The organism is Bacteroidales bacterium (assembly GCA_013141385.1).
Taxonomy (GTDB): Bacteria; Bacteroidota; Bacteroidia; order Bacteroidales; family Tenuifilaceae; genus UBA8529.
On sequence record JABFRB010000021.1, the window covers coordinates 1 to 57671 of the forward strand.

General features: G+C 35.9%; 41 protein-coding genes (1 of these 41 running past the window's edge). 24 read left to right on the forward strand and 17 right to left on the reverse strand.

Features of this window, described 5'->3' with window-relative positions; translation table 11 throughout:
• The first annotated feature begins 218 nt into the window (after positions 1-218).
• Positions 219-1310: an amidohydrolase family protein gene (locus HOO91_12975; protein NOU18462.1), complete on the forward strand. Its 1092-nt coding sequence runs from the start codon at positions 219-221 to the stop codon at positions 1308-1310.
• Between the two features lie 5 nt (positions 1311-1315).
• On the opposite strand, the gene HOO91_12980 is transcribed toward HOO91_12975, so the two are convergent.
• Positions 1316-1705, reverse strand: coding sequence for a hypothetical protein (locus HOO91_12980; protein NOU18463.1), 390 nt, complete (start codon positions 1703-1705; stop codon positions 1316-1318).
• A 240-nt stretch (positions 1706-1945) separates the two neighbouring features.
• Between HOO91_12980 and HOO91_12985 the strand changes: the two genes are divergently transcribed.
• From HOO91_12985 to HOO91_13020, 8 genes are all read left to right on the forward strand, one after another.
• Positions 1946-2719: a radical SAM protein gene (locus HOO91_12985; protein ID NOU18464.1), complete on the forward strand. Its 774-nt coding sequence runs from the start codon at positions 1946-1948 to the stop codon at positions 2717-2719.
• A gap of 15 nt (positions 2720-2734) precedes the next feature.
• Complete coding sequence (locus HOO91_12990; protein ID NOU18465.1) at positions 2735-3802, forward strand: hypothetical protein; 1068 nt, start codon at positions 2735-2737, stop codon at positions 3800-3802.
• Positions 3803-4032: 230 nt separating this feature from the next.
• Positions 4033-4827, forward strand: coding sequence for a serine acetyltransferase (locus tag HOO91_12995; protein ID NOU18466.1), 795 nt, complete (start codon positions 4033-4035; stop codon positions 4825-4827).
• Between the two features lie 16 nt (positions 4828-4843).
• Positions 4844-5755, forward strand: coding sequence for a cysteine synthase A (gene cysK, locus HOO91_13000; protein NOU18467.1), 912 nt, complete (start codon positions 4844-4846; stop codon positions 5753-5755).
• Positions 5756-5850: 95 nt separating this feature from the next.
• Positions 5851-7290: a sodium/proline symporter gene (locus HOO91_13005; GenBank protein NOU18468.1), complete on the forward strand. Its 1440-nt coding sequence runs from the start codon at positions 5851-5853 to the stop codon at positions 7288-7290.
• Positions 7291-7510: 220 nt separating this feature from the next.
• Positions 7511-8065 carry a hypothetical protein gene (locus HOO91_13010; GenBank protein NOU18469.1) on the forward strand — a complete coding sequence of 185 codons (555 nt, stop codon included), beginning with the start codon at positions 7511-7513 and terminating at the stop codon, positions 8063-8065.
• Between the two features lie 182 nt (positions 8066-8247).
• Complete coding sequence (locus tag HOO91_13015; protein ID NOU18470.1) at positions 8248-8985, forward strand: carboxypeptidase regulatory-like domain-containing protein; 738 nt, start codon at positions 8248-8250, stop codon at positions 8983-8985.
• Positions 8986-9459: 474 nt separating this feature from the next.
• Positions 9460-10317 carry a tetratricopeptide repeat protein gene (locus tag HOO91_13020; protein ID NOU18471.1) on the forward strand — a complete coding sequence of 286 codons (858 nt, stop codon included), beginning with the start codon at positions 9460-9462 and terminating at the stop codon, positions 10315-10317.
• Between the two features lie 106 nt (positions 10318-10423).
• On the opposite strand, the gene HOO91_13025 is transcribed toward HOO91_13020, so the two are convergent.
• The gene (locus tag HOO91_13025; protein NOU18472.1) at positions 10424-13087 is read right to left on the reverse strand and encodes a CHAT domain-containing protein; all 2664 of its coding nucleotides are present in this window, start codon (positions 13085-13087) and stop codon (positions 10424-10426) included.
• Positions 13088-13206: 119 nt separating this feature from the next.
• On the opposite strand from HOO91_13025, the gene HOO91_13030 reads away from it, so the two are divergent.
• Positions 13207-13335 carry a ComC/BlpC family leader-containing pheromone/bacteriocin gene (locus HOO91_13030; protein ID NOU18473.1) on the forward strand — a complete coding sequence of 43 codons (129 nt, stop codon included), beginning with the start codon at positions 13207-13209 and terminating at the stop codon, positions 13333-13335.
• Between the two features lie 554 nt (positions 13336-13889).
• On the opposite strand, the gene HOO91_13035 is transcribed toward HOO91_13030, so the two are convergent.
• Complete coding sequence (locus HOO91_13035) at positions 13890-14309, reverse strand: carboxypeptidase regulatory-like domain-containing protein (protein ID NOU18474.1); 420 nt, start codon at positions 14307-14309, stop codon at positions 13890-13892.
• Between the two features lie 409 nt (positions 14310-14718).
• Here HOO91_13035 and HOO91_13040 point away from each other — a divergent pair, with 409 nt between their 5' ends.
• Positions 14719-16752, forward strand: coding sequence for a GAF domain-containing protein (locus tag HOO91_13040; GenBank protein NOU18475.1), 2034 nt, complete (start codon positions 14719-14721; stop codon positions 16750-16752).
• Between the two features lie 4 nt (positions 16753-16756).
• Here the strand turns inward: HOO91_13040 and HOO91_13045 are convergent, their stop codons facing one another.
• Genes HOO91_13045 through rbfA form a run of 3 tightly spaced genes read right to left on the reverse strand, consistent with a single transcriptional unit; the run spans position 16757 to position 19139 of the window.
• Positions 16757-17992: an FtsX-like permease family protein gene (locus HOO91_13045; protein ID NOU18476.1), complete on the reverse strand. Its 1236-nt coding sequence runs from the start codon at positions 17990-17992 to the stop codon at positions 16757-16759.
• Positions 17993-18023: 31 nt separating this feature from the next.
• A complete protein-coding gene (locus HOO91_13050) occupies positions 18024-18794 on the reverse strand; it encodes a class I SAM-dependent methyltransferase (GenBank protein ID NOU18477.1) in 771 nt (256 codons plus the stop codon).
• Positions 18795-18800: 6 nt separating this feature from the next.
• Positions 18801-19139: a 30S ribosome-binding factor RbfA gene (gene rbfA / locus HOO91_13055; GenBank protein NOU18478.1), complete on the reverse strand. Its 339-nt coding sequence runs from the start codon at positions 19137-19139 to the stop codon at positions 18801-18803.
• A gap of 499 nt (positions 19140-19638) precedes the next feature.
• Here rbfA and trpS point away from each other — a divergent pair, with 499 nt between their 5' ends.
• Positions 19639-20628 (forward strand): tryptophan--tRNA ligase, encoded by a 990-nt coding sequence (gene trpS / locus HOO91_13060; protein NOU18479.1) that lies wholly within the window; start codon positions 19639-19641, stop codon positions 20626-20628.
• A gap of 32 nt (positions 20629-20660) precedes the next feature.
• On the opposite strand, the gene HOO91_13065 is transcribed toward trpS, so the two are convergent.
• From HOO91_13065 to HOO91_13085, 5 genes are all read right to left on the reverse strand, one after another.
• Positions 20661-21668, reverse strand: coding sequence for a hypothetical protein (locus tag HOO91_13065; protein ID NOU18480.1), 1008 nt, complete (start codon positions 21666-21668; stop codon positions 20661-20663).
• Between the two features lie 83 nt (positions 21669-21751).
• Positions 21752-22264, reverse strand: a complete 513-nt coding sequence (locus tag HOO91_13070; GenBank protein ID NOU18481.1) for a hypothetical protein — start codon at positions 22262-22264, stop codon at positions 21752-21754.
• Positions 22265-22292: 28 nt separating this feature from the next.
• Entirely contained in the window at positions 22293-23762 is a 1470-nt protein-coding gene (locus HOO91_13075) for a cysteine--tRNA ligase (protein NOU18482.1), read from the reverse strand.
• Positions 23763-23901: 139 nt separating this feature from the next.
• Complete coding sequence (locus tag HOO91_13080) at positions 23902-24831, reverse strand: NYN domain-containing protein (protein ID NOU18483.1); 930 nt, start codon at positions 24829-24831, stop codon at positions 23902-23904.
• A gap of 360 nt (positions 24832-25191) precedes the next feature.
• Positions 25192-26793: a DUF4139 domain-containing protein gene (locus HOO91_13085; protein ID NOU18484.1), complete on the reverse strand. Its 1602-nt coding sequence runs from the start codon at positions 26791-26793 to the stop codon at positions 25192-25194.
• Between the two features lie 535 nt (positions 26794-27328).
• Here HOO91_13085 and HOO91_13090 point away from each other — a divergent pair.
• Positions 27329-28483, forward strand: a complete 1155-nt coding sequence (locus tag HOO91_13090) for a DUF3103 family protein (protein NOU18485.1) — start codon at positions 27329-27331, stop codon at positions 28481-28483.
• Positions 28484-28826: 343 nt separating this feature from the next.
• Here the strand turns inward: HOO91_13090 and HOO91_13095 are convergent, their stop codons facing one another.
• Positions 28827-29726: a LysR family transcriptional regulator gene (locus HOO91_13095; GenBank protein ID NOU18486.1), complete on the reverse strand. Its 900-nt coding sequence runs from the start codon at positions 29724-29726 to the stop codon at positions 28827-28829.
• Between the two features lie 137 nt (positions 29727-29863).
• Between HOO91_13095 and HOO91_13100 the strand changes: the two genes are divergently transcribed.
• From HOO91_13100 to HOO91_13140, 9 genes are all read left to right on the forward strand, one after another.
• The gene (locus tag HOO91_13100; protein NOU18487.1) at positions 29864-30565 is read left to right on the forward strand and encodes an epoxyqueuosine reductase; all 702 of its coding nucleotides are present in this window, start codon (positions 29864-29866) and stop codon (positions 30563-30565) included.
• Positions 30566-31230: 665 nt separating this feature from the next.
• On the forward strand, positions 31231-32259 hold the full coding sequence (locus HOO91_13105; GenBank protein ID NOU18488.1) for a LacI family DNA-binding transcriptional regulator: 1029 nt from the start codon (positions 31231-31233) through the stop codon (positions 32257-32259).
• A gap of 21 nt (positions 32260-32280) precedes the next feature.
• Positions 32281-33441, forward strand: a complete 1161-nt coding sequence (locus HOO91_13110; protein NOU18489.1) for an MFS transporter — start codon at positions 32281-32283, stop codon at positions 33439-33441.
• 25 nt (positions 33442-33466) lie between these two features.
• Positions 33467-34558 carry an ROK family protein gene (locus tag HOO91_13115; protein ID NOU18490.1) on the forward strand — a complete coding sequence of 364 codons (1092 nt, stop codon included), beginning with the start codon at positions 33467-33469 and terminating at the stop codon, positions 34556-34558.
• A 207-nt stretch (positions 34559-34765) separates the two neighbouring features.
• On the forward strand, positions 34766-36796 hold the full coding sequence (locus tag HOO91_13120; protein NOU18491.1) for a family 20 glycosylhydrolase: 2031 nt from the start codon (positions 34766-34768) through the stop codon (positions 36794-36796).
• Positions 36777-39293, forward strand: a complete 2517-nt coding sequence (locus HOO91_13125) for a glycoside hydrolase family 2 protein (protein NOU18492.1) — start codon at positions 36777-36779, stop codon at positions 39291-39293. The genes HOO91_13120 and HOO91_13125 overlap by 20 nt, the downstream gene beginning before the upstream one ends.
• A gap of 207 nt (positions 39294-39500) precedes the next feature.
• On the forward strand, positions 39501-40466 hold the full coding sequence (locus HOO91_13130) for an NAD-dependent epimerase/dehydratase family protein (protein NOU18493.1): 966 nt from the start codon (positions 39501-39503) through the stop codon (positions 40464-40466).
• A 212-nt stretch (positions 40467-40678) separates the two neighbouring features.
• Positions 40679-41194, forward strand: coding sequence for a plasmid pRiA4b ORF-3 family protein (locus HOO91_13135; GenBank protein NOU18494.1), 516 nt, complete (start codon positions 40679-40681; stop codon positions 41192-41194).
• Positions 41195-41204: 10 nt separating this feature from the next.
• Positions 41205-41723: a prolyl-tRNA synthetase associated domain-containing protein gene (locus HOO91_13140; GenBank protein NOU18495.1), complete on the forward strand. Its 519-nt coding sequence runs from the start codon at positions 41205-41207 to the stop codon at positions 41721-41723.
• A 53-nt stretch (positions 41724-41776) separates the two neighbouring features.
• Here the strand turns inward: HOO91_13140 and HOO91_13145 are convergent, their stop codons facing one another.
• The 3 genes from HOO91_13145 to HOO91_13155 form a co-directional block, all read right to left on the reverse strand.
• Entirely contained in the window at positions 41777-44350 is a 2574-nt protein-coding gene (locus tag HOO91_13145; GenBank protein ID NOU18496.1) for an adenosylcobalamin-dependent ribonucleoside-diphosphate reductase, read from the reverse strand.
• Positions 44351-44868: 518 nt separating this feature from the next.
• On the reverse strand, positions 44869-46848 hold the full coding sequence (locus HOO91_13150; GenBank protein ID NOU18497.1) for a DUF5017 domain-containing protein: 1980 nt from the start codon (positions 46846-46848) through the stop codon (positions 44869-44871).
• Positions 46849-46862: 14 nt separating this feature from the next.
• Positions 46863-49547, reverse strand: a complete 2685-nt coding sequence (locus tag HOO91_13155; protein ID NOU18498.1) for a TonB-dependent receptor — start codon at positions 49545-49547, stop codon at positions 46863-46865.
• A 1100-nt stretch (positions 49548-50647) separates the two neighbouring features.
• Here HOO91_13155 and HOO91_13160 point away from each other — a divergent pair.
• Together HOO91_13160 and HOO91_13165 are read left to right on the forward strand one after the other, a co-directional pair.
• Entirely contained in the window at positions 50648-51316 is a 669-nt protein-coding gene (locus tag HOO91_13160) for a hypothetical protein (GenBank protein NOU18499.1), read from the forward strand.
• A 42-nt stretch (positions 51317-51358) separates the two neighbouring features.
• Positions 51359-53656: a T9SS type A sorting domain-containing protein gene (locus HOO91_13165; protein NOU18500.1), complete on the forward strand. Its 2298-nt coding sequence runs from the start codon at positions 51359-51361 to the stop codon at positions 53654-53656.
• Between the two features lie 222 nt (positions 53657-53878).
• On the opposite strand, the gene HOO91_13170 is transcribed toward HOO91_13165, so the two are convergent.
• Positions 53879-57118, reverse strand: coding sequence for a TonB-dependent receptor (locus HOO91_13170; GenBank protein NOU18501.1), 3240 nt, complete (start codon positions 57116-57118; stop codon positions 53879-53881).
• A 271-nt stretch (positions 57119-57389) separates the two neighbouring features.
• A protein-coding gene (locus tag HOO91_13175; protein NOU18502.1) for a 3-deoxy-D-manno-octulosonic acid transferase crosses the window boundary here: on the reverse strand, positions 57390-57671 show its 3' end. Its footprint extends 957 nt past the window's final position; only the last 282 of its 1239 coding nucleotides appear in the window; the start codon falls outside the window, past its right edge; its stop codon occupies positions 57390-57392.

Consider the following 57671-nt stretch of genomic DNA (forward strand, 5'->3'; position numbering starts at 1 on the left):
TAGGATCAACAGATCGATACATAAGCAAACCATTTTTCATAAACTTATTGTTCGAATGGTTGAAGGTGATCCCATTACATATCAGAATGTTAAAATTAGTGCTTAAATAAACACCTCAAAAAAATTATATGCATCGCTTTTCTTCAAATTATGTATTTCCTGTTTATAGCAAACCAATTAAAAATGGGGTTATTTGCTTGGACAACAATAATTCTATTATGGAAATTATTGATCCGGGTGAATGTGTTAAAGAATTAGCATCAATGGAGTTTCACAATGGGGTTATTGTGCCGGGGTTTATTAACACGCATTGCCATTTAGAATTATCTCACCTTAAAGGGAAACTTCAACAATCACATGGAATTGCTGAGTTTGTTACTCAAATTCGTAATAATCGAAAAGCAGATGAATTAGAGATAGCAGATGGTATTAAAAGTGCCCTTTCATCACTTAAATCACATGGAATAGTTGCTGTAGGGGACATCTGCAACACTTCCGATACAATACACCAAAAGCAGGAATCTGATATTCTATTTCATAGTTTCGTTGAACTATTTGGTTTAAATCCATCTGATTCTGAGGAAAGATTTAAATCATCGATGGAATTATTGAATAAATTTCAATTGAGCAATTGCGGTAAATCTTCATTAACCCCCCACTCTACATATTCTATTTCAATAGAACTTTGGGCGTTGATAAAAGATGAGTTAAATAAAAACCAACCAATTGTCAGCATTCATTATGGGGAAAGTTTACAGGAGTATGCGCTTTTAAAGAATCACTCAGGATTACTCGCAGACAATTTTAAGAAACTAGGAATCCCAATTAATCTTTCCGAATTTAATAGCCCACAGGAAGTTGTTAAACAATTTATTCCCGCAAACTCAAAAGTTCTTTTTGTACACAATACCTTTGCATCAAGTGCTGAGATTAAAGAACTAGCTTCGCATTACAAGGAATCGTTCTTTGTTCTTTGCCCCTCATCAAATCTGTTTATTGAGGGTATGTTGCCAGATGCACCTATGATTGCTCATGCAGGAGTTGATGTAACCCTAGGAACAGATAGCTATGCTAGCACCGATACTATTTCCATATTTGATCAGATGATGATTCTGCTTGATAGGTTTCCAACACTTTCCTTCAATGATGTTCTCAATTGGGCAACCTTAAGCGGAGCAAGGGCTCTAAACCTTGATTCTCAGGTTGGATCATTGGAAATTGGAAAGAAACCGGGATTGAATCTTATTACAAACTTTGATTTTTCTCTGATGAGACCTACCCCAAAAAGCAAAGTGAAACGCTTGGTTTAATTTGATTATTTCTTTTGGTTAAGATAATCCACCACATCCTTATTATAGTTTGACGAATGGTTCTGAAGCCATTCTCCTATGAAGATATCAAGCTCCCTAAGTGTATTATCAACATTACTTTCGTAGTTATCCATTAACCGTTCAATGCCTTTGATAAAGTCAAAATGGCTGGTTTTATGATTATCAAAATTGGGATAATTTTTACTCTTTAAATAAAGTTCTTCTTTGATTAAGTGGTTTTCAAAAAAATATGATAATGCAAAGAAAATATCTGCCAAATCATCCTTGCATGCACCTTTCTCTTTAAGATTATTGATGTGTTTTTGGATTTCGGTCAATTTATCATGACTTTCGTCAATTATAGATATACTGGTATGTCTGTAATTTTCAGGCATAGATTTATGGGTTTAATTCTCCTTAGAAATTCAGTTCGCAATTATCAAATAAATTTAATCCAAATAGAAATAAAAATCCATGACATATGTCATTTAACAACCTGATATTCAAACAGGAATATTGCTTCTTAAATTTTTCTACCTTTGCCAAAGTATTTTATACCATTCATTTATTATAACACCTTGAATCTTAAGGAATAGTGAAACGAATAACAAGCAACCTATAATCAACAACTTTTTATGCCAACATTCCTTTTCGATAGTTTTGTTTTTGGCCCTATTCGTAGCCGAAGGCTTGGAGTTTCTCTAGGAATTAATCTTCTACCTATAAATTCTAAAATTTGTTCTTTCGACTGTATCTACTGCGAATGTGGCTGGACAAATAAGAAAGAGAAAGGCAGAATGCCCTCAAGAGAGGAAGTAAAGAAATATCTTGATGAGAAATTACTAGAAATGCAAAAAAAAGGAGATGCTCTGGATGTTATAACCTTTGCGGGGAATGGAGAACCTACTCTTCATCCAGATTTTTCTGGAATTATTGATGATACTATCGAATTGAGGAATAGATACTTTCCCTACGCTCGAATTGCAGTACTCTCAAACTCTACAATGCTTACTAAAAATGAGGTTATAAATGCGCTTAAAAAGGTTGACCAGAATATACTAAAACTTGATTCTGTATTCGATTCAACTATAAAATTACTTAATCAACCTCAAGTAAAATTCTCTGCCGAGGAGTTAGTTAAAAATCTTAAATCTTTTGAAGGAAATCTTATTGTGCAAACTTTGTTCCTACGAGGTGTTTATGAAGGAAAAATCGTTGATAATACCACAAAGGAGGAAGTTGATGGTTGGGTTGAACAAATAAAGGCGGTAAAACCCAAAGAAGTAATGGTTTATACAATTGCGCGCGATACTCCTGCCACTGGCCTTGAAAAAATCTCACTAAAAGAATTGAAAGCTATTGCTGCAAAGATAGAGGCGTTGGGAATACCCGTTCAGGTATCTGCTTAAATGGATGATGTGAATATGAATAGGGTTCTGGTTTGCCCTCTTGGATGGGGTCTTGGGCATGCAAGTCGCTTGATTCCGATTATCGCCAGATTTCAACAATCCGGTTTTGAAGTAATTGCTGCTGGAGATGATTTGCAAATGCAATATATTGCCAACAAATTTCCAAATATCAAAATATTACACCTCCCCTCTTTTAAAGTAAAATTAGCAAAGGGTTCAAATCAACTGTTCCCAATACTAAGAATTGCATTAATCCTTCCATATCATATTATAAAAGAGCATTATGCAGTAAAAAAAATTGTCCGAGATTATCAAATTAGAATAATTATCTCCGATAACCGTTATGGGTTGTGGTGTAAAGGAATTAAATCGATACTTGTTTCCCATCAATTAAGAGTGCTATTTCCAAAGCCGTTTCGATTCTTAGAGCCAATTGGTGCTTGGTTCATTCGGTTAATCGCAAAGAAATTCACCTACTGTTGGATTCCTGATTATCCGGGTAAGAATAATCTAGCAGGAAATCTCACACATCCAATCAAACTTCCATCGAATGCAAGGTATATTGGGTTGATTTCTCGATTTCAGAGAGTCAGGGTTGATTTAGATTCTCCTAAATGGGATCTGGTTGGGATTGCCTCGGGGCCATCACCACAAAGAGAGATTTTCATTGAATTAATAGGCAAGTTATCAAAGCGACATAATCTTAAAACCATTGTCATTAAAGGAAATCCAAAGGAAGGCATCAATATCTTTAAAGATAAAGGTATTTATTATGCTGGTCATTTAAATGATGTTAATTTTGCTAATACTGTATTATCAACTAAATATTTGATAACCAGATCTGGGTATAGCACAATTATGGATTTAGTCGCTCTTGGTGTAAATGGATTAATTGTTCCTACACCGGGGCAAACCGAACAGGAATATCTTGCTGAATATCTATCACGTAAGAGATTATTCATATCCTGTAAGCAATGTGATATAGAAAAAGTTGATATTTCAATTGCGCAAATAATACATATACCCATCAATAATTCAAAAGAACTCTTCGAAAATGTTTTTTTCGAATTAATTGCTCAATAGAAATTTGTTTTTAAGAATTAATCCTATATTTGATAATCTAAAACGGTTCTAAATAGTGCAGCTAAATAGTTCGAATATTATCTCTTGTTGTTGTTGGATAATTCACCAACAGGAAGGGTTATATTCAGTTTTTGCATGATAATATTTATAAAATCACACAAACCCTTCCGAATCACGGAGGGGTTTTTTGTTTTGAGGCAAATTAAGTAAGTTCTAATAACAAAAAGGTTATGGTTGAAAAATTAATCAGAATGGCAAGTCCTGTAAATTCAAGTGAATTTCCAGTTAAAGCAGATGTGATCTCGTTTACCCAAAATTTAGCGATATCGCTTTTCCCAATTATAGAAGGATCAAGAACAACACCACCAAGCTATAGGAAACTAAAGAAGAAGTTTAAACGAATAGTAAAGCCAGTATGCAAAGAGCATCATTTAAAAAATGATGAGTTGGTAGATTCTTTTTTTGGCAAGCTGAAGGAGATAAAACAGCAACTTGATATTGATGCCAAGTTTTTAGCCGCCAACGATCCCGCTGCAAGCGGTGTTGATGAGGTAATAATGGCTTACCCTGGGTTTTATGCAATACTGGTATATAGAATTGCCCATTGCCTTGCAGAAATTGGAATTCCTATAATTCCACGAATCATGTCCGAGCATGCTCATTCACATACAGGAATTGATATTCACCCAAAGGCCAAAATAGAATCAGAGTTTTTTATCGATCACGGAACGGGTATAGTTATTGGGGAAACAACCGTAATAGGGAAAAGAGTGAAAATCTATCAAGGTGTAACCTTAGGAGCACTTAGCGTTAGCAAGGATAAAGCATCAACCAAGCGACATCCAACAATTGAGGATGATGTTATTATTTATGCAGGAAGTACAATACTTGGAGGCGAAACGGTTATTGGTCATGATAGCGTAATTGGAGGGAATGTTTGGCTCACCGAAAGTATTCCTGCATTTTCTATGGTATATCATGAGAGTAAAGTTGTTATCAAGGAAAGAAAAAATAATAATAAATAATTAAAATAAGATAGACATGAAAGCAAATTCAATTTTAGAATCCATTGGCAAAACACCGCATGTTCGGTTAGCCAAACTATTTCCAAACCATGAAGTTTGGGTAAAAGATGAGCGTCGAAATCCCGGGGGAAGCATAAAAGATCGAATTGCACTTGCAATGGTTGAAGATGCAGAAAAGGCAGGGTTATTAAAATCAGACGGCGTTATTGTTGAACCAACGTCTGGCAATACTGGGATAGGATTAGCAATAGTTGGTGCGGTAAAAGGTTATCGGGTGATTTTTACTATGCCAGAATCAATGTCGATAGAGCGACGAAAACTGCTTAAGGCTTATGGGGCAGAACTTGTTTTAACCCCAAGAGAAAAGGGAATGAAGGGAGCTGTGGAGCAAGCGAAGGAAATAGTTTCAAACACTCCTAACTCATGGATGCCAATGCAATTTGAAAATGCATCAAATCCCGCTATTCATTACAGAGCTACTGCAAAGGAGATATTTGAAGATTTCCCAAAGGGGTTTGATTATTTAGTTTGTGGTGTTGGAACTGGTGGGCATATAAGCGGGGTTGGGAAAGCACTAAAAGAACTATTCCCAAAAATCAAAATTATTGCCGTTGAACCTGCAGATTCACCCGTGTTAAGCGGAGGGCAGCCTGGTCCGCACCCAATTCAGGGAATTGGCGCAGGTTTTATCCCAAAAAATTATTCTGCTGAACTTGTAGATCAGATTGTGACAATTAGCAAACAAGAGGCTTTTGAGATGATAAACTTGTCGGCAAAAGTTGAGGGTATGCTCGCTGGTATATCAAGCAACGCAAATCTGGCTGCTTTAAAAAAGATATTAAATCAAATACCAAAAAACAGCAAAGTCTTAACCTTCGCTTACGATAGCGGTGAAAGGTATCTTAGCGTTGATGGGATTTGGGAATAGCAGGTTATTTCTATGATGTTATCTAACCTTTATCTTTAATTATTTTTTCCTAGAGTTTTATATCTTAGCAATATCAAACTCAAAATTTTTACGCTATGATAACAGTATTTGTCCTTTATCTTGTACTGGTTGTTGGTATTGCAATTTGGTCAGCACTTCGCGCTAAGACCCATGAAGATTATGTTATTGGTGGAAAAAAGATAGGTGGCGTTTCCTTAGCACTTTCTGAGCGTGCTACAGGAGAATCTGCATGGCTCATCCTTGGTTTAACTGGCTATGCATTTACCAATGGAATAAGCGCAATTTGGGTGGCATTGGGATGTGTAATTGGTATTCTATTTATCTGGCTGGTAATGGCAAATCCTCTCCGTTTAGCCACGGAAAAAACAGGAGCGATGACCATTCCAAGCTTACTTGCTCGTAGATTTCCTGGTACAGAGAAACCAATAGGTATACTATCATCATTAATTGTTGTGTTTTTTTTCCTTTTCTATATAGCGGCTCAGTTCAGCGGGGCTGGAAAGGTATTTCACGATACCTTTGGGTTAACTCCATTCTGGGGAATGGTTGTTGGGGCAGGGATTGTCACCCTCTATACAGTACTTGGCGGATTCATCACAGTTGTTGCAACGGATGTATTTCAGGCTGTTTTGATGATATTCACGCTTATTGTAATGCCAATTGTTTTACTATTAATTCTTGCATCTAACAATATTAGTTTGGCCTCAAAATTAACAGAGGCTGGTGCACAAATGACCTCCTTAACTGGCGGAGCAACAGGAACCGCTGCACTTCTATTGGTTCTTAATGGGCTTAGTTGGGCTTTGGGTTATACAGGGCAACCACAGCTACTTGCCCGAATGATGGCTCTTCGTAACGCAAAGGATAGCAATACAGCACAATGGGTTGCCACAATATGGACTATTGTTGCCTATGCTGGTGCTATTCTAATTGGTATTGCTGGTTATGCGCTGATTAAAGGCGGTGTAGCGGGTATTGATACCGCCAAAGTGGCTAATGATTCAGAGCAGATTATGCCAGCATTGGTTGTTGGCCTGATGCAACCCATTCTTGCAGGTGTTATGCTTTCAGGTGCAGTATCGGCTATGATGTCTACGGCTTCATCGGAGCTGATTGTTTGCTCCTCATCCATGAGCGAAGATCTTTACTCCAACATAGCTCAGAAACCCATGAAGGGTTCAAAAATGCTACTACTTAATAAATTGCTTACCCTTGGTGTTGGCTTGGTGGCAATAATTATGGTAATATTTATGAAGGATACCGTTTATAGCCTTGTATCCTATGCTTGGGCAGGAATTGGTTCATCATTTGGTCCAGCTTTACTACTTCTTCTTTTCTGGAAACGATTCTCGCGAGCAGGGCTTTACGCTTCTTTAATTTGTGGTACGGTGGGTGCTATTATCTGGAAAACATTACTGATGGAACCCACAGGAATCTCAGAAAGGTTGGGTAGTTTTGTTTTTGCTTTTGTAATGGCGGTGGGGGCTAGCTTGGTATGGCCTGAAAAAAAATAGTCAATACTTTAATAGAAACACCTGATTATAATATTATGGTCAGGTGTTACACCCTATCTACAGTTTATCTTTTCATCTCACCTCTTATCATGCCAAAATGAATGTTAAAGTATGGGGTTATCATTCATATAAGTGAGTTTGGCGTTATTTTGCAATAAATAACTTAATTTGCTTGAATTTTGAAACTGAATTAAGAATTAATAACCTAAAAAGTTAAATTATGAAAATTATTATCAAGACGTTATTGCTAGTATTTGCAACAAATGTAGCATTAGGACAAACGATTAGAATTAAGGAACCTGAATTTGCTAACAATGGAATATATGTCAATGATACAATTGGAGATGGAATTCCTCTAGAAAAACAGAAATATACAATATCTACAAAATCAAATGCGGCATTATATATTCCATTTGCAAACTTAGCCGCTGGAAAAACAAAAACGAAACTTGTATTTCAAGGAAAAGAATCTACTACTAAAATCTCAAGTAAGGAAAAGATTCATTTTATAATCAAAATGACAGATAACTCAAATGACCCAACATCTTTAATAGAGGTGTTTAAATTAACTCAAGAAAAAAATTTGAGAACTTCTATTATGGCTGAGGCGAAAGTAATTGGCGGTGCTGAAACGAAGAATTTAGAAACATTTACATATTCTGCTAAGAAATATGGACAAAGTTCCTATTTGATAGAACTGAATAATTTACCTGTAGGACAATATGGAATTCACATGAGTACGTCAGTTGAATATCTTTTATTTGAAATAAATTAAAAACTATGCACAACACTTAGTTTAGCCTACTGTGGATGATATTGCAGATGCAGAATTATTATTACCTTTAATTTAGTTTTTAACGGCTGATAACTTTACAGTAGTTAACTCCACAGCAGTCAAAATCACGGAATCTTTATGCAGCATAAAACGACGACAAAACAAACGATAATCTTAAAACCATGAAGAATTACTCTCTACTTCTTTTACTTGGATTCCTGATAATCCTAAACTCTTGCGACAAATCAATTAACGGAAAAGTAATTGATAACTTTAATCAACCCGTTGAAGGAGTTAAAATAAAAATAAAAAATAGTGCCTTTGAATCTGTTACAGATAAAAACGGAAATTTCAAAATTGATTTTACCGCAGGGAAGTTTGAAATTGAATTCCAGAAAGAAAATTATATTCTAATTTCGAAGGAACTTGAGATTGCTGAAAATAAGAGTTATCCACTAGGTCAGGTTGATATAATAAGAATACCTAACTCCAAAGGTTTGTTTTTTAAGGGCTCAAATGACTTTATTCAAGTCCCTAACATAACGCTTAATTCAGAAAGAGTAAAAAACCCTTCATTTGGTGAAATTTATACTTTACCATCTGATGATGTATTCACAATAGAAATAGATTCTAATAACACTGTTGGCTTTTTTGAAATTAATGATGTTTCTTCTTTTCTTGTTGAAGCGGAGGGTAGATCTGTTGTTAAAAATATAATTCCTCCTTCATCATTATCTTTTACAAAGTCAATTTATGGAAAACAAATTAAAGAGAAAATAAAGGAATTGAGTTTAGGTATTAATGTTAGAAGTTTTACACCTGAAATAGGAAAGACATATGTTTACATAGATTATAAAGGAGATTATTATTCAAAAGATATTACAAATAATGCATTTGTGTTTAGATTTATTAAGAAATAAAATTTATGCTGCATAATAGTCGCTAAAACCAAACTGGACTGATTTGAAGATACGAAACCATTCTATATTCCTGCTTGTCCTAGATTAGCAAAGCATACTACGTAATTAACCGAACGGAGTAAACTCATCGAACATAAACAGCGGTCACGACCGCACCAATTCAAAATAACAATAAACCCTACGAAAGCAGGGTTTATTCATTAAATCTGTTCATGCTTTGATATGTCACTTGCTACATTACTATTTTAATAATTCCTTGCATACTAAACTTTACTCCTAGATTTTACTTCCCGAACCTCTCAAAATATCTTTTTCCTACACATAAATAATATTTTAGCAAATTAATCTTCTGAAACATTAAATAGGTATTTAATGCTACTTATATTAACAATATAAATTAGTTTGCTTGTTGTTTTAATGTTTTTTATTAATATTGTAATCATTAATATACACCGTACATAAAATATACTATCTATGAATTTAGAGATTAACAGAGATACGATTAAAGCTTTTATACTAAACGAGCTTCCACAGGAAATAATGTCTTTGGTTTCGGATGCAATACTTGAAGATAAGCATATAGCAAAAATCTATGAGGAGGAAAAATTTAATGTTGAAGCAAAGCTATACTATAGTAATTTGCTAAGCCCTGCCGATCAGCTCAAGTTTGAGAAGGAACTATTCAAAAAAATGAACCCTTTTAATGAGGATAACCAGCAGAATGAGAATAACTCTTCGGAGGATATTGGAAAGACTTTTAATGCCTACAAGGCCTCTCAAAGACGGGAATATAAAATCTCTAAAATGTACGCTATTGGTATAAATATTAAATACTGGCTGATTGCCGCTTCCATTACGGTACTGCTTATTGCTGGCGGTGGGGTAGCATACTATTCTCAACCTACCGACACGTTGGAAAACGGGTTGTATGCCAAGTACTATTCTCCGCTTAACGACAAGGATATTTATCTATTAATTAACCATTCTTTGGCTGTTGCCAGAAAAAAGTACATGGAGGGGGAATACATTAATTCCATTATGCTCTTAAAGGACTTGCCATCAACAGTAACCATTGATGCTGAGAAGAACCTATTAATTGGCCTAAATATGATGGAAATTGGCAAGTATAGCATGGCAGCAAACTACCTAGAATTGGCATTTAGCAACCAGAGCGGCTTTGATTACGTTCCACAGACTCAATGGTATTTGGGGCTTTGTTACCTAAAAACGGGAGATAAGGAAAAAGCAATTAATATTTTTAATGCCATAGTAAAGAGTTATGGCTATAACTATAAAGAAGCCAAAAAGATTCTTAAAAAAATCACCAATTAATTTTTGTCCCTAGAAAGCAAGACCTTCCAGTGTCGCCAGACTTGGAAGAGTCTGCAAAGGGACTTAGTTTCTTGTTTTACTCACCACCCTTTTTATCACCCTCCGTTTAATAAGCAAGGAATAAAGCTGAAATTAGGGCAACTACAACAATCCCTCTCTTCAGAAACCAGTAGCTGAATATCTTATTCTGGTTGCCATTTACCACTAAACCCGCCCAAAATCGTGGATGCACATAAACCTGCTTATCATCGTCAAGGTACTTTAGCTTGGCAAGTCTTAGGGCTTCATCCTTCCGCATTCCCTTTAAAAGGTTTAGGTAAAAATCGTTTAGTATTTCGCTTGTTGGTTTATGAGCCGCTGCCCATAGCGACATCACCACCGATTGGCTTCCTGCATACATAAAGCTTCGGCTTATGCTTAGCACACCTTCTCCCTTCGATAACTTTCCTGATCCCGAATAGCACGATGCCAGCACCACCAGCTGGGCGTTCAGCTGCATATTGTAAACCTCCCAAGCATGTAGGTAGCCATTGTCTGCTGAATCAGCAGAAGAAGGCGTTAGGCAGAGGTTGGAGTTTGCGGGGTTAAGGGTATCATCACCACCATGCGCGTAGAAATGGATAATACCGTATCTCTTGCTATACTTCATAAAAGCCTCTTTGGTGGCATTAACCCCTGTTAGCGATTTCCCAAAGGTTAACCGTGCAATCCTTTTTACGCTCTGCAAACCCAGCGGAACATCAACCAGAGAGTCTTTGGAGTTTTTATAATCGGGTGCAATTCCAAGAAAATCGGGGGAGCTTCCATGAACGCTATTTAGGGAATTGCTATACAGCGTGGCGGAATATGCGTAACCTATGGGGTATTTTCTTAGCAAATACGACCCCTTGGAATAATCACGACTATCATCAGTATAGAGTTTGTCTATAAGCGCATCAAAAGCAATAAGGTTCAACCCACCATCGGGGGTTATAAGTAAATTCTTGTTAGTAAGCAGGGATTCAACCGGGTAAATCAGCTTTTTATAGAGGGCATACGCTGCATCCATGTACTTATAATAACCCATTGAGTACTGGTTATGGAAAGTACTCGTTAAAAAGCTAAGGTTTGAGTAAAAGGTAGTATCGGCTTCCTGCCTAACAAGTAAAAACGTATCTTTAGTAATGGCAAAGGTGTACAGTTCTTTATCGCCTAGCACGTATTCAAGTATAGCCTCCTTTTTGCCCATTGACTTTTGGAGTTGAGTAACACTTACAACTTGGTTGCTGTACTTCTGCTTATAGTACTCAGGGTAGCGGCTCTCAAGTCGTTGCATTAGCCCTTCAAGTTTTTGCGAAAGGCTGAACTGCTGCTCGTTCCACACGTCTATTTTGGATCTATTGGGATGTTCCAGCTTGCTTTCATCCTCAACCTGCATTCTAAGGCTGGCAATTTGCTGTTTTATTCTTCTCTCATTCACGCTAATGCTATCGGGTACTCCCGCAATCCCTTTTGCCATCTCATCATTTTTCAGCTCCCTGAGTACGGCGTACTTGCTGTACTCGGCGTATCGAAATGCTATACCCGCATACTTAGAATCGCCAGTAATGTTGTACAACGAGTTGGCAACGCTTACCCCTAGCAGGTAGGTTTCATGCTCCTTTGCTGCCAGCTGCAATTTAGACCCCTCGTACAGGTAACCAGTTCGCAGCCGTTCGGTAAAACTAGTAGCCAGTTCAAGCGTGGCAAGGGCTGCTTTAAGGTTCTGCTCTCTGTTCTCATGTACGGCCAATTTCTCAAAGGCTTTGGCTTTTAGTTTTAAAATGTCTAGCAAATCCATATCGGGGAGTACTTCAACACTTGGATTTGCATATACCGAACTATCGTTAAAACTATAAATCTTTGAGATTAGAGATTTTTGGTAATGTTCTAACGCCTGTTTGAAATCTCCTTTCCGATAGAATAGCTGTCCATTATTCATTAAGCATAAAGAGGTGTACGAATGCTTCCGTCCAAGAGTATTAATCAAGATTTTATATGCTTTGCTGTACAGTGGTTCACTTTTTGTTAACTGCCTAATTTCCGAATAAAAGCAGGCGTAGTTAACATATGCCATCCCTGTCATGTAGTGGCTCGCACCAAACTCTTTGGTATAGCAGTTTACAGCCTTTCTAAAGCAGTAGTCGGCTTTGCCCAAACTATCGAATTTCTGGTAGACCAAACCGCAGTTGAAGTAAGTTACACCCACACCTTCTAAGTGATTCTTTTCAGCAAGCTGGATGCTTTTTAGGTAGTTAACCCTAGCATGACTATAATTCTCCAACTTATAGTAAGAGTAGCCTAGGTTATGGTAAATATCAGTGATATAGCGGTATTTTTTCTCATCATTACTTTTCTCAAGTACCGATAAGGAATTCTCGTAATAGTAAATAGCCTTTGAGTAATCGCCCCTTAAGGAGTAGATATTAGCAATATTATAATTGATTACTGATACATAAAAGATATCAGAAGTATTTTCTATTGCCTTTTTATAGTAATCAATTGCTCTGCTCAGATCACCCTGCTTTTTGTATATCAGCCCTAACCAATTATAAACCTTAAAATATTTAGGGTTTATATCATTAGTTACTTTGCTTTTTAGTAGTAGAATTCTATCGAATTTTTGCACAGCACTACTATAATTCCCAACCTTATAGTAAACGTATGCACTATCATAAACAGAATTTACGTTGCTAGTATCAATAGGTTGTGCTACTCCTAATAGGCTAATGCAAATACATGATAATAGCAAAACAAGAATTTTGGGTATCAGGGAATTAAGTTGTGATTTGAAAGAATTCACTATAATTGCGTTATTGTTCCTTGCAGGAACAAAAGTAAACCAATTTGTTAAACTAAAAACCGATGATTATGAAAACGATTAAAAAAAGAAATGAAAAGAAAATGGTTAAAGAGTTTAAAACTCTTAAGGTAAAGGAACTATCAGCAATTAAGGGTGGTGAAGGAGCTCCAATTCAAAAAGATGGTGAAATTCATTAGCAGTAAAGAACAAAAAAAAACCAAATTATTTAACTAAAAACAGAAAGTTATGAAAACGCTAAAAAGAAGTAAAGCAGAAAAGGTGACTAAAAAATTTAAGGCTCTTAAAGCAAATGAATTGTTACAAATCAAGGGCGGTGAAGATGGACCTGCAACCCAAAGAGATGGTATAATTCGTTAGCAATAAGAACAAAAACAAACTAAATGTTTAACTAAAAACTTATGATTATGAAAACTCTAAAAAAGATGAGAGAAAAAAAGGCAATAAAAGGATTCAGAATTCTCAAAGCAAAGGAACTAATGCAAATCAGAGGGGGGGATGAAACTCTAAAAGGTAGCGTTCTTTAACTGGTGCAAAAAAAACGAAATGTTTAACTAAAAACCTACAATTATGAAAACAATCAGTAAAAGGGAAAAGCCATAAAAAGTTTTAGTTCTAATGATACAGCATTTTAAGTCGTATAGCTTAAAAAGAAGCCCTACAAAAAAGAACTGCACCCCAGTTGTTATATACAACTTTTAGGGTGCGGTTCATAGTAGGTTTTTTTTAGTTTTTAGCTCTTGGTAAGTTGAATATTAAGCTCGCACATCTCACCATCCGTAACCGTAACAGTAATAACCTGATCCGCATACCCCGGTTTCTTTATCGTTACAATATAAACCCCTGCTGGCAATGATTTAATGTTAAAACCACTCGTTTTGGCGGAGCTTCTTTCTCCGGGAGGTTGCTCCCAAAAGTTTTGGGAGGAGCTTCTTTCTCCGTGGGGTCGTTCCCAAAAGTTTTGGGAGGAGCTTCTTTCTCCGTGAGGTTGCTCCCAAAAGTTTTGGAAGGAGCTTCTTTCTCCGTGGGGTCGTTCCCAAAAGTTTTGGGAGGAGCTTCTTTCTCCGTGAGGTTGCTCCCAAAAGTTTGGAAGCACTTCTTTTTTCGTGAATATAACCATCTGTTCAATAAAATTGCAAAAAAAAACTCTCACTCTTCGAATTTTTAATGGATTATTTGTAATTAAGATTGATCTTCTATGCCAACGTTTGCAATCTGATTAATGACGAAGTAACTTACCAAAATAGTAGTCGAAATAGGGTGCTTAAAGCAATTATTCGTATTAATCATTATGTGTTTTTGGACATCGAATTCATTTTTTATGATTAAATTCCCAGCTTAATAGACAAAAAGGAGACTATAATTATTCAAAAAGATTATGTGTATTAGTTTTGGGCAAATGAAAGGTTCAGAATAAAAAAATGATTTTACTGCCACAGTTTAATCATAAAGAAAAAGAAATTCATTCATAAACTTTTGCCCCCATTCTAATTGAAGGGGTAAAAAAACAGCTCCTTTTTTGTCTATTATACCACCCACTAAATAATTTTATAAAAAAGTGTATGATTCAGTTTTTTCGTAAAATGGCGGTCAGGACAAAACTACTTTCAAGCTTTTTGTTATTGGCTTCCTTTGTTTTAATACTTGGGTTAACTGCAATATTTATTCAACAAAAAATTAAAGTTAGTCAGCAAAATACCCTTTCGAGCATAAATCTTTCGGATGCATTCTTTGAGGGGAAATATTTCTTAAGATCTGATATGCACCTATTTACCGTTTTAATGAAAACCAAAACCGAGGAGCGGCTAAATTATTGGTGGGGTGAACATAGCTTTCAGGTTCAATTTTTTAATGACCAGATCATTAAAATTGAGAAGGAGTTTGAGAATGAAACTGGATTTGAAAATGATACGTTAAAAAATTCACTCTTTACTATTATTAATACGGTAAGGAATGATTATACAAAAAAGATGTTGCCAATATTCATCCAATTTAAAGAATTAAAAATTAAAGAATTAGCAATTGATTCTCAACTTAGTCAACTAATTAATCGTAATTCCGATGTTGCTAAACAACTAATAAAACAACAGGATGATATTAAAGAAAGATATAATGATTTAGATCAAATAATTACACAAACAGGTTTGCAAATAATCTTAAAACTCGATGAGGGTAAAGATAAAGTGAGACTTGTAGTGAAAGGAATCGAAACACATGGGAAGGCATTAATGGTTAAATCGTTTATTACGTTTCTTGTTTTTACTATACTGGGCGTATTTTTTTCGTTGGTTGTGGCCTGGTATATTTCTATACTCGTTACTTATCCTGTACAAAAAATTCTTCAGCATGTATATAAATTAGGTAGAGGAGAGCACCCTGAAAAGTTACACATCAAATTGGATGACGAATTTGGAAGCATTCAAAAATCCTTGAATGATCTTACAGAATCATTAATGGTTACCTCTGAGTTTTCTAAAGAAATTGGAAATGGCAATTTTGATTCTCAATATAAAACGATGAGTGAGAATGATATTTTGGGAAATTCGCTTCTCCAAATGCGCGATAGTTTGAAAAAAGCCCACGATTTGCAAAATCAAAGAAGAGAGGAAGATGATAGGCGATCCTGGGCATCAAACGGTTTTGCTAAATTTTCCGATATTCTTCGTCATAATAATGACGATTTCAGGGTCCTTTGCGATAATGTGATAAAGAATATTGTGAAATATATAGATGCCAATCAGGGAGGAATTTTTCTTTTGAACGAGGAAGATAAACATGATCAATTCTTTGAACTGATTTCAACATTTGCATGGGATCGAAAGAAATACATTAACAAACGAATTGAAAAGGCAGAGGGGATTGTCGGTGCTTGTGCCCTAGAGAAAGAAACTATCATTATAACCGATGTTCCTGAAGATTATGTTGCAATAACATCTGGAATTGGGAAAGCAAAACCAACATGTGTAATTCTTGTACCCTTAAAACACGAGGAGATTGTTCTAGGGGTAATTGAAATGGCTTCTTTTAAAGTAATAGAAAAATATCAGATTGATTTTCTTGAAAAGGTAGCAGAGAGCATCGCCTCAACTATTTCTGCTGTTAAAATTAACTCTCATACCAAGTTCCTACTTGAACAATCGCAGCAACAATCAGAGGAGATGTCCGCACAGGAAGAGGAAATGCGGCAGAACATCGAAGAACTTCAAGCAACCCAAGAGGAGGCTGCTCGGAAATCAGGTGAGATTGAAGGCCTACTCAAATCTCTAAACGCCGCCGCCTACATGGTTGAGTACGACTTAAACGGAAACATCACCAATATTAACGATGAATACTTACAGCGTTTAGGGGTAACACATCAACAGATAGTTGGGACACATCATTCTGGAAATGTTGAAATGACTCAGAATCAAAAGAAGGAATATGCAACGTTCTGGGATGACCTACGAGTAGGAAAAAGTAAAAAAGTAAAATCAAAGATCAATTGGGATGGTAAGATGGTTGACTTCATCGAAACATACTTTCCCGTTACTGATGGTGAAGGTAATGTTTTCAAAGTGATGAAAATGTCACACGAATTTGGTGATTTTAAAGATTAGCCTATTACAAATTCCCTCTATTATCATCGTTTAGAATCCTTTTGGTAATGATCCGAACGGGGAAACGAGCAGCCAGGTAACCGATGGCAATTACAATTATTAGAATAATTGAAATATCAAAAGGGTGAATGTCTACAGGATAAGAATCGATAATAAAATTGCCATTACCTTGCAGTTTTACTAATCCAAATGCTATTTGCAGCCAACAAACAAGAAGACCAAAAAGAGTACCTACAATTGTCCCGCCCATTGAGATTAGCATCCCCTCTGCTAAGAAAATCTTCTGTATTAGATCGTTATCGGCACCCATGCTTCGGAGAGTGTCAACATCGTTACGCTTATCGATTATGAGCATGGAGAGCGAACCAATAATATTAAACGAGGCTATTACTAGTATTAACGAGAGAATTAACCCAATTGCTAACTTCTCCGATTTCATTGTTCTGAATAGTGTTTCGTTCTGCTGATATCTATTCAAAACCCGATACTTATTTCCTAGGGTTTCCTCAACCATTTTTTGGAGTCTCTCAATCTCAACACCCTTTTCGGCCTTCAACTCAATGGATGTAACCTCATCCTTATACTCAAGAAGTGTACGAGCAAATTCTATTGGAATAATAACATACTGGGAATCGAACTCCTGCTCAATTGCAAAAACTCCAGATGGCATTATCCCCATTTTTACAAAAGCATTTTCAGGTGAAAGCGAGGCTGTTTTCCCTCGTTTGGGAACATAAATGGTTAACGGGTCAAATTGTGCTAGGTTTGCATTTAGGTAATAGGATACCCCCTGCCCCATTACGGCAAGCGATTGGCTTCCTCTCCATAGTTGAAAAGCCCCATCAATAATCATTGTATCAACGCCTGTAAGATCCGTATAGTTTCTGCTTACACCCTTAATCATTCCAATGTGCTGCCTTTCGCGATAGCGGAAGAGCGCATTTTCCTCAAGTATCTCAACATAAACGGCAACTCCCTTAAGTTTTTTCAGCTTTTCAATTTCTGGGGAGTGTGGACTGAATGTTTTACCCTCAACCAGCTTAACTTTTATCTCAGCATCAAAGGTTGAGTACATTTTTTTAATTAGGCTATCGAATCCGTTGAATACGGATAGAACAATGACTAGTGCCGATACACCCGTTGCAACACCTATTAAAGAAATTATGGAGATGATATTAATTACATTATGCGATTTTTTTGCAAACAGGTAACGCTTTGCTATGTAGAGTGGGACATTCATTAACAATGATTATAACTCCGATTTGATTGATTTAATTATTCTTTCTACAAATATAGAGAATCTCATCTTTTGGTAGGGCGTATCGTTGAATTAAATCTGTTGGAAAAGAATTAACGTAATCATCTTCTGTTACGTCAAAGCCAACCTCACGGAGTCTTTTCGGATAATCCTTCCCATATAATCTTAGGTGATCACGCTGCTTGTAGTGTTTTTCCCTTAGTTCTGGTGTATTTATGCTTTTATCCTCAAGGGTTACATCAATAGAGTAATCAAGAGGTACTTGGAAGATACCAAAACCGCCTGGTTTCATTACCCGCAACAACTCCCCCATTGCTTTTCTATCGTCATCAACATGCTCAAGCACGTGGTTGCAAATTACCACATCAAAACTCGAATCGGGGAAAGGAATGTTTTGGACATCCATTTTAATATCCGCCCAAGGGGAAATTAAATCGGCTGTTAAATAGTTAAGGTTTACAAGTTTTTTGAAGGGCTTGATAAAACAATACTCCGGAGCGATATGTAGAACCCGCTTGGGGTTTATGAAAAAATCAGTTTGATTTTTTAGGTACAACCATATCAACCGGTGTCTTTCCAGCGAAAGAGAGTGTGGTGCAAGTGCATTTGCCCGTGATTGAAGTCTTCCGTAAGGTAACAATTTGCGATACCTTCTACCCGAAATAGGATCTTCGAATGCATTTCCCCTATAAAAGATTGCAATATTTCTTAGAATAAATGCTGCTACAACTTGTTGGTAGTGTCTGGGAATAAATCTGGAGGCTAGTGAGATAATCCGCTTAATCATGAGCTAACTCTTAAGCAATTTATCAATGCTCTCGATGTAATCGAGCGAATCATCAAGGAAGAATACTAGTTCTGGAATAACCCGAAGTTGATGTCGCACCCTTTGAGCCAACTCATGTCTTATTGATTTGGTGTGTTCCTTAACAACCTTAAGAACATCCTCCTTTTTATCGGTTGGGAATATACTGATGTAAACCTTTGCTAGTCCAAGATCTGGACTAACTCTTACAGATGTAACCGTAATCATCTTTCCCCTAAAAATGGTAACCCCTTCTTTTTGAAAAATATCGCCTAAATCTTTCTGCAGCAACCTTGAAACTTTGCTTAACCGTGTCCCTTCCATATCTCAGATTTTGTGCAAATATAGTTGATTTGGAGGATAATAGTAGACATAATACAGGATGTTTATCCAGAATTAGGTGAGGGAAAATCCTATTTCAAAGATTTTTTGTTCCTCACTATTCCTTTCTTATTAAATAGCGCTGAAAAAGAGGTCTTTAATCAAAAGAGAGAATTATCTGATACTAGTAAGAAGCTTAAGAACTACAATCGATCGATTTCCAATGGTTTTTTAATGGTATTTGTCGAATGTTTGCACATAAGTTTGACGAATAAATTGTTTGTAAAACTCTGTCTTTAAATAGATTTCTAATTTTTTGTAAATTATACGCGAATTTCTTTAAAACTATTATTAGAATGATTTTATTCTACTAATCTGAACATTTTTCTATAATTTAGTTGAATAAAACAGAGGCTATAATTGTGGATTTTCTGTTTCATTTTAAAAGAGTTACTCAACTAATAACTTTCTTTTATATTTTTGCGGTTCAAATATTAAAAAAATGGATATAGTTTTAAGTGGAATTCGTCCTACGGGTAAGTTGCATCTTGGGAATTATTTTGGTGCAATGAAAAATTTTATTAAGATGCAGCAAGAAAATCATTGTTTTTTCTTTATTGCAGATTACCACTCGTTAACAACACACCCTACACCAGAGAATTTACATGGATCGGTTAAACATGTATTGGCAGAATATCTTGCATGTGGTCTCGATCCAGAGAAATCAACTATTTACATACAAAGTGATGTTCCGGAAATTCCCGAGCTATATTTATTGCTTAATATGAATGCTTACATGGGTGAACTTGAGCGTTGTACCTCCTTTAAGGATATGATTAGAAAGCAACCCGATAATGTAAATGCTGGCTTACTAACCTATCCAACCCTAATGGCTGCCGATATACTTATTCACAGAGCGCATAAAGTGCCTGTAGGTAAAGATCAGGAGCAGCATTTGGAGATGACCCGTACATTTGCCAATCGTTTCAACAGAATATACAATGTTAACTATTTCCCGGAACCGGTTGCTTATAATTTTGGAGAGGAACTTGTTAAAATACCAGGGCTTGATGGTACTGGGAAAATGGGTAAGTCGGAAGATAATGGTATTTTTCTCGCCGATGATGCCAATACTATTAGGAAAAAGGTAATGAAGGCGGTTACTGATAGCGGACCAACTGAGCCAAATCAACCAAAACCAGAAGCTATACAAAACCTATTTACACTAATGAAAGCGGTCTCTACTCCCGATACCTACTCCTTCTTCGATGAGAAGTACAACACCTGCCAGATTCGCTATGGAGACTTAAAGAAACAACTTGCAGAAGATATCATTAGAATTACTTCACCCATTAGAGAAAATATTGAAGGTATTCTTGAGGATAATGAATACCTGCGTAAAGTAGCAAAGATGGGTGCTGAAAAAGCTCGCGAAAGTGCTGCAATGACTATACGTGATGTTCGAAGAATTATTGGATTTAAGCCTTTTTAAGGATTATTATATTAAAATAAGGGAATTCTATTCTATCTAATCTCAACCTTTAGAAATAATCCTGACTTATTCCCTTCGTGAATTTTCACCTTTTTACCAACATCAATTTGATGGTATTCTTCAGTGGGAATTTGGTAAAGTTTCTTCGCTGTCAAAATATAATGGTAATCGCCGCGAATACTGGTTTTAATATTTCTACCCAACAGTTTCACATTGCTATGGATCTTATCGTTAATAGTACAAAGTGTAACTTTTTTAAGATTTGATAGAAAATCGGATAGAAGTTTCCGAATCACCAAAGCATAAAGCCCAACCCCAATAATTGCAATCAAATAATATCGTCCATAAATCAAGAAGTGACGACCAACTTCGCCCGAATTTTGGAAATATTCAGCAATTAAAATTGCAGTAAGGATAAGGGTAATAAAATAGATAACTGCAAGTACAACAAGTACAATAATTGATCTCTTTAGTAATGTTTTCTTAATAATTGCACGCTCACCGTCCTCCATTGTTTCGTTATAGCCCGATAGGTAATCGGTTTCGACAGGAATCTCTTTTGGTTCTTGAATTGTGATAGGGGTTAAATCTAAAAGGATATTGCTACTCTCGGTAAGTTCGATACGAATAATATCTCCAGCGTTATATTTTCTGTAATTAGAATAGCTTACCTTAACCTCTCTGTTTGCAAAAACAAGATAGTAATCGGTGTCCATATCCTGTTTCCCATCGTTCTCTCTTATCGTTGTATCCTCTCTTTTCTCAAAAATTTCGCCTTCAATCACCCATTTCTTTGCATCGGGTCGAGTATAAAACGATGCCCTACGATAAATGTAAATACCAATAAAAAGGAATATCAGGGAGAACGCTCCAACAAAATAAAAGATGTACCAATCACCGTCGTAGATGCAGAAAGTTGCGGCCAGTCCCCAAAACACAATAAAAATAATCGAAATCGCACCGATAGCCTGCTTAGTTTGCTTTTTTAGATAGGCTCTATCTAAATCGGTTATAGGGACTAGATTCTCAGAGTAATTCATGAATGTTAATTGTTTTGTTGAGCCCCCGAATACATTCTTGTATGGAATCAGTGCAGCTATTTAGTCGCTGTTGATACCCATCACTATTCTTTTATTTCTATTTTAAAAATATAATTATTGTTATTTCTTGTGATATATGATATTCTAACCTTTTGCCCATTTCTGGTTATTGGCCCAGTATCTATTTTTATGCCATGATAAACATCACCAGGTAAAGTAAAATCAGTAAATATAAATGGTATTTCATTTACAGAATATTTTACATTATCCTTCTTTACCAACGACATAGGACAATAATCCTTTGTTTCACCTTCAACTACACTATAGTTTTTGGATTCGATTATCTTATAGAAATCTCTTCTAACAGCGATAATTCGGGGGATTTTGGATAGGTTAACTATTATAAAAATGGCAAAAAACCCACATATCAAGTATCCAGTAAAAATATATACCTGTCGTTGAAGAGAGTATTTTACGTGGTTTTTTTTTGTGTAATAAGCCAATCCATAACCCAATATGGATAGAGCTAAAAGAAATATTATGCGACCAAAACCAAAGCCAACTGGTTGATATTCATAAAATGTTTGATAGTCCACTTATATCAATTAATATATAAAATCAGGTCTAAGCTATCTCCCAATCAAACCCATCTTTGCGATCGCGAACAGTAACACCCATTTGAGTGATTTCATTCCTGATTTTATCCGAAGTTGCAAAATCCTTATTCGCTTTGGCTTCAAGACGCATATTCAAGAGCATATCAATAAGTTTACCTGTCAGTTCGCCCTGCTTAGAACCTTCGTTTTGTTCATCTTTTAAACCGAGGATATCAAAAGTAATTGCCCTGAAGGTCTTTCGTAATGTATTAAGATCTGTTTCGGATATAGTTTCCTTATTTTCGGCAAACAGGTTGATATTACGAACCCAATCAAATAAAACAGCAATGGCAATTGAACTATTAAAATCATCGTTAAGCGCATCAAACGCCCTATTTATATCGTTAATATCAACAGTGGACTTATCTGAAGGTTTAATTTTATCGATAAATCGATTAGCTGTCATTAATCTTTGAAGCCCTTTTTCGGATGCCTGTAAAGCCTCGTTTGAAAAATCCAACGTGCTTCGATAATGGGACTGTAGCATGAAAAATCGTACTGCCATTGGGGAATAGCCCTTCTCAAGTAAAGGATGGTTACCTGTAAATAGCTCATTGGGTAAAAATCCGTTTCCAGCAGTTTTCGACATTCTTACCCCATTCACAGTAAGCATATTTGTGTGCATCCAATAATTTACAGGTGCTGTGTGGTTACATGCCTGCGATTGGGCTATTTCATTTGTGTGGTGAGTAGCTTGTAAATCCATACCCCCACCATGAATATCAAAATTATCTCCTAAATATTTTCTTCCCATTGCTGAGCATTCAATATGCCAACCAGGGAAACCCCAACCCCAGGGAGATGGCCATTTCATAAGCGTTTCAGGTTTTGCAGCAATCCATAAAGCAAAATCAAGTCGTCCATGTTTTTCGTCCTGCCCGCCAAGTTCACGAGTTCCTTCAAGTAATTCTTCGAGTTTTCGGTTAGTTAATTGTCCGTATGAATATTCTTTGCTGTATTTTTCTACATCAAAATAAACTGTACCATTAATCTCGTAGGCATATCCATTCTCAATAATCTGTTTAACCATCTCAATCTGCTCGCAGATATGACCTGTTGCTGTTGGTTCAATGGTTGGGGGTAACGTGTTAAATGTTCGCATTACATCGTGAAAACCAAGCGTATATTTGTGCACGATTTCCATTGGCTCCAGCTGTTCTAATTTTGCTTTTTTTGCAAACTTATCATCCCCTTCATCCCTATCGCCTTCAAGATGTCCAGCATCGGTGATATTGCGAACATATCGTACTTTATACCCTAAATAAAGTAAATATCTATATATTAAATCGAATGAGATAAAAGTCCGGCAGTTTCCCAAATGCACATCACTATATACAGTGGGCCCACAAACATAAAGACCAACATGTTTTGGGCTGATTGGTTTAAACTCTTCTTTCTTCCTGGTTAAGGTGTTGTAGATATTCAAAAGATTTTCCATAATGATATTCAATAATAGATTCAGTCACGCACAAAAGTAAAAAAAAGTGTCAATGAAAGTGTCAGTTGAAAGAAATATTGAAAACAAAAAATGGAGAATGATGCCATTCTCCATTAATAGTATTATTTCTGATAATAGTTTACCAAGCGTTAGGGTCGTCTTGAACTTCAGTTACAACCTTTTTTACATTTTTAGCAACATCTTGCCCTTTATCATTCTTTTCAACAGTGAACTCTACAATATCACCATCATGAATCTCGTTAAAATCGCCCTCCGTAACATCAAGATAATGGAAGAAAAGATTATTTGGTGGGAATTGAACAAAGCCATACCCGTTATTCATATTCATTGCAGCACCTTGTTTTATGGAGTCATCATCTAACTCTGCGGGTTGTTGCTTAGGCTGGCTATAATCCTGTTGTGCAAATAGGTTAACAATAAGTTTATCATTGATTTTTAGACCATGATTAATAACCTCATGCATTGCTACAGGAAACGTAACCTCCCGGATTAAATCCTGTGATGTACGAGTAACCACCTCACGACCCATATCATCGGTATAGTCAAAGTCCCAACTTAAAACCATAACCTTTGCTCCAATTGAATTCAGTTTGCGAATAAGCGGAACATAATCCCCATCGGAGGTAATTAGAACAAGTACGTTAAAACGTTTGTAGAAAGCTTGTTCAAAAGCTTCGAGGGCTAACCAAACATCAATCCCTTTATCATCCTTTTTACCACCACGGGTACGGATAGGTAGGTAGTGCGTTACTACACCTTCGGACATTAATATATCATCAAATACACGGTCGTTATATAGCTGATTTCCTCTTTGACTTGCCTCTTGTGCACTAATTCTTCCACGGAAATAATGAGCTTCAATCACCTGACAGTACTTAGAATCAACATCCTCTTCACGAGCAATCATATTTCTAATAAACTCATGCAGCCCAGCTATATTAAGCCTTTTACGTCTTGTGTGAAAGTAGTTATAGTAGTTGCTAACATGAAGAAAGTAGTTGCCATCATAAAAGACACCAATGCGTACTAATTCTTGTCCAGATGCCATAAAATAGAGGTATTTGTGTTAAATAAAATTTTGAATAGATTAATTTCCTAATTCAAAAGGGAAATGATTTTTTATTCTTGGACAAAGATACACAATCTTCGTTAGGCTGCAATTACCCTCGGCTATCAAAGTTGTTATTATACACCAATGTCATAAGAAAATACAAAGTAACTAACCCTGTAATCCCTTATGACACTAGTGAATCAGGCTTTTTATGCTATTTATCTATTGAAAAGGTGATTTACGTCAATAGTGTAAAATAATAGATAAGAAAATAAGATTATTCAAAATATGATCGATTCTTAAACCTTTTACAATGAAAAAAGGCATGTAAAAAGAGTCTTATTTTTACATGACGGGCTATTCCAAAGAAATTTGATTTTCCTTAGGATATTCGACAGAATAGGAGAACTGTAATTTTTTAGTTTCTAGAGATTTAATGCTTAAAATCCATTTCAACTGACCAATGGAAGAATTATAACTTGAACCACCTTGATCTAAAAGTTTTACCTTAACTTTTTCATTTGTTGAAACAGGGATCTGATCTTCAATTTCAATTTCAACATCTTGTTTTTTACCATTTGTTATGGTTATCTCCCAACTTCGGGTTTCGGTAACTTTAGAACCGATGAAATTCTTTTCTTTAAAAAATTTTGCTTTGGTTCGTTTTACAGCAACACTTTCATCTTTACCCAACGATAACTTTAATGTATCGCCAAAGGCTTTGGTATTAAGCGTTGTAGAACCAACAAAGTTGTTTTCAAAATATAGGTTTGCCTCACCGTAAAGGAGGTTTAATCCTTGCCATTCAGTCATATTGGCAATTAAGTAGGCATACTCTGATAATTTTGGAGTTGTGGTATACTGATAGGTTGCTTTAACTGTTGGCGTTTGAAGAATTGCAGTAACCGGCTGCTGTTTCGATGGAATATCGTAGAGGATATCAATATTAAATGTGAAATTGGTTTGACTTTCGGATACTGAAACGGGCATTGGCTTGTCTAACATTGCATCATCCTTGTAAGCCATTGAAACCTCAGCCTCCTCGAATACTTTTTCTTTTTTAGCTACCGCTGCATTTCCTCGAACAGAATAATTGAGATATGGTTGAATAATGTCAACATACCAAGGAAAAATTGTAGGTGCAGTGGATCCAGATGTTGGATTTCCAGAGGAAACGGAGAGTTTAACCTTACTCCAATCCTCACCCGTTGTTTGGTAAACATTTGCTTTATTGGTAATGCTCAAAGGTGCATTAATGCTATTCACCCTTATATCATAAGTTGGATACCAGCCTGCTTCTATAGCAAAGTACTTTATTTTAGCGTTTGTGGCTATAGGCTTATCAGTCATGAATGTAACAAGTATTTCACTAGTATTCATAACCTTCTGAGCCGATAGATTTTGTAATTGTTCATTTAATTTTCGCAAATCCCCTTCAATATTAGCGATGAGTTCGATTTTATCAACCCGATTCCGCTCCAACTCTTCGAATCTGGCTCGGAAATACACAAGGGAATTTTTTAGGTCTTCAAGTTTTACACCTTGATCACCTATCAATTTTTTATTCGAAACAAGAACATCTTTTTCCAAGTCAATTGTTTGCAGTAGAGCTTTTTCAAGCGTAATCTTCTTTTCAATATCTTTTTTTCTTGTTTGTAATCTAATGAAATCAGGGTTTTGTGAAAGTGAATCAAGCATGTTTTTTTGGCTTGAAACAGAAACTATAGTTGCATCGGAACAGCTAATTTGAATTGATGATTCATCGAGATTTGGAGGAAGATTAGTGAAAACCACTTTATTCTCCCCCTTTTCAAGGTTCATCTTAGCAACCCTTGTAATTTGTGCGCCTTGAGTGTAAACGGTTGCACTCACAACTTTAGATTTTATGTGCTTCTGCTGAGCGAATATAGTTCCTAAAATTAAAGGGAACAGCAGTATGAAAATAATTGATTTTTTCATGATTTATAGGCATTTATAAAGTACTTAATGAGGGATCAAACTTTGAATCAAATATAGCTAATACTTAGAAACTGTTTGCATTTCTTTTAGGGCCTTATTTTGAGTATTAGAGCCTTTCGTATTGTATGCTTATTTTTTTACGACAAATTTTAGTGTTTGTCCATTTATCAGTGGATGCTAATGCTATAAGTCCTTCAGACTTTTATTTGAATAATCCCCAGTAAAACAGAGGGCAGTTAAAGGGCAATTTTAGAACTTTAAAAGGAGTCAATTAAGGCGCAATTAATATTTAAATACTTTCTTAATAAGAATTCTAAAAAAATATGAAATTCGGTTATTTAGAAAATAAACCTGATAAAAGGGTTGTTGCACCCACTAATCGATATATTACCCTATAATTAAACACCTTTGTTCTAATTAATAATATTTTATTGTAAAGATTTATTCTATTTTTTTATTGATTTTTTTTATGACTATTTACTTATGATTATAATTACTCTAACTTGATAATTCAAACTCTTAAAAATTATATCCGATGAAAAATCTAAAAATGTTCTATTTCGCCCTTGGAATTGTATTCCTAGGATTAGTTGGCTGCCAAAAGCAGGAACTACAAATGGTAAACCCAGAGAAAGAGGTTTTAAGTACCAAGGATAAAGCCGCTCTCGCAATGGTTGATTTGTTGAACCAACAAATCAATAATGAATCAATTCTTGGGGAACTTACAAGCAACCCACTAGGCCAAAAACTGGACTACATCGTTAGCAATTTGAAGCAGACTTCAGATAACGAGCAAGCCATTCAGACACTTCGGGGTTATGTTGCTAGTACTAATGAGGTAAACAAATTGTCGGAAAAAACAGGATGTATTGAGATTCCTGAGTTATGGCTCTACCAACCTAAAGTAAAAACTGGGTCGAGCGAGATATTGGTTACTTATGTACCAGATGGTAATGAAAAGAGCTGGAAAAACATTAAGGCCTACAACCTGAAAAAAGAGGTTGTGTATTTGGATGTAAAGACCGAACCAAATGTTAGAGTTATTGTACTTGAAACAAACGGTGCTGCAGCCATGAAGGTTAAGGTGGACTATATGAATAAAGCTTTACAGAAAGCTGGTTTGCAATCACCAGACCTTCTCAAAAACAGAGTTAGTAGTGCTAAAGCTGGTATTGAGACTACTAAGTTGAATAAGATTAGGCTTAATAACGATCAGGAGCCTTGGGTGAAGGGTGCTGCCGAGGTTTATGCTATAACCTCAGGTCTTCGCGATGTTAGCGGTGTTAAGTCGGCTCAAGTTGCTATTATTGACATGCCTTACCTTGACTATGATGCTACAGACTATTACCCTAACCAACTTTTGCTATTCTGGCCCGACTATAGCTATCAAGGAGCTAACATTCAACTCTATGAACTAGATTCTAATTACAACTATCAACAACTTATAGTGATTATTATTAATGGAGTTACAACTGTTGCTGGAACGATCTCGGCACAGCCTTGGATTAATGCTCTTGGTACATTAGCATCAGCCATTGTTAATGCAATGCCCGCCGATTGGTTAACCGATAACGATGACTATGTGGACTCCTTCTATACTATTATGAAATATACAACCTATACCAATTATAATGGTGCAGGTGCCAACGCAAAGGTGACCTTAGCTCCCTTCTTCTTGCCTGAAAACTAAACCATAATCGCAAATTGCGATACACAAAGAGGCTGCCTAAGCAAAATTAGACAGCCTCTTTTAATTCCCTTCCAAATAAAAAGTTGAACCATTTATTCCATTTCATAATATTACATTAGTTCGATTTAGGAAACAATGTATTAATCTATATATCAGTAATTTATTTTATTGAAGCAATGGAATTACATTAGAGTTAATGCGTATTCAGCTCGGTTTCCCGATAAAATTATGGAATGGCTGGTTTCCTAAAAGATATTTTTGTTAAAAATATATGAAATGGTTAAAGACTTGTCAAACTGTGATTTAGGTTGCAAGGTTCAGGTCAACTTTGCTATAGGCAAACTTAGTTTGCTGCTGTATCTACAAGGTTTTCCTTTAGGAACTCTATAAGCGTTTTATAGTATATTGGATAATTTGCTTTTTCAAGAAAAGCTAACCCTAAACTTCGGTACAACCCTTTAGATGTAACCCTTACCGTGGCAATCTTTCCCAATTCAACATAGGGTTTTGCAATCCAAGATGGAATCACAGCAATGCCTATATTTGATGCCACCATTTCTATCATGGCCTCAGTCATTGGCACCTCATAAATACGGCTAAGCTTAATGCCATTGGGTCGGAGTACCTTAGAATATACAAAAACCGTATCCACCGGCTTTGAAAAAATAATAAGGTTTTTCCCCTCAAAATCGGTAGGCCTGATAAATTTTCTCTTTGCAAACTCATGATTAGGAGGAACAATTGCCACCATTTCATCGTTCATAATTTCGAAGAAACGTATATTCTTACATGGTTCTGGCCTGTTTATGATAACAGCATCAAGATCGTGGCTTTGTAATTTTTGAATAGATTCCTGAGTGTATTCTGGGTAAATCTTAATATCTACTTGAGGATGTAATTCACTGAATTTTTTCACAAGAGCAGGAAACCAGTAGTAATAGGTAAAACATGCGGTACAAATTCGAATGATACCTTTCTCACCTCTTGAAATCTCGCGGATTCCCCTATCTAGCTCATCTATTCTTGCAAGAATATCCGCTGCCGATTTATATACGAGTTCTCCTGCTGCGGTTAAAATAAGCTTCTTATTCGACCTAACAAACAGAGTTGTTCCAGCCTGCATTTCTGCCTCCTTAAGTTGATAGCTTAGAGCCGATTGAGTTAAGCAAAGTTTGTCTTTTGATTTTGCTATACTCCCCAGCTCAACAATGTTTTTGACCAGCCGTAGATGTTTTATTTCCATAAAGAAATTTTTTACAATATAAATCAAAATATTTGATCGATAATTCAGTATATCGATAAAATTTTTTAATCAATATCATGAAGAAAATTCGCTTTTATCGTTGATAATTAAGCACTAATATTGTAGAAAAATTACTTATGAATTCGAATGATATAAAAAAACACGCAAACTTAAATGGAGCCAAAATATGTGGCGTTGCACCAATAAATAGGTTTAATGATGCGCCAAAAGGTTTCGGACCTTTAGATCTATACCCACAAACACAATCCGTAATTGCATTTGCAAAGCAAATACCCAAAAGTTCTTTGGACTTGTCTACTAACATTCCGTACACAGTAGTAGAACAAATTGTTTTGCAGGAAACAAATAGAATTGCTTTGGAATTAATGTTGCTGATAGAATCTCATGGGTTTAGTGCCGTTATTGTACCATCGGAACCCTATGAGTATTGGGATTCGGAAAGCAGAACTGGAAAAGGTTTAGTATCCCTAAAGCATATTGGCTATAAATGTGGAATTGGAGTGTTTGGTAAAAACCATTTGTTATATAACCCGCAAGTTGGGAGTTTAATGAAGCTGGGAGCGGTTCTTACCGATGCAGTGCTCGAACCCGATGCAATAATGGAAGTAGAAAGCTGTAAGGCAAACTGTCATCTATGTATAACCAAATGTCCTAGTGGAGCAATATCTGAAAGTGATGTTAATCAATTTAAATGCCGTGGATTCTCATCAGGTAAAACAGCTAAAGGAGATTATGTTTATTCATGCAATATGTGTCGTAAGGTTTGTCCTAATGTTTTTGGCTTTGCATATAACGAAAAGGCAAATATTTATTCGTAGATATTTACTTCCAGAAAGAAATTCTGATCCAATTACAAGGAGTAATTCTTATTTAACGAGAGTTCGATATATGTTTTAACACAGAGAGTTTATGTTCTGGATTCAACAAAATGGTTGTTTTAATAGGCTACAAACTTGCCATAATGATGCTTATTGATGCTGAGAAGCACAGAGTACACGGAGGTTGACGATTTTGCATAAATGCAAAATCAACAATGTGTAATATCTTGAATTCTCAACTTTGCAATATAGTTCCTTATTTAGAACTCGCATTATTTAACAATAGAAGGTTAAGGTTTTTCGATTGTCGTATGTTGTGAAAATAGGTTAGGCTCGGCTTTTTGTTGAGCCTTTCTTTTTTAATTACCGCCTTATAGGTTCAATAGCATAAACCTAAATTAACGTGAGTTCGATGTAAGGTGTCATTGGCTGCGCCGAACTCGCAAGCTCGGTTCTGAGCGAAGCAAAGGATCTAATTATCTAAAGACCAGATGCTTCACTTCGTTCAGCATGACAAAGCAACAATTTAATACTACGCTCATAATCAATGTGTTATATTTGCATCGAACTCATGTTAAATTAGTTATTGGAATTGCAGAAAGTTTCTTGAAATCACCTAAATCGTTTTAGTAAATCTTTTTTACATTTGTTCCTTTAAGATTGGAATGAAGAAAAAACGCATTTCGCTGGATGATATTGCCATAAGCCTTGGTGTTTCACGGTCGTTGGTTTCGCTTGTGTTGAATAATAAGGATGCAAAGCATGGGATATCGGCTAAAACGAAGCAAAAAGTATTGACTAAAGCCAAGGAATTAAACTACAAACCGAACCACTTTGCCCGTGGATTAAGGCTTGGGAAGTCTTTTACTCTGGGGCTTATAGTTTCTGATATTGCAAATGGATTTTACTCACGAATTGCTAGGAATCTCGAAGATCTTGCCGAGGAAAACGGTTACAACCTAATTACCTGTAGTACCGATGAAGATATTGAGCGGGAGTTGCGTTTGATTAAACTACTCCGCGAGAAGCAGGTTGATGGGCTAATCATATCATCATCTCAGAATAATCCAATTGAATTCAACCGATTAAGAGCCGAAGGGTTTCCTGTTGTTCTGATCGACAGGTATTTTGATGGCTTAAATGTACCTGCTGTTGTTGTTCGAAATCGTGATGGAGCAAAGCAGGCTGCATTACATTTATTGGAACAGGGGTATAAAAGACCCTTGGTATTAGCAATTGACCCGGTACATGTTTACACTATTCGTGAAAGACGTGAAGGTTTTATTGATGAGATGAAACTTCACTCCATTAACCCTATTGTTGTGAATATTCCATTTGATAACCCATTTAAAGGCGTTGAAGATGAAATTGAAAAGTTGCTAAATAATAACCAATTATCCGATTGCATTTTTGCTTTAAATAATAATCTAGCAACCGCCTGTTTACAAGTCTTACGCAAGCACAATATTGATGTACCCAAGAATATTGGCTTGGTTAGCTTCGATGATGTGCCCTATTTCAGTTTTATGAACCCATCGGTAACAGCAGTATCACAGCCTATTGATGATATTAGCAGTGTAGCCTTCAATACTTTAATGGGCTGGATTAGAAACGATCAGAATAAATTAATGGAAAACCCTATATACCTTCCTATTGATTTTGTAGTAAGGGAATCAACAATAAAAAATAGATAATTCATCCTAAAACGCATAGCTATGAATAGTAAAACGCTTCCTATTTTCCTTGCTTTCCTAACAATGGGTATTGCAGATGCAATGGGTCCAATGTCCGATGCCGTTAAAAATCAGTATCAGATCAACGATGTAATGGCAACCCTTTTGCCATTCTTTGTATTCATAGCATTCGCAGTATTTAGCGTACCGGGAGGTCTACTTGCAGCACGCATTGGGAAAAAGAAACTTCTTCTTCTTGGATTAGGATTAAATGCAATTGCTCTTTTGATTCCCACTTTAGTTGATCCCAGCTATCCGCTTCTTTGTTGTTGCATTTTAATATTAGGCATTGGTACTACCTTTCTTCAGGTCTCTGGAAATCCAATTATGCGTGATGTAAGCCTTCAAGGTGCATACAGTCGCAATCTAGCATTTGCTCAGGGTATTAAAGGAATCGGGAGCACTGTTTCTACTTACCTTGTTACAGCCGTTGCTACATTTGTAATATTTAAAGATTTAGGATGGCGAGCAGCATTTCCAGTATTTTTTATTTTGATGGTACTAACATTTATCTCTGTTCTTTTCATTAAGGTAGAAGAGACTAAAGTAGATGTTCCACCAAGTTTTAGTTCAAGTCTTGGTCTTCTTAATAAACCTGTTTTTTTGATGGCAGTTGTTGGCATATTCCTTTATGTAGGCGCTGAAGTCTGTATGGCGCGATTCCTACTTCCTCTAAATAAAACAATTGGAATGACTCCAGATAAAGCAACCCAATTTGGAGCTCCACTATTCTTCCTCTTGCTCACCATTGGGCGTATAATTGGTGGAGCAACTTTAACGATATTAAACCCTAAAAACTTTTTCCGTATTTCAACCTTATTGGGATTAATTGGCATTTTATTTCTAATGCTCGGATCTCCAACTTTAGCAATTGTAGGGGTTATAATTGGAGGTTTAGGTTTTGCAAATATTTGGCCTTTGCTATTCTCTATAACAGTTGAGGAAAAACCCGAAGCAGCAAATGAATTAAGCGGTCTTATGTGCATGGCAATTTCTGGGGGAGCTTTAGTTCCTTTCGTAATGAGTAAAATGGTTGATATGAATATGAAAACAGTATCCTTTATTGTGCCTGCAATTTGCTTTGCTTACTTAGTTTTCCTATCCCTAAAAGGGAATAAAAAAGTTACCATAAAAACAGTTTAATATATTTTTAAAAGACGATAAAAGAATGAATTATCATAATGATAAACGTATAGTAATGACCCTTGATGCTGGGGGTACAAACTTTGTTTTCTCGGCAATTCAAGGGTTAAAGAGTATAGTAAACCCAATAACACTTCCAAGCAACGCGGATAATCTTGATAAATGCCTAAACTCAATTATTGCAGGATTTAAAGAGGTTGAAAAAAATCTAAAAGAGAAACCTGTTGCCATAAGCTTTGCCTTTCCTGGACCAGCGGACTATCCGAATGGCATTATTGGTGATTTGGGAAACCTCCCAGCATTTCGTGGTGGAGTCGCACTGGGGCCAATGCTATCGAAGATATTTGGTTTGCCTGTATTTATAAATAACGATGGTGATCTCTTTGCATTCGGAGAGGCTATTGCAGGCCTACTCCCGCAAGTAAACGCAATGCTTACACAGGCAGGTAGTCCAAAACAATATCGAAATCTTTTAGGAGTAACATTGGGTACTGGGTTTGGTGCAGGTTTAGTTTATAACAAACAGCTATACATTGGGGATAATTCGGCTGCTGCTGAAATATGGCTAATGCGAAATTACATAAATAACAATGCCTTTGCAGAGGAAAGTGTGAGTATCCGAGCGGTTAAGCAGGTGTATAAGCAGCACTCAAAAGATATTTCAGATTTATCTCCAAAGGGTATCTTTGATATTGCTGATGGTAAACTAGAAGGCAATAAAATAGCCGCCTTAAAAGCCTTTGAGGAACTTGGAACTGTTGTTGGCGATGCTTTGGCAAACGCTGTTACACTTACCGATTCCATTATTGTAATTGGAGGTGGTTTGTCAAATGCATGGAAATACTTTTCTCCATCAATGTTTAATGTGCTAAACGGGAAAATTTGTACCTTAAACGGCGACAAAGTGGATCGACTGGAAATGAAGGCATTCAACCTTGAGGATAAAGAAGGTAAAAAAGCCATGACTATGGGCGGTTTAACCAAAATCAAAGTACCATTTAGTGACAAAACGATTGATTACGATCCTATGAAACGAATAGGCATTGGCCTTTCACGACTTGGAACAAGCCAAGCTGTTTCCGTTGGTGCTTACGCTTTTGCTTTGAGCAAACTATAGATTTTAGAAGGGATGTTAAAATAAAGAAATATGATTGTCCGTAATAATACCAAATGAAGAATGAAGAATAAATAATCCAAATTGTCATTCCTGCGAATGCAGGAATCCATCTCCTTAACTAGATTCCAGGACTTCGCTCGGAATGACAAAGGAGTGTGTTTTGCTTATAGGTAATATAGCGGATATGCATATAAAGAAAAATCAAACATGGGCAAAAAATACTTTTATCTAATAGTAGCAATCATTTTACTAAAAAGCGGGTATGCACAAACCCTAAACCTCATGCCTTGGCCTGCTGAGATAAAAATTGTTGAAGGACAATTTGTGGTTGACAAAAACTTAAAGATAGGGGTAGAAGGAAACCCGAATAAACGATTTCACCCCAACCTAGTGAGATTTATTCAACAACTTAGCAAACGAACAACTATCCCCTTTGACCGTGACTCTGTGCTAGTATCTCCTGTAGATGCAAGTATGGTAATTAAAATTAGTCGTCCCGGTATTGTAAAATTAGGTGAGGATGAATCGTATACGTTGAAAATTGATAATAATAAGATACTAATAACATCCCAAACGGAACTTGGAGCAATGCATTGTCTGCAAACATTACTTCAACTGCTCGAAAGAAATAAAGAATCATTTTATTTTCAGCAATTGGAGATCAATGACAAACCCCGCTTCGCTTGGCGTGGGCTGATGATTGATGGTTGCCGGCATTTTATCCCAGTTGAAGTGATTAAGCGCAATATTGATGCAATGTCAATGGTTAAGCTAAATGTATTGCATTGGCATCTGAGCGAAGATCAGGGTTTTAGGGTTGAAAGTAAAGCATGCCCAAAATTACATCTAATGGGCTCTAATGGAGAATATTATACTCAGGAGCAAATTAAAGATGTGATTAGCTATGCAAACGAAAGGGGTATTCGGGTAATGCCCGAATTTGATATCCCTGGACATGCTACCGCATGGATGGTTGGATATCCTGAATTGGCATCAGCAAGCTGTTCTTATAAAGTAGAAAAGTTTTTTGGCGTTTTTGATCCTACCATAGATCCAACGAAGAAGGAAACCTATAAGTTTTTTGATAAGTTCTTCAAGGAAATGTCACACCTCTTTCCCGATGAGTATATGCATATAGGAGGAGATGAAAACAATGGTGTTCAATGGAACAAAAATCCGAATATTCAGGCATTCATGAAGAAGAACGGGATTAAGAGCAACCATGAATTACAAGCCTATTTCAACCTAAAAATCTTAGAAATCCTTAAAAAGAATGGTAAGAAGATGATTGGTTGGGACGAAATTTTTCAGCCATCGCTTCCCAATAGCATTGTAATTCATTCATGGAGAGGGCGTGAGGCTATGGAAGATGCTGCTAAAAAGGGATACCAAAGTATTTTATCTAATGGTTACTATATCGATTTATTCAAGCACGCATCGGAGCATTATCTAAACGACCCTTTACCAAAGGATAGCAAATTGTCACCAACTGAACAGAGTAGAATACTCGGGGGCGAAGCAACCATGTGGGCTGAATTGGTGAATACTGAAAATATCGACTCAAGAATTTGGCCTAGAACTGCCGCTATTGCCGAAAGATTTTGGTCTCCGGGAGATATTAACGATGTTGATGACATGTACCGAAGATTAGATGTTGTGAACCTTAGGCTTGAAGATGCTGGTATTGAACATATCAAATGCAGGGATGTTATGATGAGGCGTCTTTGTAATGGCTATAACATCGAACCCTTAAAAGTTCTTCTTGACGCATCAGAATCCCTAAAAGGTTATAAACGACATGGAAGCAAACCTTATACAACTGAGTATCCACTATCAAGGCCTGTTGATGCTGCCTTGTCCGATGCTCCTGATGTTGTGCGTTTCAGGTTATTGTTCAATGATTATAAAAAGACAAAAAATAAAGAGTCTTATTCCCAAATGTTGGATTTGCTCGAAAAGTGGGTTAATAACCAAGCGTTATTTAATTCATTATCAGCCAACAATATTGCTTTAAATGAGGTTGTGCCGTTATCCGATAATCTAATGGAGTTGGCCTCCATTACCCGTAAACTGCTTATTCAACTCAATTCAGGTATTAAAGTTGATGAAATTGAAAGCGATATGCTTAAAGTTCAAATTAATAGATTAAAATCTCCCGTTGCAGAGATGGAACTTCCACTATCTGCCTTAACATTAGACATGATTAACCTGCTAAAGGATGGAAATAAAATGGAATAAAAGATTTGTATTTATAATAGCTTTATTACTTCTGACCTTAAGGACATCCATTGCTCAGGAGGGGGTTATGCTTTTAACTTCAGGATGGAAGTTTAGAAAAGCGAATACTATCGAAAAGTGGTTACCAGCAACAGTCCCCGGGAATATTTACTCCGATTTATTAGCCAATAAGCTAATTCCAGATCCTTATGTGGGCTGCAATAATTCGAAGTTAAAATGGGTAGATGAGTGCGATTGGGAATATCAAACACAATTCACTATCAACAGTGATATGTTTCTTAGGAGCGAAACCGAACTCGAATTTAAAGGTCTCGACACCTACGCTAAGGTTTATCTTAACGACTCCCTTATCCTTACCGCTGATAACATGTTTAGATCGTGGAAGGTAAACTGTAGTAACTATGTAAAAAACGGGGGAAATTTCTTAAAGATAATATTCAAATCGGCACAAAAACAGGTAGAAGAGCAAGCTACAAAACTTCCTTACAGGCTACCAGGAGGTGATTGGGCTTACATCCGCAAACCTGCATATAATTTTGGTTGGGACTGGGCACCAACACTTAAAACATGTGGAATATGGAAGAAAGTTTATCTCCGAACTAAACCAGATTTCTATATCGAAAACTTTTACTTTAAAATAGCGGAGCTTAATGAATCTAAGGCGGATATAGAAGCAATTTTTGAGGTTAATTCCCCAAAGAAACAGCAGATTTCCGTCGAAATTATCGATAATAATTCTCGCACAAGCATAATAGAACAGAAAGCAGATGTTCAGAAGGGTAAAACCCAAATCCAAACAAAATTCAAAATCAGTAATCCAAAACTTTGGTGGCCAAATGGAATGGGTTCTCAGTACCAATATTCGCTTAGTTGCCGGGTATTGAATCGTGATGGAAAACTAATAGTTATTGATAAATTGCTAGGATTAAGAAAATTAGAAATTGTTACTAAGCCCGATAGTATAGGTTCATCATTTTACATAAAAGTAAATAACAAGCCCTTGTTTTCTAAGGGAGCGAATATTGTTCCGCCAAATTCTCTAATATCTGCGGTAAGAGATAATGAGTGGATTGCTCTTGCTGAAAATGCTCAACGCTGTAACATGAATATGCTTAGGGTTTGGGGCGGCGGTATTTATCCCCCCGATGCCTTTTATGAAGCGTGCAGTAAAAAAGGAATTCTTGTGTGGCAGGATTTTATGTTTGCCTGCTCAATGTATCCTTGGGATAGTTTGTTTTTAAAGAATGTTAGGCTGGAGGCTACGGAACAGGTACAGCGATTACGGGGGTTTCCGTGTGTAGCCCTATGGTGCGGGAATAACGAAATCGACGAAGGATGGCACAATTGGGGATGGATTAAACAGGTTGATACCATCCAAAATGCCACCAAATCAATTTGGAGTGGATATAATAGTTTATTTAATGAACTGCTACCAACCATCGTAAAGAACTACGATCCCGAAAAATTCTATTGGCCCTCCTCTCCTCAATTTGGTTGGGGTCGAAAGGAAAGCATGAAAAGCGGAGATTCCCATTACTGGGGTGTTTGGTGGGGTTTAGAACCCTTTAGCGTATTTAAAACAAAGATCCCTCGATTTATGTCTGAATATGGATTTCAAGGTTTTCCAGATGCTCGTACAGTACTTTCATTTTCTAAGGATGGAAAGACTTTTCCAGATTCATTAGAGCTATTAAGCCATCAGAAGCATCCTGTCGGATATCAAACAATCTCAAAGTACATGCAATACACGGGGTTTTATCCTAAGACTTTAGAGGATACTATTTATTTTAGTCAGGTGGTTCAGTCCATCGGGTATCGCACAGCGATTGAATCTCACAGAGTTTCTATGCCTTACTGTATGGGTACACTCTACTGGCAGATGAACGATTGTTGGCCTGCTGTTTCATGGTCAGGAATTGATTTTTATGGAAGATGGAAAGCCGTACAATACACGATTAGAGATGTATATAGGCCGATTCTCATATCACTAAATATTAACAATGAGGAAATAGCCGCTAACACTGTTTCCGACAATCAAACGCCAACCGAAGGAGAGTTAAAAGTCCTTGTATATAATACTAATGGTGATATCCTAAAAAGATGGATAAATCCTGCAATTGTTAAACCAAATATATCCGCACAAATATTAAAGGTTGCTAATGAATTCAATATAGCTGATTCTAGCAATACTTTTGTCTATGCAGAATTTGAATCAAAAGATGGAGAACAATTCAACACCTATTCTTTTTATTGTAAGCAGGGAAATCTTAAGTTAATAGACCCAGAAATAAAAGTTAAAATGGATAGCGAAAATAATCTAATACTTGCCTGCAATCATCCTGCTTTTTACGTTCAGCTATCATCCACATTACCATCATTTAATGTTGATAATAACTATTTCAACATGCTTCCTGAAAAAGAATATCGAGTGAAAATGACAGGTGGAGATTTTAAAGATCTAGTAATAAAATCAATGTGGGATTATTCAAAGAAATAATTGATTTAAAACATGAATAGTAGCTGTTTACTAAGGTATTTAACTCTACAATATTTACTAATTCTGTCGAAAAGTATGAGTTTGGTCAGTATTGTAAAACATCTTTTAATTACAATTACTATTCAACCAAAAAATATACTTTTGTGAAATTAATAACAATTCAAAAGTAAACCAAAGAAATATCTTACAAACTATTACCATTCTAATATGAAAAACATACTTGTTGTAGGTGCTGGTGGGCAAATTGGTTCCGAATTAGTTCCTTACTTGCAAAATATTTATGGGAAGAATAATGTTGTTGCAACCGATATTAATTGTAGTGCATGTAGTAAACTAGCTGAAAATGGCCCATTCGTTGAACTTGATGCCTTAGATGCAAAAAAATATGCGGAAATAGTAAAAGAGTATAAAATTGATGCCATTTTTAACCTTGTTGCATTACTCTCTGCAACAGGTGAGAAAAACCCACAACTTGCTTGGAAAATCAATATGGGCGCATTATTAAACTCCCTTGAAATTGCTCGCGAAAACAAATGTGCTGTATTTACACCAAGTTCCATTGGTGCTTTTGGTAAATCCTCTCCTCTTGACAATACACCTCAGGATACAGTTATGCGTCCCTCTACAATATACGGTGTATGTAAGGTAACTGGCGAAATGCTTAGCGATTACTACTACACCCGTTTTGGCGTTGATACCCGTAGCGTACGATTCCCCGGTATCATCTCAAACGTTACCCTTCCCGGAGGTGGAACAACAGACTATGCAGTTGAAATTTACTATGCTGCAATAAAGGAAAAAAAATTTACTTGCCCATTACCAGCAGGTACTTTCCTAGATATGATGTACATGCCCGATGCGCTTGAAGCTTGTGTTAAACTTATGGAAGCAGATCCTTCAAAGTTAAAACATCGTAATAGTTTCAATATCACATCAATGAGTTTTGATCCCTCTAAAATTTTTGAGGCAATAAAAAAACGCATACCCGAATTTTCAATGAATTATAACGTTGAACCTGTTAAAAAAGCTATTGCCGATAGTTGGCCTAACTCTATGGACGACTCTTGTGCACGCAGTGAATGGGACTGGAACCCAAAATGGAATCTTGAGTCTATGACTGATGATATGCTAAAGGTCATTGGTGATAAATATAAAAAAGGACAGATCAAATAATATTTATCCACAATAGAAAAACCTAAGGAAAAACCTTAGGTTTTCTGCTTTAAGGTACAAATTTGTTCATAGAGTTAATCATTACTAATCTCATGTACCGATAGTTAATACAAATAAATATTAAATTATCATATAGATATCAAAATTAAAACAAACTTTATAATAGATTCAATAAGTTTTGTAGATTTGATCAAACGGTTTTCATTCAATATATGGCTAAGATATTTGAAATTAAAGCAACTCTAATTGGTTTAAAACCCGATATATACAGGGTGTTTAGGGTTGATAGTTCAATAAAACTCCAAATGCTTCACGAGGTTTTTCAAGCGTTGTTTGCTTGGGAAAACTTCCACCTACACTTCTACCAAGATTCACATGGGAGTGAAATTAAAAAAGAAGATCAGGTAGAACTTGGTCAATTTCTCTCAAAAGGAGTGAACCTAACTTATGTTTATGACTATGGTGATTCTTGGACACTTGACATTTCGCTTATTAATAGTTTCGAAGATACAACACAAGGGAAATATCCTAATTGTATTGGCGGTTCACGCAAAGCACCACCAGAAGATTCGGGAGGAGTAACTGGTTATGAAATGGCATTAGAACTGATGAGGGATAATGGAAAGATAGATTTTTCATTAATATCAGAATGGTATGGGAAAGATTATGATCCTGAATATTTTAATCTTGATGAAATAAACAAAGCTCTTTCGCAATTGCAGAGTTAACCCCTTTCTTATGAGTTTAGATGTTGACCGAAGAGGAGATCCCCTGCTTTACAGTGTATTACAAGATCTTAATATTCAATTTGAATACCATGAACACCCCCCTGTTGCTACCGTTGAGGAGGCATCAAAGTATTGGGCAGGAATTGATTCAACACATTGCAAAAACATTTTTCTCCGAAATCATAAAGGCGATAAGCATTATCTAGTTATCCTTGAATATAGAAATAATGTAAATATACGTGAACTAGAACAATTGCTGAAACAAGGAAAGTTATCCTTTGCCTCACCACAAAGAATGATGAAATATCTTGGCCTTGAGCCAGGTTCAGTTTCTCCTTTTGGGCTGATTCATGATACTTCTAAACATGTTCATCTATTTTTGGATGACAACCTTCAAAAAGCCGAAAGATTGAGTTTTCATCCAAATTTTAATACCGCATCAATTATTATCAAATACAACGATTTTATTCGCTACCTAGATTGGAAAGGGAATGGTTACGAGTTTATAAGATTATATGCGGGAAAATAAAAAACCTTCCCGTTTAAATAAGAAGGTTTTTGAGGATATATCAAGTTAATAGTTTACCCGCATTTAGAGTGTCCACAGTTTTTGCAAATTAAGCATCCCTCCTGATATACAAGAGAATTCGATCCGCAAGACATACACTTTTTGCCCTCTTTTGCCTTTGTTCCATCTGGTATATACTTACGCAGCGACCTTTCAACACCAGTTTTCCATGTGTTTATGGTTTCGCTATCAAGACGAAGTGATGATACAAGGTTAACAACATCTGGAATTGGCATTCCATTCCTTAGCACTCCAGAGATTAATTTTGCATAGTTCCAAAACTCCTTATTGAACATATGCGATAAACCCCCAAGCGTATTGGTGTAACCATACTTGTCTACATACTGAAAATCGTAACGACTTCCTTTTTCATCTTTTATCTTAATAATTTTACCTTTTGTAACAAGTTTAGGTATTGGCAATACATCATCTTCGGAAATACCTGTAAATATTTCGTACGGTAGGTTATTATACAAACCAACAAAAGCAATCCAACTCTCATGTTTGTTTTTAAATCTAATAATATCGCATTCAAGTACATCTGGGCGTTTTGATGGGAATAACGACTCCTCTCCTTCTTTAACTTTCCCCTTTTTGTTTGAAACAAGAACCCCGTCACGAGAGCCATCACGATAAACCGTGCAACCCTTACAACCGCTTTCCCAAGCTGTTTGATAAACTCTAGCAACCATCTCTTCTGTTGCATCCGAAGGAAGATTAACGGTAACGCTAATAGAATGATCTACCCATTTCTGAATCATTCCTTGCATCTTAATCTTGCTAACCCAATCAACATCATTAGATGTAGCTTTATAGTAAGGTGATTTTGCAACTAGTTCATCAATCTGCTCATCGTTAAAGGTTTTTACCTCCTCCGTGCTATAGCCATTTATATTGAGCCAAGTAAGAAATATATGGTGAAAAACGTTAAATTCCTCCCACTTATCACCAACCTCATCCGTGAAAGTAATATTGACATTCTGATCACCTGGGTTAACTTTTCTCCGACGTTTATACACCGGAAGAAATACTGGCTCAATACCCGAAGTGGTTTGAGTCATTAAACTGGTTGTTCCTGTTGGTGCAATGGTAAGTAAAGCAATATTTCTACGACCATACTTAACCATATCGTTATAAAGTGTTTCGTCCTCGTCCTTTAATCTATTAATAAAGGGATTTTGCTTTTCGCGTTGAGGATCAAAAATTGGGAAAGGGCCGCGTTCTTTAGCAAGAAAAACTGAAGAACGATAAGCCTCAATAGCCAATGTTTTTTGTACTTCAACTGCAAAATCAATTGCATTATCGGATCCATAGCGAAGATTTAGACCTGCAAGCATATCTCCCTCGGCAGTAATACCAATCCCAGTGCGACGACCTTCAATTGCCTTCTGACGAATCTTGCGCCATAAGTTTCGCTCTACCTGCTTGACTTCCTCCTCCTCTGGATCGGTATCAATCTTAGCTTGAATGGCATCTATCTTTTCCAATTCAAGGTCAATAATATCGTCCATAATTCGCTGTGCTGCTATAACATGCTTCTTAAATAAATCGAAGTTAAAGCGTGCTTCCGAAGTAAAAGGGTTATCAACGTAATTATAGAGGTTTAATGCAATTAGTCTACAACTGTCGTAAGGACAAAGTGGAATTTCACCACAAGGGTTTGTTGATACGGTTTTGTACCCTAAATCGGCATAACAATCAGGAACAGATTCTCTTATTATAGTATCCCAGAATAAAACTCCTGGTTCAGCCGATTTCCATGCATTATGAATGATTTTATTCCATAGGCTAAGGGCATCAATTTCCTGACGATATTTTGGTTTATGAGAACTAATTGGATATTGCTGTACATATGTAGTTTGAGAAAGAACCGATTTCATAAACTCATCGTCAATCTTTACCGAAACATTTGCGCCAGTAATCTTACCCTGCTCCATTTTAGCATCAATAAACCTTTCGGAATCGGGATGTTTAATTGAGATACTGAGCATTAAAGCGCCACGACGACCGTCCTGAGCAACCTCCCGTGTTGAGTTTGAATATCTCTCCATGAATGGAACCACTCCTGTTGATGTGAGTGCGCTGTTTAGTACCGGGCTTCCTTTAGGGCGAATATGTGACAGATCATGACCAACACCTCCTCGACGTTTCATAAGCTGAACTTGCTCTTCATCAACTTTCATTATGCCACCATAGGAATCTGCTTCATTTCTGGTGCCAATAACAAAGCAGTTTGAAAGAGACGCTACTTGGTAGTGGTTTCCTATACCTGTCATGGGTCCACCCTGTGGAACAATATATTTGAAATCCCTTAATAGTTCATAAATCTCCTCCTTACTCAAAGGGTTTGCATACTTCTTCTCAATTCTTGCAATTTCAGAAGCAAGCCGCTGGTGCATATCATCAGGCGTTAATTCGAAAATGTTTCCAAAAGAATCCTTGAGAGCATATTTGCTGACCCAAACCTTAGCGGCCATCTCATCACCCCTGAAATACTTGATGCTTGCCTCTACTGCTTCATCGTGCGAGTAAGTCTTAATCTTATCTTTAAGTTCACCCATTACAGTGGTTTTATTCTCCTTATTCATAATTATTTACAATCTACTGCGGTTGGTTTGGTTTTATTTTCTTATATGATAAATGAAAAGAGAAAAAGTATATGATTTTTATACCGAGAAAATATTTACGAATTTATTAAACCAACGCCGTTTTAACGCCATAAGTATAGGTTGAAAATATTAACATTAAATTATAGTTATGAACATAGTAATGAATTATATATCAAATTAATACAGAAACACACTAGTGTTCAATTAGTAACAAAAACAATGCTGTATTGATTCTGAAAATGAATTCTTTAACAATAAATTAATCTGTTATTAATATATCTACATATATATTACCTAGCTGTTCGACAATTAGATATAGACTTTACTTGTACTAATAAATGGTTAAACAAGATTAATAAACAGGTTGACAAGTGTGTAGAAAAAGTCAAGTCCATTTTATTATTTGTTATTAACATGAAAAATAAAAAACCTGACAGGTTTTAAAAACCTATCAGGTTAAAATCAATGACTATTTATAAAAAAATTAATGCTCTTGCTTACATCTTTGCCTTTGATACAAACTCAAATGTTGGAGGCGTACCAGAAGCAGTACATTTGAACTTGTAGTTATAGGTATCTGTTACGGAAGACGTAACGCCATCTGGAGTGTAAACTTTTACCCTAACATTGTAATATACATCAAGTCCACTTATTTGTGGAATTGCATTTGGGTAACGTAGTTGAAGAAATATTCCCATACCCTCTTGAAGCCTTGTCCACAGTAAAGCAACCTTATCTGCATTTGTTGTTAAAGCAGATAATTCAGGGTCTAATGAAGCTGGCTGTGTATAAGGATCCGTGAAGAACGGATTACGATAGCTGAGCCTGAAACTAACATTTGAATAGTTACTGGCAAAACCATAGTAATATTCTGCATTCGCATATTTTACATCATAGAATTTTGATATTGCAGGGGTATTCTTAACATAATTAACCATTAATAAATAATCGGAAGCAACCATATCTAACGTAACCGTTGGATCAAAAACCCAACCATCTACCGTGAATATAAATTGCTCTGCCTTATTGATCTTAAATGTGTTTGAAGTCCATACACCACTGGTCATTGTATACTGTGTAGCGCCAGAGTAGGTTATCGTGCTACTAGATTTGTACACAAGTGTTTTAACATCACCCTCAAGAGCGTAAGGGAATTTTTGTTTTAGGTACTGTGGCAAATATAATGGAACATTTGTTGAAGAAATATAACTCAAACCCATTGCTGTATAATCCGCTGGCTGTAGAGAAACAAAAATGCCATCTGCTACCAAAGGAGTTATCCATGTAGTTCCATTATATTTATACACAACGTACTGTTTTTCTGAACTTGGAACTGATAAAGCAGTTCTCATTTCGGAAACCTTTACGTTATCAATTTGATATGTTGTTGTAATCTTGGGACTGGTAGCTGTTCTGCTATCCCCACTATACTTAAAAGCAATGTAAATCTTTTTACCAATATATGATGATAAATCAGATGTACCCGCACTTGCAAGAACTCCATACCCGCTTGTTGGGATTTGTGGAAAGGCAAAGTCAGATGTTAAGTCTACCCATGTAGCATTCTTAATGTTATCCTTATTGCCGTCAAAATTCTCAGAGACCAAAACAGTTAAACAATCAGCATTCCAATAACCTACGTTAACATTAAAGGTAAATTGAGGTGCAATTGCATATGTCAAGTCAATTTGTTTGGTAAGTAAAAAACTATTATTCAATTCATTAGTTGCGTTTGATGTTACTTGAGCATACTTATTCGAACTAAATGTTCTGCAATACCAAATCCCTTTAGTCCCAGAAGTATCTTTTTGTTGCCAACCATTTTCTCCAATAGCAGTATATGGTGAAGATGTTGCACAAGTATGGGTTTCGAAGTCATCATAAAAATACTTGTAATCAACTACACCAGAAGCAGCTTCAGTAGAAGAGTAGTTATATTCTACAAACTTATATGTTCCGGAAGTGGCCGTTGGAAATTTTGAAGTTAATAATCCTGGGATTTTAGATGAAGGCGATTTAGCTGGTGTAAAAGCATTAACATATAAAATTGGATCTCCCCACACTGACTTATAATCAGCATCAGATATGATATTTATAGTAGTAAGATCCGTCATATATGTTGGCTTATCTTGACCAAATGTAGAAGTAATAATAGCCGATGATCCTACATCACCAAAAGGGTATTTAGTCTTTAGCAAAAATGGAACATATATAGTTCCTGGTACTGATGTTGAAAAGTACTTGTTTGTGGCAATGCTTTTTGCAAGAGCGGAATCAGCGGCATTAGTTGCTGCTGCCAGTGCTGCTTTGCTAATTGTTGAATAATCAGCATCAACAAGTTGGTAGGTATATTTTACCAAGTTGGTTGGCTTGGCTTTATCATCAAGCCCCGTGAATTGATCGTTGAAATCCTTACAACCTCCGAGTAGAACTGCGAAAGCAAATCCAGAGATCAACGGAAAAAATATCTTTTTCATAATTTTAACGTTTTTTAGAATTTAATTTTCAAGGTTGTAGAAAATGTTCTACCAAATCCATAGAATACCCTAGCGGTTTGCCATGTATGATCAGAACCGTCTGTTGCATCAGCAATATACTCTGCATCAAAAAGGTTATTGACATTACCGATTAAAGAAGCATCAAAAGTTCCAATTTTGAATCGATAACTGGTGCTGAGATCAAAGATCGTTGCATCAGGAATTCTCCATGGTTGAGAAAAGTTAAGATCGCCATAGCCTGTTGACGCAGGGCTAATACTGAAGTAAGAGTAGTTGCGTCCATAGTAGTTTGCATCTAAGCCAATACTGAAACCTTTTAGCATTTCATACCTCGCACCTATTGCGGCAGTTGTTTGAGCAGCATTTCCAACATGAATACCCTTTAGATTTACATTCATTTTAACATGTTGAGCAGAACCGAAGGCAACCTGATTTCCGCTTGCGTCAGAGGGTTGTCCGTTATCAGTATATAGGTAACCTGTTGCATTACTTAACCAATTCCAATCACCAATTGATACCATAGCTGTTATCTCCAAATTTCTAATTGGTTTGGAAATAAGGTCAAGTTCAATTCCTTTGTGAAGTGCATCAACACCTTCCATATTAATACTTAAAATTTTTGCAGGAATCAAAGGATCTGGTTGGAGAATAGAACTACGAACAATTGTTTTATTCATCCACTTTGTGCTATAGAGGTTTAAGTTTGCCGACAGATATTTTGACTTGAAACCGTAACCAACCTCATAAGAGAATGCTTTTTCATTAATTGCATTTGGGTTTACAGCATTACTTAATGTTGATTGAAGAAAAGCACCACCAGAGAAGAAAGGTGCACGAGAAATAACACCAATATTTGCAAAAACATTGTGATTATCATTCAGGTTGTAGTTTGCTCCGCCCTTTACACAGTAACCCCAAAAACTAACTGTTTTAGATTTTGCTTGAGCTTTCTCGTAATAGAAACGGTCGTAACGCCAATCGCTAGTCCTTGATAAAGATGTTGAAATAAATGTACTTAGATTCTTTATTTGATTATACTCTGCTTGGGCAAATAAACCTTCGCTCATCACAAAACCGTCATAATCGCGATAAACTACATCACCAACAGCTAATTTATTTGTTCTCCAACTTTGATCAGGGTACTGAGAGATTGGCCGTGAAGAAGAAGCGTCAATATAGAAGTTTCCACCATACAAATCGGTAATCACATTGGTATGTGTTCCTTTGTAATAACGTAAATCTATACCACCATAAAAATCAATTATATTAGCAATTTTTGTGCTGTAAGTGGAAAGCAATCCGTACCATTTATGCTGATTTACACTTTTTGACATTACCATTGCTGAACCATTTAAACTAGCCTTATTTAAAGCATATATGGCACCATAATCAAAAGTTCCATCTGCCGTTCTAAAGACTGTATTTGGAATGCCCGAACTTGATCCGTACCAGTTACTCCTATCTCCTGATGTATAACCTTGTCCACTAGTACCATAACCATCGCCGATTGAAGCGTATAATGCGGTTGAGAGGCTTGACTTTTGGTTAATAGTCCAAAAGTGATTTAAGGAAAATTGAGGTTTATTGTACTCATTACGTGAAGATACTTTACGCTGTCCGTTCATATCAAAACCGTAAGACGCATTGTACCTGTATTTTAATGGTTGTTTCTGCCATTCAGCGATCAACAATCCATCAGCACTATTACGTTGATTATGCCATTGTGGTGCGCCCAGACCAGTAAAGGAGATTTGATGATGATCATTTATCCTTTTTGAAATATTTACAAAATAGGAGTACGACTCAAACTCAGTTCCTTGAATGTAACCATTTCCAGATGTTTTTGTTCCTAATACGGTAATGGCCCAGTTCTTTTCTGTTAACCCGGTTGAAACAGCAAATCCAATTTTAGTATAACCATCACTTCCAATACCATACGATACATTACCACCCTTAGTAGCATCAGTGGAACGAGTAACGATATTTATGGAACCCCCTAACGAAGGAGCAGCAACTTTAGAAGCACCCAACCCACGTTGTACTTGCATTGAACGGGTAACATCATTCAAACCAGCCCAGTTTGACCAGTAGATACCACCCCATTCCATATCATTTACAGGAACTCCATTAATCATAACAGCAGTATTAGCTGCATCAAATCCACGTAAATTAATACGTGAGTCACCGAATCCTCCGCCCTGCTTGGTTGCATAAACACCAGGAGTCGCTTTTAGAATTTCAGGAAATTCTTGGGTGCCTAATTTCTCTTCAATTTGAATGGGATCAATTTTTGAGAGAGCAACTGGGGTTTTACGAGAGACAGCCACTGAGGCAAATACTGTAACTTCATCCAAACCAATTTGGTCTGTTTCAAGCATTATATTCCCTAGGTCTGTTGTTACACCATCTTTTGCATCCACTTCAAATTCCTTTGCCGTAAAACCAACAAATTGAATAATAATCGTCTTTTTCCCGGCAACAAGAGCAAGACTAAATCCACCATTAACATCAGTGATGATGCCCGAGGTAGTCCCTTTAACAAAAACGGATGCTCCTATTAATTTTTCATTATTACTAGCATCAAAAACCACCCCTTTCACAATAGCCTGCGAAAAAGATAGACTGGTAAACCCAGATAAGATTAGGATTAGCAGAAGTTTTCTTAGAGTTCGAATCATAGTAAGAATTGGTTTAGGTTGTTTGAAGATATTATTTAGAAAAAATATTAGTTTCATTGAGGATTAAAAGCAGGTATGTGATTTGAGTAGCTTGTTTTCATTAATCCAAGTTGTAATTTATGGCTTTATTAAAAAAGTAAATATAATTATCCATAACTTACATTTTATTATTTGTGGGGAAATTAAACCTAAAAGGCATGAAATTAGAATAAAAAACTGTTTTTCTATGATTTAGCCATAAAATGCAATGAGTGAAGTTGTAGATTAGCTTTATTATAAAAGTTAGCACTGTACAAATCATTCTATGTCTAATAACGATTCGCTTTCATAAATATCATTATTGTTCAGAACCTTGAATGAGCCGAAGGTTTACCTATGCCACCTTTCTTGCTCGATAACAAGAAAGGTGGTCATAAGCATGGGGCGTACATCTACATTTTTTAAACTCCTTTTGGACTAGTATATAATTCAATTTAATACAACCACTATCTATGAATTAAACACATAGAGTTCTGCGTGGATCTGAGTTATAAACATGTCATACTAGTTATTAACAAGTTAAAACAAAAAATAGCTTTCTATTCCAGCCATATTCGCCTTTTTAGACAGCCTCCCTCCATAAACCAATACAGGTGTTCCCTCTGCAGGAAATCTTGCCCAGAATATCAGGCAATAAATCCTGTGATGGAAAATCCTAACCAGAAATATTATGCGGAGATATTGCATGAAAAACTGAAGAGCAACAAAATATTTGTGGTAGTAATTTACAATTAAAATTTATATCTGCAGAGCAGCATAACATTAATAAACATTCTAAAACAAATACATTCAACATTTAATCGAACAAGACCGCATCTGAATACTTAATGCTAAATTTTGGCAAATATTTTTTTATCATTTTAATATAAACTTAAAAGTATTCAAATAATAATTATACCTTTATAGTACAAATAAGATTTATAAAAACATTAATTTTATAAAAAAGGTAAATAAAATATTTTCCAAAACTAATGAAACATTATTTACCCTAATAAACATTATTTTCATTTTACAATAATTTTAACTCAATTAATTACAAACAAAACAAAATTCTAGGATCTATGAAAAAATTACTTACACTACTAACTTTGTGCGCATCGTTAAATGCTTTAAGTCAAACGAATACATTTCCAACAACTGGAAATGTAGGGATTGGAACTACAACCCCATCAGCACGTCTTCATCTTTATATAACTACTGGTACAATAAACCAAATATTAGAAACTGGCAGTTCTAGTGCAAATACAAATTTTATTAGTTTTAAGTATGCCGGTATCCAAAAGGGTTTGATTGGTTTTGGAACAACAAATACGCACTTAGATTTGTGGAATGTATTTAATACAAACATTAGATTTGCTACAAATAATGTTGAAAGATTGACAATATTAGGCAACGGTAATGTAGGTATAGGTACTACAAATCCTGGAAGTTATAAATTAGCAGTTGAAGGAACAATAGGTGCCAGAGAAGTAAAAGTAACAACACTTGCTTGGGCCGATTTTGTTTTTCAAAAAAATTACAAACCAATGCCATTAAATGAATTGCAAAAATATATAATTGAAAATAATCATTTACCCGAAATACCTACAGAAGAAGAAGTAATAATTAATGGAATTGGATTGGGCGAGATGAATGTAAAACTACTTCAAAAAATCGAAGAACTTACTTTATATATAATAGAACTTAACAATAAAGTTAACAATTTAGAAGAACAGTTGAATAGCAAATAAGAAAATTGTTTCCACATAATTTAATTAACACTTCACCTTATAATGAAAAAAAGTTACACACTCCTAATATTTATTTTCTGTTTTTTACTACAAGGATATGGACAATGTATTAAAGAACAGATATCTACCGATCCAACAAATCCGGTAAATAATGAGATCCCAGCTATGAAAAATTATTTCGATTGGATGCAACCATCTTTTCAACTAAATTCAAGCGAAATTAATATTAATCCTATTGCATCTCCGTTCTATCAGGTTGATAACGACATTATTAATCATTTTGTAGATTCTAAAGACTATCTTCCAATAGATGGATGGGAATTAATAAAGAAAGATTTTGGGTATAATGGTACTGGAATTGTTACCTCTCCCTACCTTATCTTATATAATCGATTTAGTGGTATATTAAGATGTTTTGTTGCCATGAAACAAGTTGCAGGATATAATGCAGCTAAATTTACATTAAGTTTTACATCAGCTTCACCTGATAGAACACATTCACTTTCGTCAATAGGAACACCTCTTGATAAACAGATTGGAATTCCAGAAATTTCTGTGCCTACTGCTTTCACAAATGATCCGGGAAAATGGTTTTATGCTGATTTTGCAATGAATTACGATCCTTGTATTTGTAACGCTAACTCTAAACTGTTAATCTCCGTTGATTTGATAAGAAATTCCTCTATCGATATGAAAGGATTTTATGAGGGAACACTTGTTAGTATTGATAATGGGAATATCAATAAAATAAATACAGGAAGTAGTTTATCATTAAAAAATATTGGAAGTTCTTTTGAAAAAGGTCAAAAAGTGTATAATTCAATTGAAAAATTGAAAAATGAGCAACTTAAAAACGTATTGTCTAAATCGCAGTATTGGAATAATTGGGTGAATTCTCAAGCAGTTCATTTAGATGATCTTTCTCTTGCTGATTTGGACTATTTTGTTCAAACTAATACATTAGAGTCATTCGTAACGACTGAGTATAATTTTTTTAAAGATAAACTCAATTTGTTTCAAAAAGAACTCATTTCAGATAATTTTCTTAAAACTGGTCTCAGAGCAGCACCTTATATAGGAGCAGCATTTTCTTTTATTGATGCATTTATTTCTGGGGGAAGACAAGCGACAAGTCCACAACCAGTTAAATTAATGCCAATGTCAATTAATATGAATGCAACATATTCTGGTACAATTACAACTGATTTGCCCTATAGAGATATAATATTCTATAACCCAGGAACGTCAGCATCAACAATGAGTAATTATAACGAATATCCCTACTACAATAATGGTTTAGGTGTAATGAATTTAGTTGAAACGCCAAAAGTTGATGTACAAGAAGATATTAATTATTGGTATGAACCTGACACTTGGGCAAATATTTATGATATTCAGTGGAAATTTCGCATGAATGCTAATCAGATTAAATATATTATAAACCCAAATGCTGGAGTAAAAGATAGTGCAGAAATTTTTGCTCAACTTATATTTCAATTTACAACTGACCAAGGTTATGGGGCCACCCTTGATTTCGGAAATTCTCCAATTATCGACTTTCAAAATCCAGAATTTAATAAATATTTCTATTACTCAAAGCCAATGCCCTTATCATTTTATAATGATTTAACGATTAACGCTCAGGCCTCATATACAACTCAATACACTGAACTTGTATCAGTTTCATTAAAACTTTTTTTCAATTTTAAGAGATCAGATAACCTCTCGAATGCTCAAAACATATTTTACGTTTCAACGTTCCCAACTATAATAAATAAAGTTAGTTCAGTTGCCCAAGGTTCTCTATCTTCAATACCAAATTATAAAACCTTTTATGAACAAGGTAATAAAACCATAGTATCTAATGAAAAGGCATGGGAAACAATTGAAGTTAGAAATACAACACTATCCTCCGCTTCAAATTTTTACTTATCAGCAAGCAATATTATCCTTAAAAACGGAGCAGTAATTAAACCTGGAATTACAATTAAAGCAGGAGACCCGATTGGAGTAATACCTGTTAATATTAGCCCTATTCCAGTATCAAATATTGATTGTTTAAGCAGGTATCCTTTAAGATCTTCTAAGAAGAATAATACTGATAATGATAACATAAAAGTTTTCCCAAATCCTTTTAATGAGCAACTTAGAATTGAGGATTTAAATAACTCAATAGCTACTATTAACTTATTTGACTTACAAGGTCGTTTGATATATTCTACCAAAGAGGTCAGTTCTTCAAATACTATTAACACAAGCGAATACCCACTAGGTGTTTACATATTGAAACTTTATACTAAGAATGGTCCAATTATTAAAAAGATTATTAAATCAAATTAGAATAGTCCCTATTTAGTTGGTATTTTCTTTTAGGTACATAAGATTGAACAAAGGAGGTTGTATCAAAAAAAGTTAAGCCTCCAAGATTTGAATATTTGGATAGCATGAATAAAAAGAGGGGGTCTCAGACTTTTGAGACCCCCTCTTCGTTTAAATTATGAAAAATAGAAATGTTAGATAAAAAAACTATATCTAATGGCTTTTTTTAATAATCCATATTCATTAAAATATAAATCTAAGTCCAAACAAAGCACCCCATGTATTGCTGGTACTAATTGTTTTAGTTAAAGATGTACCCGCCTTAAATGCATCAACAGTGTTTGCATTCAACCTAAAAGTAGGAGCAGTAGTTACTGTTGGACGACCAACCATAGTTAAAGGACGAATATTCTCATAATTTGCTAGTGGAACATAAGAAATTGTCCCCCAATTATCGTTAATCATGTTTCCAACATTAAGTAAGTCAATACTTAACTGCAAGGTGTATTTTCTGTTAGACCCAAAGTTTGTGAAAATATCTTGAAGGATTTTAATGTCAAAACGGTGAACCCAAGGTTGAACATGTCCAAAACGTTCAGCATATTCTCCTTTGTGCTTACTCAAGTAGTCATTGTCATTAACATATTCAAAGAATGCCGCTGATTGCTCTGCTGCAGTCATAAGAACACCGCCAGTAGGAGTATAGTCAACAAAGGTTATCTCAGATGCATCTTTTGGAATATACATAAGGTCAGAGCTGAAACCATCATTATTTAGGTCGTTTGAATAGGTATATGACCAACGACCAGTTTGATATCCCTTGTAGGAAATTGAAATTGTTGTAGCAAACATCTTGGCGTACTCAATTCTATAAGTAGCATAACCAACTAATGAATGTGGTGTAGAGAAGTTAGAATAGCTTAACCCAGGATTGTTAAGACTTCCAATACCTGTATTGGATGAGTATGCTGAGGAAGCTGATGAGCCGGGGTTTGAGGAAATATCCTTAGCTGCTGAGTAGGTATATGCGAACATACCTGATAATCCATGACTAAAGTTCTTGGTTAGCTGGGCTGTTACAGAATACTGATAACCTTTACTTGTATTTGAAAGTATAGTTGCATTAGCAATACCTGTTTGATATCTTCTAATCCCATTCTGAACAGCAGACGCTGCATTGTAAGTCCAGAAAGGTCTTGAGTCAGCACCTACCATTGTGTTATCTGCGGGCTTCTCATTAATATTTAGCTGTTGAACGGCATTAATATCCTTACCATATAGTAACTCCCCAGTAAACACCATATTATATGGGAGTTCAACATCAACCGCTAAATTCGAACGCCATACCTGAGGCATTTTAAAATCTTTTGAAACCTCTGCAAGGCTTGAACCGTTTGGAAGAGCTCCTGGAGTTTGAGGGAAAAGAGTTGGATTATCAGCAATAAACTGTTTATAGTCAGGATGGAAAGCCAATCCTGTAAGGTTAGCATTACCAGCAGCCCAACCAATTTCAGGAGATTGAATTACCCCGGAGTTTGTAGGTTGGTTTGTGAACCATACAAATGGTAGCAGACCAGTAAAAATACCTGTTCCTCCACGTACTTGCAATGAACGATCCCCTTTCACATCCCAGTTAAATCCCAAACGGGGTGAGAAGAGCAGTTTACTCTTTGGCCACGAACTTACGTCTATTTTTTTACCATTGAAATCTAACGCTGCAATTGCGGGGTTATCGGTTAGTTTATCGAAAAAGAATGGTTTTTCGATACGCATACCAAAAGTTAATTTTATGTTAGAATTCACCTTCCATTCATCTTGTCCATAAACAGCACCCAGACCAAAAGTTAACTCTGAACCTGGAGCATCGTTACCATTATAACCATAGGTAACACCAAAACCGATTGGGGTTGCACCATTAATAAAGTCATCAACCGAAGCATAACGGTAGTATGATGTTCCTTCACGAATATATGCGTTACGGAAGAATAAACGATCAAATGAAGCACCTGCGGTAATAGTATGCTTGTTAAAGTTGAAAGTTGTGTTATTGGTGAAACTAAGGTTTTTGTTTGTTACATCATTATTAAAACTAAACAGTTCATAACCAAACGACATATACTGATCGCCACCTTGCCAAATATCAACAAATGGAAAAAGTTTAGATGGGCTAGTACGTGTATCTTGAATAAATGTATAACTAGCAAGGAATTTGTTCGAAATTCTGGTGTTGAATGCACTATTTAATTCAGTAGTGAATGAACGAACTGTATTCTTAAACCCGTAAAAAGAATTTGAGAAGGCTATTGATTGTGTTCCAATACGCGATGAACCACGAAGTGCAAGTGGTCCGCTATTTGCGTTGGTTTGTTGGTCTGAAGTACCAACTACATCGTTATAACGAACAATCAATTTATGTTTTGAACTAATATTCCAGTCGATACGAGCAAGTAATTTAGTATTCTTATTTTTAAAAGGATCAAAACCTTGGTATTTACCCGGATCGTAACCATAAGTATTGATAAGGTGATCTTTTACTCTAATCAAATCGACCTCTGTTGTTCTAGCAATCAATTGATTTGCAACAGCAACACCATCGGTACTTGGTTTCCAGTCAACGCCAGGGATATTAACCTTTTCGATTTCACCATTTACAAAAAAGAATACTTTATTCTTGATTATAGGACCACCTAAACTTAGCCCATAATTATTGCTGCTCCTTGAATTTGCCCCAACAACATCCTTACCATTAACAGTACTTCCCGTAAAAGATTCAGGCCGTAAATAAGTATACAAAGATCCTTTGTAGTTGTTGTCACCACTTCTTGTAACAGCATTTATACTCGCACCAGTAAATTGTGATAATCTTACATCAAAAGGTGCAATATTAACAGTTACCTGTTCAATAGCATCCAATGAAATCGGTTGTGCCTCACCACCAGGAAGAGGATTGCTGCTAAGACCAAAATTGTTATTGAAAGCAGCTCCATCGACTGTAATTGAATTGAATCGACCATCACGTCCAGCAAATGAGTTGCCTTGGGATTGGGGCGTCAATTTCGAAAGATCCGTGATACTACGGTTAATTGTCGGAATACTAGTAACCTCTCTGCGGCTGATGTTGGTCAGAGCACCAGTGCGTTGAGAGTTGATTATAGGGTTTCTGACCGCAGAAACAACAACCTCCTTTATCTCGGTGGTTGCTTCTTTTAACTCACCATTTAAAACATAAGTCTCGCCAAGGTTAAGGTCAATATCTTTATAGACAGCAGGAGCATAACCTACAAACGAAATTGTAACTGTATATGGTCCCCCGACCCTTAACCCTGTAAGCATATAGTTACCACCTCCAAGGGTAGTTGTACCATATGAAGTACCAGATGGTTCATGAACTACAACAACGGTTGCACCAGGTAGTGGAGAACCATTGCCATCAAGAACCCGTCCGTTTAGCGACGAGGTGGTTACACCCTGCGCATTAACCATAACTGATATTAATATCAGCCCGGTTAGCAAGTAAATAAAACGAATTGGTTTAGACATAAATTTGGTTTTAGGGTTTATTAAAATTGTATTACGGTGTTTCATCCTATTTTTATGCAAAAGATTATCAATATTTAAGGTGCAAAATTAGCTGTAAACTACATTATCAATGTTAATTAGACGTTAATTATATCAATAGTAAATAAAAACATATTAAAATCATTAAATAAAGTTATACAATAGATTTTTTTGCTAAAATACATCAAATGAATGTTTAAATATCATGTAAAATAATTTTCTCCAGAATTATTTTTGTTGCACCCGCTTTTCTCATAAAGTAATCATTTGACGAATTCTTAACTTTTTGAAACATCTCTGCCGAAATAAAAAAATGATTTAATGAATCAGAAAAACTATTCAGATTATCAATTGAACGAGCGGATCCAATTTCAATTAGCTCAACCGCCTCCTGAAACCTTTGGTAATTCGGACCAAAAATAACTGGCACTCCAAACACCGCTGCTTCAAGAGTATTATGAATCCCAACACCAAAACC

Bases quoted from the DNA above. Each gene is read 5' to 3' on its own strand.
- HOO91_12975 (NOU18462.1), top strand. From the start codon at position 219: ATGGAAATTATTGATCCGGGTGAATGTGTTAAAGAATTAGCATCAATG.
- HOO91_12980 (NOU18463.1), bottom strand. From the start codon at position 1,705: ATGCCTGAAAATTACAGACATACCAGTATATCTATAATTGACGAAAGT.
- HOO91_12985 (NOU18464.1), top strand. From the start codon at position 1,946: ATGCCAACATTCCTTTTCGATAGTTTTGTTTTTGGCCCTATTCGTAGC.
- HOO91_12990 (NOU18465.1), top strand. From the start codon at position 2,735: ATGAATAGGGTTCTGGTTTGCCCTCTTGGATGGGGTCTTGGGCATGCA.
- HOO91_12995 (NOU18466.1), top strand. From the start codon at position 4,033: ATGGTTGAAAAATTAATCAGAATGGCAAGTCCTGTAAATTCAAGTGAA.
- cysK (NOU18467.1), top strand. From the start codon at position 4,844: ATGAAAGCAAATTCAATTTTAGAATCCATTGGCAAAACACCGCATGTT.
- HOO91_13005 (NOU18468.1), top strand. From the start codon at position 5,851: ATGATAACAGTATTTGTCCTTTATCTTGTACTGGTTGTTGGTATTGCA.
- HOO91_13010 (NOU18469.1), top strand. From the start codon at position 7,511: ATGAAAATTATTATCAAGACGTTATTGCTAGTATTTGCAACAAATGTA.
- HOO91_13015 (NOU18470.1), top strand. From the start codon at position 8,248: ATGAAGAATTACTCTCTACTTCTTTTACTTGGATTCCTGATAATCCTA.
- HOO91_13020 (NOU18471.1), top strand. From the start codon at position 9,460: ATGAATTTAGAGATTAACAGAGATACGATTAAAGCTTTTATACTAAAC.
- HOO91_13030 (NOU18473.1), top strand. From the start codon at position 13,207: ATGAAAACGATTAAAAAAAGAAATGAAAAGAAAATGGTTAAAGAGTTT.
- HOO91_13040 (NOU18475.1), top strand. From the start codon at position 14,719: ATGATTCAGTTTTTTCGTAAAATGGCGGTCAGGACAAAACTACTTTCA.
- HOO91_13045 (NOU18476.1), bottom strand. From the start codon at position 17,992: ATGAATGTCCCACTCTACATAGCAAAGCGTTACCTGTTTGCAAAAAAA.
- rbfA (NOU18478.1), bottom strand. From the start codon at position 19,139: ATGGAAGGGACACGGTTAAGCAAAGTTTCAAGGTTGCTGCAGAAAGAT.
- trpS (NOU18479.1), top strand. From the start codon at position 19,639: ATGGATATAGTTTTAAGTGGAATTCGTCCTACGGGTAAGTTGCATCTT.
- HOO91_13065 (NOU18480.1), bottom strand. From the start codon at position 21,668: ATGAATTACTCTGAGAATCTAGTCCCTATAACCGATTTAGATAGAGCC.
- HOO91_13075 (NOU18482.1), bottom strand. From the start codon at position 23,762: ATGGAAAATCTTTTGAATATCTACAACACCTTAACCAGGAAGAAAGAA.
- HOO91_13080 (NOU18483.1), bottom strand. From the start codon at position 24,831: ATGGCATCTGGACAAGAATTAGTACGCATTGGTGTCTTTTATGATGGC.
- HOO91_13085 (NOU18484.1), bottom strand. From the start codon at position 26,793: ATGAAAAAATCAATTATTTTCATACTGCTGTTCCCTTTAATTTTAGGA.
- HOO91_13090 (NOU18485.1), top strand. From the start codon at position 27,329: ATGAAAAATCTAAAAATGTTCTATTTCGCCCTTGGAATTGTATTCCTA.
- HOO91_13095 (NOU18486.1), bottom strand. From the start codon at position 29,726: ATGGAAATAAAACATCTACGGCTGGTCAAAAACATTGTTGAGCTGGGG.
- HOO91_13100 (NOU18487.1), top strand. From the start codon at position 29,864: ATGAATTCGAATGATATAAAAAAACACGCAAACTTAAATGGAGCCAAA.
- HOO91_13105 (NOU18488.1), top strand. From the start codon at position 31,231: ATGAAGAAAAAACGCATTTCGCTGGATGATATTGCCATAAGCCTTGGT.
- HOO91_13110 (NOU18489.1), top strand. From the start codon at position 32,281: ATGAATAGTAAAACGCTTCCTATTTTCCTTGCTTTCCTAACAATGGGT.
- HOO91_13115 (NOU18490.1), top strand. From the start codon at position 33,467: ATGAATTATCATAATGATAAACGTATAGTAATGACCCTTGATGCTGGG.
- HOO91_13120 (NOU18491.1), top strand. From the start codon at position 34,766: ATGGGCAAAAAATACTTTTATCTAATAGTAGCAATCATTTTACTAAAA.
- HOO91_13125 (NOU18492.1), top strand. From the start codon at position 36,777: ATGGAAATAAAATGGAATAAAAGATTTGTATTTATAATAGCTTTATTA.
- HOO91_13130 (NOU18493.1), top strand. From the start codon at position 39,501: ATGAAAAACATACTTGTTGTAGGTGCTGGTGGGCAAATTGGTTCCGAA.
- HOO91_13135 (NOU18494.1), top strand. From the start codon at position 40,679: ATGGCTAAGATATTTGAAATTAAAGCAACTCTAATTGGTTTAAAACCC.
- HOO91_13140 (NOU18495.1), top strand. From the start codon at position 41,205: ATGAGTTTAGATGTTGACCGAAGAGGAGATCCCCTGCTTTACAGTGTA.
- HOO91_13145 (NOU18496.1), bottom strand. From the start codon at position 44,350: ATGAATAAGGAGAATAAAACCACTGTAATGGGTGAACTTAAAGATAAG.
- HOO91_13150 (NOU18497.1), bottom strand. From the start codon at position 46,848: ATGAAAAAGATATTTTTTCCGTTGATCTCTGGATTTGCTTTCGCAGTT.
- HOO91_13155 (NOU18498.1), bottom strand. From the start codon at position 49,547: ATGATTCGAACTCTAAGAAAACTTCTGCTAATCCTAATCTTATCTGGG.
- HOO91_13160 (NOU18499.1), top strand. From the start codon at position 50,648: ATGAAAAAATTACTTACACTACTAACTTTGTGCGCATCGTTAAATGCT.
- HOO91_13165 (NOU18500.1), top strand. From the start codon at position 51,359: ATGAAAAAAAGTTACACACTCCTAATATTTATTTTCTGTTTTTTACTA.
- HOO91_13170 (NOU18501.1), bottom strand. From the start codon at position 57,118: ATGGTTAATGCGCAGGGTGTAACCACCTCGTCGCTAAACGGACGGGTT.